Here is a 57671-nt window from a genome sequence, read left to right as displayed (position 1 = left end):
CATCCAACATTTAGACAAACACCACCTAAACCTGGTTCTCCCTTATCAATTAAAGTAACCTTTTGACCTAATTCTGAAGCTCGAATAGCAGCTACGTAACCACCAGGACCTCCACCAACAATTACTGTATCCTTTTGTTCAACATCAGCCATTATCTAGCCCTCCATCATCAATAATTCCGGATCATGTAATAACTTGTTCATGTAATTCAATGCATGTTGTGCAAGCCCACCATCAATTAAACGGTGATCGTAAGTCAATGATAACTTCATCATTCGACCAACAACAATCTCACCATCTTCGTTAACGTATGGTTCCTTGTCAATTCGACCAACACCAAGAATGGCAACATCTGGTTGGTTGATAACAGGAGTGAACCAGCCACCACCAATTGAACCAATGTTACTGATACTGATAGTCCGACCAGCCATTGATTCTGGACTTAGCTTGTTGTCAAAGGCAGCCTGAGTATTTTCAGTAATTTCTTTTGCAATCTCAAACATACTCTTAGAATCTGCATTCTTAATATTTGGATTATAGAGACCGTGGTCAGTGTTAGTAAGGATTCCAACATTATAGTAGTGCTTGTAGACAATTTCTTGAGTAGAATCATCAATTGAAGCATTTAATTCTGGGAACTTCTTACATGTGGCAACCAAGGCCTTAATAATGTATGGCAAGAAAGTCAAGTGAATATCTTGTTCTGCAGCAACTGCCTTGTACTTCTTGCGACTAGCCATTAGAGCAGATACTTCAACTTCATCAAATGATGTAACATGTGGTGAGATATCCTTTGACTCACGAGTAGTCTTAGCGATAATCTTCCGCATATTAGACATTGGTTCACGTTCTTCAAGGTCGGCATTCCATGGCTTGATTGTATTACCAACGGTCTTAGCTGCAACTGGAGCAGTCTTAGCTGACGTAGTCGTACTCTTTTCTTCTTTAGCTGGAGCAACTGACCCATTAAAGTTATCAATATCTTCTTTAAGAACTTGACCGTGGTTACCACTTGGTTGAACAAGTGAGATGTCAACACCCTTATCACGGGCATATTGACGAACAGAAGGCATTGCCATTACAAGCTTATTTGGTTCTGCAAGTGGGGCTACTCCACCCTTTGAAGAATTATCTTCTGAAGGGGAATCTGCAGCTGGAGCCGTGGATTCTTCACTTTCAGTAGCTTCTTCACTGCCTGTATCAGTTTCATCATCATCGTCTTCACTTTCGACGTTTGTACTAATACCAGGCTTACCATCATCAATTTCAGCGAGCTTGTCGCCTTTTTCAACATGGTCGTCTTCTTTTACAAATAATTTTTTGACAGTTCCATCAACTGGAGATACCAATTGAGTAGTTGATTTATCAGTTTGAATTTCAATTAAAGGATCATCAGCTTTAATTGCTTCTCCTTCTTTAACGAGCCAAGAAGCAACATCACCTTCAGTTAATCCTTCTCCCATTTCTGGTAGTCTAAAAATGTATGCCATATCGTATTAACACCCTTTCTATTCCGTACTTTTAGTAATTAATTACTTCCCGTACGGCATCCTCAATATCACGTGCACCTGGAAGCCAAACATTTTCAGCTTGCGGGAATGGATATACTGAGTTAGGAGCAGCAACCCGGGTAACAGGAGCATCAAGGTACATAATTGCACCTTCTGAAATAGCTGATGCAACTTGGGCACCAACACCAGCCATCTTTTGCGCTTCTTGAACAATAACTACTCGGTGCGTCTTCTTAATTGATTCAAAGATCGTGTCAGTATCAAGTGGGTAAAGAGAACGCAAGTCGATAATCTCAGCAGAAATATTGTTCTTAGCTAATTTCTTAGCAGCTTTTTGTGCTTCTGATACTTCACCACCATAAGCGATAATCGTAACATCAGTACCTTCTTGAACAACATTTGCTTTATCCAATGGAACAGTATACTTGTCATCAGGAACTTCACCTTTGACTGAACGATAGAGACGAAGGTTTTCAAGGAAAAGAACTGGATCGTTATTTTCAATTGCAGAAATAATTAATCCCTTAGCATCGTAGGCAGAACTTGGTGCAACAACTCGTAATCCTGGAATACCAACGAAGAAGTTTTCAAGATCATCCCCGTGCAATTCAGCAGTATGAGTACCACCACCATAAGGAGTCCGAATAGTAATTGGTGCATGCTTAGTTCCATTGTATTGGAAACGGATCCGTGACATTTGAGCAGCGATAGAATCCATTGCTTCAAAAGTAAAGCCCATGAATTGAATTTCTGGTACTGGACGCCAGCCAGTTGCTGCTAAACCAATTGACATTCCTAAAATACCTGATTCGGCAAGAGGGGTACTAAATACTCGATCAACACCGTATTTTTCTTGAAGACCATTAGTAGCACGGAAAACACCACCATTTTTACCAACATCTTCACCGAATACTAAAGTCTTAGGATCTTCGGCTAAAGCGATGTCAATACCTTCAGTAATAGCTTTGATATAAGTCTTTTTAGCCATGATTACTTCGACTCCTTTTCTTCGTACTTCTTAATTTGTTCTTTAATGTCTGGAGTTGGTACTTCAAACGTCCGCTTCAACATATCGCTAACTTTTTCAGGTTCTACTGAGTCAGCTTCTTTCATTGCTTCTTTAAAGCTTTGTTTGCATTCATCAGCATATTTTTGTTCTTCTTCTTCAGACCAAAGTCCCTTTTTCGTTAGGTACTTGCGGAGACGAATCAATGGATCTTTATCAAACCATGGCTTTGTTTCATCCTCAGTCCGGTAACGAGTAGGATCGTCACCTGCTGAACTGTGAGCACCGAATCGGTATGTTAATGTTTCAATTAGCACTGGTCCATTACCAGCAGCAGCAAATTCACGAGCTTCCTTTGCAACTTCATAACATGCAAGGACGTCCATTCCATCAACTTGAACACCTGGAATTCCAGCAGCAACAGCCTTTTGGGCAATTGTTTGTGCTTCAGTTTGTAGCTTTCGTGGGAACGAAATAGCCCACCCATTATTTTGGATAATAAATACGCCAGGAACTTGGAATGCACCGGCAAAGTTCATTCCTTCATAAGTATCCCCTTGTGAGCTTCCACCTTCACCAGTGTAAGCATAGGCAACAGTGTCCTTTTCACCATTCTTCTTAATTCCAAGAGCACCACCAGCCATTTCGACCATCTGTGCTCCGATAATGATTTGTGGCCGGAGAGCACGTGCATCAAAAAGGTTACCTTTGATGTGCCCCTTTGACCATAAGTACATTTGAGCAACTGTTGCTCCATGTTGAATTAATTGTGGCAAATCTCGATAAGCAGGAAAAAGGAAGTCTTGCTTCTTAAATGCAGCAGCTGTTCCCATTTCAGAAGCTTCTTCACCCCAAGTTGGCGCATAGAAACCTAATCGACCTTGCTTTGAAAAACTCATTGTTTGTTCATGCAAGGCACGTTCCCAAACCATTTTTTTCATTAAGTCAACTAATAATTCATCACTGAAATTAGCCATTAATTCTTCGTTAACAACATTTCCGTCGTTATCTAGAATTTGTACGGGTTTTGCGTAAGGTACCCCTTCATTGGCTTTAATCTCAGCAAAATTGACAGCTTTGGTATTGGCCATATTCAACATTCCTTTCCAAATCCAATTAACATCATGTAAGCGATTGCTTACCTACATTTATAGTATAACCGATTGCTCAAATAATACAAGCGCTTTCATAAACTTAATGGACAGAATTATTAAAATGGTGCAAGTGAAGTATACGGTTTTTAAATTTATAGTTAACTATTGTTACCTCATATTCATTAGCAATTTTAAATAGTTATGATAGACTATAATATGACTGAATTTTTATATGGAGGCATAGTGAGTAATGTATTTAATGAAAGATATTACCCGTGATGGCAATCCCGTTTTACGTAAACGAGCTGCTAAGGTCTCATTTCCCCTATCTGATGAAGACCAAAAATTAGCAAAGGATATGATGAAATATTTAGAAGTAAGTCAAGATCCTGAATTATGTGAAAAATACAAGTTACGAGCTGGAGTTGGCCTTGCTGCTCCTCAAGTTGGTGTTTCAAAGCAAATGGCTGCTGTCCTTGTTCCTGCACCTGCTGAAGATGAAAAGCCCTTATTTAAGGACGTCATTATTAATCCAGTAATCGTTAGTGAATCGGTTCAATATGGTGCTCTTACTGAAGGTGAAGGTTGTCTTTCAGTTGATAAAGATGTACCTGGTTACGTACCACGACATGACCGCATCACATTACGTTATCAAGACGTTAATGGTGAAACGCATAAGGTACGATTAAAGCATTATCCAGCAATTGTTTGTCAGCATGAAATTGACCATTTGCATGGAGTGCTATTTTACGATCATATTAATAAAAATCAACCATTTGAGGCACCCGCAGACACAGTGATGATTAGTTAATTTTTACAAAAAATGGTCGAGAGAAAACCACTCTTTCTCCCGGCCATTTTAACTAATTACTATTTTGATTTAATTTTTTTAAATCTTCAATGTACTCAACAGTTGCTTCATTTATCAAATAGGCAATATCGATATGCAAAATTCCTTCATATTTCCACCAATCGGTTATAATAAATGGTTGAGAGGCATTAGGAGCCATCTTTAAATGATGTTGTTTTGCATATTCATCAAGTTTTGCTGCTAGTTTTTGACGTGTGAAATCATCAAGATTAATATATTCTTTTTTATAATCAAAATGGTATTCAAAAGCAAGTACACCTTTTCCCCAAACATCGGCAACAATTTGAGAATTCAGATTTTTATTCCAATGTAACATTTCTTTCAAACTAGTATTTAACGCTGCATCAGTAACGTCTTGAGCATTTTTCTGTACCATTATCGTTGCTCGCTTAAGAAATACGCGATGGATCGTTAAATAAAGAGCAATAACAATTATTGCTGCTAAAATACAGATTAAGAATATAACCATGGCTATCACCTCTTTGGCCTTTACCTTTATTTAATAATACCATGTTAGGAAAATTTAAGACACTTTTGGTCATCTGTGATAGAATAATAAAGTAATTACTGCATAATATCTTTAATTAAGGAGTTTTTAACAGTATGACTTTTAAAGTATACTACCAAGCTGATAAAACAAAACGCCCAGTCCGTGAAAATACTCAATCATTGTATCTTGAAGCTGATTCAGAAGCTGAAGCACTTTTAATGGTTGAACACAACACTGACTACAATATTGAATTTGTAGAACAACTTGATGAAAAGGCCCTTGCTTACGAAAAGCAAAATCCTAACTTTAAGTTGACGACGTTCTAAGCTTTTAATCATTAACAGAGGCTGAGAAAAACGCTTGTTTTTCTCAGCCTCCAACTTTCTTATGAACATTAGAAAAAATAGTGAATTAATTATTTAAATATTATTTTGCTTTTTGGCACCATTCAAAGGAGGAATATTGATGAATTATTCAATCATCCTCAACCGTCATGCTGGTAATGGCAATGCAGAAAAGGCATGGTCGTCAATCAAACCGGTTTTAGATCAACAACAAATTGATTATCACATGGAAACAACTAAGTATCCTAATCATGGAGAATACCTTGCCAGTCAAATCGCCCAATCGCATAATGCAGGATCAACAATTGTCATTGCGATTGGTGGTGATGGTACGCTGCATCAAGTTGTTAACGGACTTATGAAGACGGCCAAGCGATTGAATAAAGAACCACTTGCGGTTGGATATATTCCTGCTGGGACAGGAAATGATTTTGCCCGCGGTTACGGGATTTCTATGCATCCACAAAGGGCATTAAATCAAATTTTAACTGCAGACGCACCACAAAAAATTAACATTGGTCATTATCATGAGGCGATTCGGGGTGAAGAAGGCTATTTTCTTAATAATTTAGGAATTGGTTTTGACGCAGCAATTGTTAGTCGTGCTAATACATTTAAGGCTCATCACAAGAAAAATCATATTGGACGTTTCACCTATCTCCAAAAGGCAATTGGAGTAATCTATGATCAGGAACCCTTTACCTTGATGATTCAATCTGGGCGTGAACACTTTATTTTTCCGAAAGCTTACATCGCAATTACTAGCAACCACCCATTTATCGGTGGCGGATTTAAGGTCGCACCAAATGCTTCATTAAAGAAACCATCATTGGAATTAGTCGTTGCTGAACGAAAAGGTTGGCCTATGACAATTTGGCAATTACTGCAGTTAGCTCGGGGCAAGCTAGACCAATCAAAATTTGCCCACCACTTCCAAAGCGATAATCTCCACATCACAACTACTTCACTAGAATTTAGTCAAACTGATGGAGAAGAGATCGGTAATCGTTTTATCGACCTCACCTTAGACATTAGTCAATATCCAATTTGGCAAACAATAGAAAAATAAGTTAAAAGCAGTAAGCACAGAAGAGAATTTTTCTTCTAGCGCTTACTGCTTTTTGTTAATCTTTTATTTTATTAATCTTCAGAAGCTTCCATTGCTTCTAAAATAATCCGTAACTGACTGCATTCTTCTCGTAAAGATTGCATCTCTTCACCGTACTTTGGTTGAATAGTAACAGTCTGCGTACCCGTATTTTCCTGTCCCTCTTGTTTACATAAATCATCCAAACGGGACTGTGCACGGTATAAATCTTCTTCAATTTCATGTTTGTTACTCATATTTAACACTCCCCAATAAATGTGAAATATTTTTAGAGCAATACTGGAATTGCAATATAAGTAAGATAACACGAGCTTAGAAGAATGTTAACCCTTTTTAGGTTACATCTTTGTTACTATCTAATGAAAAAGCTCTAATAATCTATCAGAACTATTTAACTGTTCCGGCAAAACTTGGATTAAAGTATGGACTAATCGTGTAAGTCGATACATTAGTTCCAGGGCGAGCAGCTGCTACATATTGATTATTTCCTGTATAAATAGCAGTATGGTAAGTTGAACCATGGTTACCCCAGAACAAAAGATCACCTGGCTTAGCTTCACTAACTGGATGTTGGTCCACACAGTTTTCAAGGGCTCCCGTATAGTGTGGTAATTGCTTACCTTCCGCATTCGCATAAACATACTTAACTAATCCAGAACAATCCATTCCACTAAGGCTTTCACCACCCCATACGTATGGAACACTATTAGAGTTAGCAATCTTAGTGGCAAGGCTAACTACAGAACCATGTTGTAAATCTTGATTAGTAGTTGCTACTTGCTGTGCAGGTTGACTAGCAGCCGCTTGTGATTGTTGCGGTTGAGTTTGTGATGTTACAGCAGTTGTTTGTTGTGAAGCAGCAGCATTACTATTCTGAACATTAACCGTTGCTTGTGATGCTGGGGCAGTCTGTGATTGTGGTGCTTGACTTGCTACTGGTGCTGCTTGAACAAATGATTGTCCTAAAGCAGTCGTATTTACAGCTGTTGAAGCAGCCTGACTAACAGCAACGTTTTGCGTTTGTGGTGCAACACTATTTTCAGCTGAGGCAGAAGCAGTATTAGCTGTAGTAGGTTGAGCAGCATTTGTTGCAGTTGCTACGCTATTAGCAGCTGAAGAGCCAGTCGCAACCGTAGCTGTGTTATTTGCAAGAGCTGCGGTACTATTGGCAGCACTTTGACTAGGAACAGTTCCTGCTGGTTGGCTACTAGCCACATCTTGTTGAGGCACAGAAGCAGAGGCAACTGCTGAAGTTTGAACCTGAACTGATGAAGTTGCATCTGTCGATTGAGCAACTGGTTGCTGAGTTGATACACTCGCATCAGAAACAGGAGCACTTACAACAGGTGTGTTTACAGCAGTTGAGATCGCAGGACCCGTTACACTGAGTTGTTGTCCAATGTATAATGAGTCATTAGTGCTTAGGTTATTCCATGCCATTAATTGACTAACCGTTACATTATAACGATCAGCAATAGAGCTAAGCGTGTCGCCAGGCTTAACAGTATAACTACCATCAGCATTCAAATCAGCGCTAGCATCATGTTGAGCAGTAGGCAACGTTAATTGTTGACCAACCGTAATTAAGTCGATACTATCGTTTATCTTCTTAACTGAAGGATTTGCTTGTTCTAATGCACTAACAGAAAGTCCATGTTGTTTTGCAAGCCCCCAAATAGTGTCACCAGACTTAACAGTAAGCTGTTCAGCATTAACTGCTTGTGTTGTTACTGCTAATAAACTTAAGGCACTAACTGCTCCTGCAAAAACGCCACGAGATCGATGGTTATTTGAATGATGTGTTCTTTTTTTACTCATATAAATAAAACACCCTCCCAATAAGTTCCTAAAAACTAAACAAATAATAATAAATTAGTGAAATACACAATTCTAACTTTACCATTAATTTTTAAATGCGTATAGCAATTATTAGATAGTTCTTAAAAAACGTTACTCTTTCTTAAAACATTAACTATTATAATAATATTTAATCTATCATTTCGTTTTTCACACGATCCATGCGAGTTACTAATAACAATTCAATAATTGTAATAATACTCATTAATAGAACTGAGTAACGACTAGTCGTCATGAAAACAATAATTGCTAAGATACACAAGATCCAATTCAACCGTTTCTCTTGACGAATTACTCGGATAAAATCCTTCGTAACTTTATCTGGTCGTTGACTTGCCAAAAATCCAAGTTGACTATGCAAACGATTTTCCCAAATCACTAATCCTAAAAAGGCAATTGAAATAATAAACGTTATTAGGCTATTCATCATTATCCTCGCTATCATCGGCATGCACCGTCTTATTATTCGCTTGTGATTCATTGTATCGAGCGGATAAAATCTGCTGATACTTTTCCATGATTACTTTATTGATCGGTGTATCATTTAGGGTTGGATATTTTTCTTTTATTTTTTCTAAAACATCATCTGAAAAGTCATAAACGGTCTTAACTTCCTTTTCACCATTAAGAAATGCCAACGTCTCATCATAGTCCAGAGTTATTAAATCGCGCTGTGTACGGTCAGCATCTGGCTGGTGAAGAACATCCGGATCATCTTTTAGATCTTCCCGAAAGCCGTTTTCATCATATTGATATTTATTATCTTCCATTTTTAAATTCTCCTTGATTATCTTCCAATTCATTATACGGTCTTTATAAGACTAAGCCAAGCCAGTAATTTGCTGTAAAATGTGCGCAGAAAACAGTCTTCTCGACAAGGCGGTTGGCTAAGCTAAGGCGGGGGCATGGGCTGATTGTCGTTCGGCTGCGAACCTTGTGACGACGCGAAGCAGTTCCACATTATCTTACAATTGTCCATGAAATTAAAAGAGGGTGAGAAAAAAGGCAAAGTTTTTCCACCCTCTTTTAATTTCTAATTATTAACATGACTCACTTTAATTAAACGCGCAACGTTTTCTGCTGTTTGAGCAATATCAATAGGTGCATCTGCTAATGCTGTTTTTAATGGTTTAGCCCCTTCAGGAGTTGCAAAAATTGCATCAATGGCCGTGGATGAATATAGATCATTTACACCTTTACCAATATTTCCAGCCAACACAATTACTGGAGCATTAGGAGCCACCTCTTTAGTTGCCTTAGCGACTCCATATGGCGTTTTACCAAGTTTAGTCTGGAAATCAATTCCTCCTTCACCAGTAAAAACATAATCCGCACCAACTGCCTTTTTTTGTAGTTGAGTTGCTTCAATCACTAATTCTACTCCTCGCTTCATTGTCGCACCGGTAAACGCTATTAATCCGGCTCCTAAACCACCAGCTGCCCCTGCACCTGCTGTTTGTTCAACGTCTGGCCCACCAGCTGCAACTATTTTTCGTGCATAATGATGAAGATTTTTATCCAAGATATTCACCATTTCTCGGTCTGCTCCCTTTTGAGGACCAAATACTGGGGCTGCCCCATTTTTACCTGTTAAGGGGTTGGTAACGTCTGATGCAATTTGAATATCTACATTTTTTAAACGGGAATCTAAATCTCTAAAATCGATTTGATTCAAATTTGCTAACGCACCACCGCCTAAACCAATTTCATGATTATCAGCATCCAGTAAACGTGCTCCAAGCGCTTGGGCCATCCCCGCTCCCCCATCAACGGTTGCACTTCCACCAATTCCAATAATTATTTTTTTAATGTTATGGTCAAGAGCATCCTTAATTAACTCGCCGGTACCATATGTAGTTGTAATCAGCGGATTCGCAGTCTCCTTATTAACAAATTGAAGGCCACTTGCCGCCGCCATTTCAATCACTGCTGTTTCCCCATCACCTAATATTCCGTACTCAGCATTAACTAATTCATTTAATGGGTTATGAACTTTAGCAATCATTTTTTGACCGTTAATCGCATCAACTAAGGATTGAACAGTCCCTTCTCCTCCATCAGCCATTGGAACTAAAGCATACTCGGCATTCGGAAACACTCTTTTGATTCCTTCTGCCATCACATTTGCTGCTTCTTTTGCTGTTAATCCGCCTTTAAATGAATCTGGAGCAATTACAAATTTCATCACTGATCATCCTTTCATTATATATAATACAAAAAATACTCCCTATATTCAGAGAGTATTTTTTGTATGATTATAAAATTTTAAACTAACCCATTTGCAACTAAACGTTCTGCATTTTCAACGGTATTCCAGGCAGCCCCTTTAAGGAGATTATCAGCAACAACCCACATATTAAAGGAACCAGGATTTTCTTCATCTGCACGGAGCCGACCAACAAAAGTGTCACGCTTACCAACAGCATTAATTGGTTGAGGATAAACCTGGTGCGCAGGATCATCCTGCAGAACTACCCCGGGAGCATCCTTTAATACTGCCCGCAATTGGTCAACAGTTACCGTTGGATCGTCAACAGTAAAGTAAATGGATTCTCCATGAGCAATTGGGACAGGTACCCGAACACAAGTGGCAGTAACCTTAATATCCTTAGCGTCCATATTGTTTAACATGATCTTCTTTGTTTCATGGATCATCTTCCATTCTTCATGGGAGTAACCATCATCTTCAAAGACATCGATCTGGGGCAATAAATTAAAAGCTAATGGATAATGCTTCTTGTCACCCTTTGCTGGTAAAATCTTGGCGTCTGCTTGCATGTCTTTCCCATCGAGGTAGTCTTGGGTTTCTTGTCGCAGTTCATTTAAAGCTGATTGACCTGCTCCAGAAGCCGCCTGGTAAGTTGAAACAATAATTTGGTTCAACCCAAATGCTTGGCGGATTGGTTCCAATGCTACCACCATTTGAATTGTCGAACAGTTAGGATTAGCAATAATTCCATGATGATTTTCTAATGCCTCTTCATTTACTTCTGGAACTACTAGCGGTACATCAGGTTCCATTCGAAAAGCACTCGTATTATCAACGCAAACTGCTCCCCGCTTTACTGCTTCTGGAAGGAACTTTTTTGATACTGATCCACCAGCAGATGAAAGCACGATATCAACTCCATCAAAAGAATCAGGTGTCGTTTCTTCAACAGTGATCGGTTGGCCCTTAAATGATAATTGCTTACCAGCTGACTTAGCAGATGCCAGTAATTTCACACTCTTTACTGGAATTGTTGATTGTTCCAATTGCTGAATCATCCGTGTACCAACTGCACCAGTAGCACCCAAAATTGCGACATTATATTCTTTACTCATCTTAGTTCCTTCTTTCAACCTATCCTAAATTTTTCATAAAATTTTGTAACCGTTCAATCGCCGCATCAATAACAGAATCTGCCGCTGCATATGATAAGCGAATATATCCTTCTCCACCAGGACCAAATGCATTCCCGGGAATTACGCCAACTTTAGCTTCGTGAGCTAATTTACGTGCAAAGGCAAGGTCATCCTTTCCAAATTGAGCAGGGATTTTAGCAAAAATATAAAATGCTCCATCTGGCAACGCAATTTCAAAGCCCATCTTTCGCATTGCACTCGCAAGTTTATCTCTCCGTTGACGATAGGCCTGCTTAAATTTTTGCGGATCATCATCCCCGTTTTCTAACGCTTCAATCGCAGCCGCTTGAGCAGTATCATTTGGGCACGTTACCATAAATGAATGCATCTTTGACATCGTTGAAATGAATTCTCCCGGGCCAGCCACATATCCTAAACGATAACCCGTCATTGCATGTGATTTTGACAAACCACTAATCAGAATTGTCTGCTCAGGCAAAAGCGTCGCAAGTGAATGAAACGGTTGATCGTACATCAATGAACTATAAATCTCATCAACAATCGCATAAATGTGATGGTCTTTAATTACTTTAGCCAATCCTTTTAGTTCTTCTTCAGTGTATGAACGGCCAGTTGGATTATTAGGATAATTTAAGAGAACGGCCTTTACTGTAGGACCCTCTTTGGCTAATACCTCTTCTAGCCCTTCAGCAGATAGCAAAAAGCCATCATCAGCAGTATTAACTTTGATCGGTTCAGCACCAGTTAGGGAAATGCTCGGGAAATATAGCGAAAATGCTGGAGTGGGAATAATTACTTTATCTCCCGGATTTAACATCGCAAATGTTGTCGCCGTTACCGCTTCTGTTGCCCCAATCGTGACTACAACTTCGGTTTCAGGGTCATAGTAAACATGACGACTTTGCTCAAGATATTTACTAATCGCTTTGCGTAATTCGATTTTACCCTTACTCGGTGAATAGTGAGAATCATCATTTTGAATACTTTCAATTGCCGCCTTTTTAACGTGATCTGGGACAGCAAAGTCAGGTTCACCAAGTGTTAATTTTACTAGTCCAGGAACGGCAGAAATTTCTTCATCAAATGCACGAATCTGTGCTGGCGGAACAGCTGCCAAATAACTATTTACGGTGGTTGCTAATTCAACATGAAGTCTTGGCATTTTTTCACCTTCTTATAAAATATTTTCTAAGCCAATTACCAATTTTGATAATCCATCAACTTTCTCCAGAGCAACTTTAACCCCATTCATGAAGGATTGACGGTCAAATGAGTCTTGGCGGATAGTTAGGGCCTCACCATCCCCACCAAAGAGAACTTGTTCGTGAGCAATGTACCCCGGAAGCCGAACGGCATGAATCTTAATTCCATGGTAATCACCACCCCGAGCACCGGTTAAACTCTCTGTTTCATCAGGATTTGTCTCATGTGCAGGACGGACTTGATCGATCAACTTTGCGGTACTCAAGGCCGTTCCCGATGGGGCATCTTTTTTATCACCATGATGCATTTCAATAATTTCAACGTCAGGGAAGTATTTAGCCGCTTCCTGAGCAAATTTCATAAGAAGAACTGCCGACATCCCAAAATTAGCAGCGATCAATCCACCCACTTGTTTTTCTTCACTGAGACGCACTAGGTCTGCTTGTTGTTCATCGGTTAAGCCAGTCGTGCCAACAATCGGCCTCATTCCGTGTTCAAGTGCAAACTTAACATCCTGATAAACGGCACTTGGCAAGGTAAAATCAATCCAAATATCAGCAACCCCATCTTCAATTTCATCCAAAGTTTGATAAGGATGAACAGATGATGCAAGGTGAAAATCAGCCATATTCTCTTTTGTTAAGGTTGGTGCAAGCGCAGCGGTAATTTCAAATCCAGCGAGTGAGTTCACTAGGTCAACTGCCTTTTGTCCCATTGCTCCAGTCGCACCAGCAATTAAAACTTTTTTCATGCTTTATTCCCCCAAATTTAAAGGTAAGTTCTTAGTAGTCAGCGAATTAGTAGGTAAGGATAAGGCAGCCTCTAATTCGCGTTTCTCTTCTTCATTTAATGGAAGAATTGGTAAGCGACAACTACCAACGTTAAAACCTTGCGCATTCAAAACCGCTTTAACTGGTGATGGTGATGGGAACATAAACAAAGCAGCCATCCGGGGAGTTAACCACCGTTGCAACTTACCAGCAGTTTGATAATCGCCTCGGTATAGCGAGTCATACATTTGGCGCATTTGATCGACATAGGTATGGGAAGCAACCGAGATAACCCCATTTGCTCCTAAAACCCGGGCAGTTAGCGCCTGTGCATCTTCACCCGTGAAAACTGCAAAATCAGGGTCGCGGTGTTCAACAATGTATTCAAGTTCTTCCAAAGATGTACATTGTTTTACAGCGGCGATATTTTGATGGTGAGACAATTCTACTACGGTTTCCTGAGCCATCTTTACCCCTGTACGACCAGGAATGTTGTAAATGATGATTGGGAGGTCAACATTATCCGCAACTGCTGTGAAATGAGCCACCATTCCCCGTTGGTTAGGTTTGTTATAAGGAGGAACAACAACAAGGGCATAGTCGATACCGTTAATTTGCGCAACTTCATTAGTAAAGGCAATCGTTTCTTTAGTATTATTACTTCCAGTTCCAGCAATAACCGGAACCCGTCCGTTTACAATTTCACCGAAATGTTGGTATAGCTCAATTTTTTCATCATGAGTGAGTTCTGGAGTTTCTCCAGTAGTTCCCCCGATAACAAAACCGTTGCTCCCGTGTTCAATTAAGTAATTTGTTAAATCCTCTAAACGACCATAATCAATATTTCCCTCATCATCAAAAGGGGTTACAATTGCCGTCATTAAGTCTGCATTTTGTAATAATGTCATATTCATTCCTCCATTATTTATTCCGTACTAATTTTGCATTCGATATTCAAGAAAACCAGTAATCGCATCTACTCCACGTTTAATTGCTTTTTCATTGGGAGTAAGGGTGGCCGAATGTAATTGTGAATTATCTTCAACCCCAAGCCAAAACATGGTCCCTGGAAATTTAGCCAATAAGTAGCCAAAGTCTTCCCCAGTCATTGCTGGTTCTGTCTCTATAAAGTTTACAGTTGGTGTTTCTTCCATATAACGAATAAACCGTTTTGTTAATTCTGGATTGTTCTCTACTGGCCAATAGCCACCCTGATTTAATTCAAGGGAAACCTCCATGTTAAAACTGCGTCTGATTCCTTCACATACGTCCCGCAAGCGGTCATCAATAGTTTCAATCATCGTCTGCGTTAGTCCCCGAATCGTTCCTTCAATCCGCGTATGGCCAGCAATAACATTTCGAATCGTCCCGCCGGCAATCTTTCCTAAGGTAATTACACCACTTTGAATAGGATCGATACTCCGCGAAATCACAGTCTGCACTTGAAGAATCAATGATGCGGCCGCAACAACTGTATCATTAGCATTTTGAGGATACGCCGCGTGACCTCCCTTACCATTGAGGTCAATATTAACTTCTGTGGTTCCCGCAAACAAGGTCCCCATCCGACAGCCAATTGCTCCTGCTGGCAAATCAGGATTATCATGCAAACCGTAAAACTCATCTGGTTTCCACTTTCCACTAAACAAGCCCAGTTCATATGCCCGCTTTCCACCATTTTCGCTTTCTTCGGCCGGTTGGAAGAAAAACAGTAGATTATCTTGCGGCTGGTGTTCACTAAAATAATTCAATACGCCTAATGCAACCGTCATATGAATATCATGACCACAGGCGTGCATTACTCCCGGATGGGTTGATGAGTATGGCAAGCCTGTTTGTTCCTCAACTGGTAAAGCATCGATGTCTGTTCGGTAGCCAATTGTTCGTTGTGGATTCTGACCATGCACCACCACCATAAGAGCAGTTGGCAATTCCTTAAAGGTACGAACTTCTAAAAAGGCTTGGTTAAAACCAGCAATCGTCTCCACTAAGTATTGGTGAGTATCAAATTCCTGAAGAGCCAGTTCCGGAATCTGGTGGAGATGACGACGAATTTGAATTAATTCTTCTTCTGTTAGCATCTTGACCTCCTCCTAGAGCTTCCGTAAATCGTCCTCTAGTTCAGTCTTACCAGCGGTTTGGTCATCGACATTCTTAATAAACTTAGCAGGAACTCCCGCAACCATTGTGCGAGGGGCTACATCATGGGTAACCACGGCGCCAGCAGCAATGACGGCCCCTTCTCCTACATGAACCCCTTCAATTACCACCGCATTGGCGCCAATCATTACATTGTCATCAATGCGGACTGGTTCAGCTGAAGCCGGTTCAACAACCCCAGCTAATACAGTACCAGCACCAATATGACAGTGACGACCAACAATTGCACGGCCACCAAGAACTGCCCCCATATCAATCATCGAATCAGCACCAATTTCAGCACCAATATTAATTGTTGCTCCCATCATAATGACAGCATTGTCACCAATAAGCACTTTATCGCGAATAATTACTCCTGGCTCAATGCGGGCATTAATATTCTTCAAATCAAGCAAAGGAACTGCTGAATTACGCGCGTCGTTTTCCACGTGGTAAGATTCAATCGCTGAACTGTATTCCTTTAATAACGGTTCAATAACTGTCCAATCACCGAAAATAACCCCCGTATGCTGTTCAAGAAATGTTTCTACTTCTGTGGGAAATTCTAAATCACCCAAATTTCCTTTAAGGTAGACCTTTACCGGTGTCTTCTTTGGTGCGTTACTAATGTAGTTAATGATTGTTTGTGCATCTAATTCAGCCATAATTATTTACCTCTTTCTTCCTTTATATATATGTCTATATATGTCAAATTATTGTTGGTATGGTTCATCCAAATGAATTAAATCATCATAGGTTTCTCGTTTAATTACAACCTGGGCTGTGCCTTTTTCCGCAAAGACAACTGCTGGACGAGGATTCCGATTATAATTTGAAGCCATGGAGTAGCCATAAGCACCAGTATCAAGCATTGCTAAGACATCCCCTGGTTTTGTAGCAGGTAATGCCTGATTCTGACTGAGAATATCACCAGACTCGCAATACTTTCCCGCTACCCGAACATGTTCAATCAACTCTGCACGAGGATTATTTGCTAAGACCGTTTCATATTGTGCTTCATAAAGTGTTGGACGAATGTTATCGCCCATTCCTCCATCAACTGTTACATATGGCTTCAATCCTGGTACATCTTTACGTGATCCAACAGTATAAAGATTATAGCCAGCAGGCCCCGCGATTGAACGTCCTGGTTCTATCCAGATTGCCGGCATGGCAAGGTTTGTTTCTTTAATTTCAGTTTTGATAGCCTTAATAATTGCTGCCACAAATTCTTCTGGAGCAAGTGGTGTATCATCTTTTACATAACGAATTCCAAAGCCACCTCCAACGTTGATCACAGCAGCTTGGTAGTTGAATTTTTCTTGCCAGTGGGCGGCAACTTCAACTAACTTCTTAGCTACTCCTTCAAATCCCGCAAGTTCAAAAATCTGTGAGCCAATATGGGCATGCAATCCTTTTACTTGCATCCGGGGATTCTCGAGGACTTTTGCTAACGCCTCATCTGCCTGTCCTGATTGAAGGTCAAACCCAAATTTACTATCAACTTGACCAGTTTGAATGTATTTATTTGTATGAGCAGAAATTCCAGGAGTAATTCGCAACATCACATCAATATGCGCATCATGCTCTTCCAAAACATCTGCTAATAATTCAATCTCATGGAAGTTATCAATCATGATTGTTCCCACGTGATGATCAATTGCCATTTCTAATTCTTCCCGTGATTTATTGTTTCCGTGAAAACTAACATTAGCCATTGGAAAGTCAGCTTTGATTGCAGTATACAATTCACCACCCGAAACAACATCAACATGCGCACCTTCTGCAGCAACTACTTGATACATTGCGATTGCTGAAAAAGCTTTACTAGCATAGCTAACTGCATAATCAACACTGTTTTCTTCAAAAACTTGCTTAAATGCTCGGATCTGGTTACGAATCTGTTGAACATCATAAACAACTAATGGGGTACCAAACCGGTGAGCTAATTCAACTGCATCACATCCCCCAATCGTTAGGTGACCAGCAGCGTTTATTTGTTGATCAGAAATTTGTTCGTTCATTTGTAATTCCTCCATGAAGTTTGTAGTAAAGAGGCTGTATAAAAAAATCCACTGTCTGCGCAAACAAACAGTGGAATTCACTTATCCATTCTGATTTGTCGATAGCGCAACGCAGGCTCTTATTGTCCTACGACAGTCCGTAGCTTATTCAACTACGACCCAGCTACTTAATATGCCAAACTAAGCGCTTCGGCAACTTCCCTGTTCAACTAACCTCAATGTCTTGGCGAACTAAATTAGTTTACTAGTGTCGGTTGCGCCTCTTCGATTTATACATAGCTTATAAGTCTTTTATGAGAATGTCAATATAAATAATTAAATTTAAAAAAGTTTTTTTAATCTATTAGATGTAAGAAAGTTAATTGCACTAAACTTTCGTAACTTAAAAGCTTGCATGTCACCTCCAATGTGTTAGAATTCGATTAAATTATTTTCGAGATAAATTAGCAGTCCTAATTATCTCAAAGGAGTATTTTAAGTATGAAAGTCGTAAAATTTGGTGGAAGCTCTCTGGCTAATGGAGAAGCCTTTCAAAATGCAATTAATATTATTACCTCGGACCTACAACGACGGGTAATTGTCACTTCTGCGCCGGGCAAACGCTTTGCCGATGATATTAAGGTCACTGACTTGCTGATTAAATATGCCCAAACAGTAATCGCAGGCCAAAATCCCCAAGACATCGTTGAACAAATTTTAAATCGATATCAAGAGATTGCTGCTTATTTTAGCTTACCAGCAGATAAATTAATTCCGCTAGCCGAACAACTGGAAGGTCTTTCGAACCATACTTACCCAAATGATAACTATCTCTTGGCCGCTTTCAAAGCTCATGGTGAACGTTTAAATGCCCAACTAATGGCAATTCTTTTGCAACATTTAGGTTACGAAGCACGTTTTGTGACACCAAGTGAAGCTGGTATTATCGTTACTGGAACTCCCAATAATGCTAACGTTATCCCAGAAACATATGCAAACTTGAGTCATTTTACGTTTAATGAGAACGAATTCTTAGTATTCCCCGGTTTCTATGGTCTCACTCTTGCTGGCCACATCGCTACTTTTTCTCGTGGTGGTTCTGATATCACCGGTGCAATTCTTGCGCGCGGTCTTCATGCCTCCACTTATGAAAATTTCACCGATGTTGATGCTATTTACTCAGCCAATCCACAAATTGTCGATCATCCGCAACCAATCACTACCATGACTTACCGGGAAATGCGGGAACTATCTTATGCTGGTTTTTCTGTCTTTCACGATGAAGCATTGATTCCTGCCATTCAAGGAAATATTCCAATCAATGTTCGTAATACTAATGATCCTGAAAAGCCGGGAACAATGATTGTCCCTGATAAAGATTTTCAACCAAGTGACATTGTAACGGGAGTCGTGAGCGGAAAACACTTTGCAGCCCTTTACCTTCACAAATATCTTCTTAACAAGCAAGCAGGTTTTACTCTTCGTATTCTTGAAATTCTCGCAAAGCACAACGTCTCATACGAACATATGCCTTCAGGAATCGATGATATAACAATTATCCTTGATCGAAATGCAATTAATGACCAATTAATCGATACCATCTGCAATGAAATTCAAGAAGAGATTAATCCTGACCGTTTAGAATGGATTGACAATTATGCAATTACCATGGTTGTTGGTGAAGGTATGCGTAATCGCACGGGGGTAATTGATGATATTTTAGTGCCCCTAGCTGAAAAACACATTGCGGTTCCCATGATTAATCAAGGAGCTTCACGAATTGCAATTATGATTGGGACATACAACGAAGATGCAGATGAAGCTGTTCGAGCTATTTACCATCGCTTTTTTGTAAATTAGGAGGAACTATTTATGGTGCAGTTATTAAAAGTACACGGATCACAAAATGCCTTTTTTATTCTTGACCAAACACAACTGACCAATCCCCTTACCGATGAAGAATTAGTTTCATTTACCCAGCAAATAACTGATGCACAAAATGGCGTTCTCGGTGGTGCTGATGGCGTTTTAGTTGTTAACCATCCAACTAGACCAGGATCAGCAGCACAAATGCGGGTAATTAACGCAGACGGTAGTGAAGCTTCAATGTGCGGTAATGGTTTAAGAACAGTTGCCCGGTATGTAGCAGAACGTGATAATTTAACCGATTTTAAAGTCGATACAATGAATGCTAGCCTTCGTGTTCGTCAGCATGAAGACCTTGCACCCAGAGTACCTGCTTTTGCCGTTGAAATTTCACCAGTAAAGTTTGACAGGACTGCTTTGCCATTTGATAATCTTGGCCATGAGCGCCTGTTAGACACCCTTGTCCCTGAATTATATCCCAGTCTCCGTTTTTCAGCCCTTGCTGTTCCTAACCCCCACTTAATTAGTTTTGTTAGTATGGAAGAGCTTAATGGTCCAGCACTTAAACAATTAGGTACACGGTTAAATAGTGATAATCCTTACTTCAGTGATGGGGTAAATGTTAACTTTGGTCATATTCTCGGTCATAACAAACTCTTTGTAAAAACGTTTGAACGAGGAGTCGGCTTTACAAATGCTTGTGGGACAGGTATGTCTGCCACTAGTCTCGCTTTAGCCCTCACTCATCCAGACGCAGCATCATTTAATGAACCAATTAGTGTTTATAATCCTGGTGGCATGGTCAAGACAATTCTTCACCGTGATGACTACAACTACTGGATCGAATTAATCGGTAATGCTACGTTTACTCATACTCTTACCGTAGATGAATCATCTTTACACGCAGTTGATCTAGCTGACCTTCGTAAAAACGTTGTCGAAAGCAATGAAAATCAAGCTTACCAGACATTCGTTGACTCATTATCATTTTAATTTAATCATTTAATCGAAAAAACCGAGGTTAAGAAATTTCTTAGCCTCGGCTTTTTATAATTATTCGATGTGACAAACAATAAGTTAACTATTCTTTACGACGCTTTTTACCAAATGCCAATAAGCCTGCAATTCCTAAAGCAAGTAAACCTAAGATTCCTTCGTGCTTTAATTGTTCATTGCCAGTTTGCGGTAATTGAGCAGCTTGTTTTTGTGCTACTGGTGTGGTGGCATTAGCGTTGTTTACATTGCTTGTAGTAACTGAACTGCCTGCTGTTTGTCCATTAGTAGGAACATTACCATTTCCAGCTGGTGTTGTAGTTGGCGTCGTTGGTTTTGCTGATGTCTCTGGCTGTGGTGTAGTTGGATTGCCAGTATTACCATTTGAAGTGCCATTTTCACTAGGGGTGGTTGGTCCAACTGGTTTTTCGTTTGGCGTGTAAACTACTGGAGTATTTTCACCCGGATTCTCAGGAGTTACCGTTGAAACATTTGGTGTATATCCTGGAATTTCCGGTACTGGTTCATTCGGCGTCACTTCAGTTGGATTATTCGGGTTCGTTGGGTATTGCGGTTGTGGAACATTTGGCAATGGCTTCCCATCCGGACCGACTGGAATAATATGACCATTTGGCGTGTACGTTACCGTAACCGTTTTATTTAAGTCATCAGGGGTAATGGTAGTTCCACCGGCAACTGCCTTATCTGCGTGATAGCCAGGAACAACTGGCGTATCGATATTGCCAAAGGTATGACTAGCGACGTTCCAGCCAGTTTCACTAACAATCTTTCCGGTTACCTTATCAACCACGGCACTCTTAGTAAAGGTAAAGTGCTGAACATTGTTAGCTGGCGTCTGGTCACCAGCCCCAACGTAGCGAATGGTCTGGGTTCCAGTTGCCTCCAAATTATCCTTAGCGGTCCCATCTGGCCACTTTGGACCGTTTGGATCGTTCGGATTGATTGGCTGACCTGGTTGTCCTGGATTTTCTGGCGTTACAGGCACAAGCTGGTGTTCAACATTAATCACAATGTTTTGCGCACCCTTACTGATCGTTGTTGGGATGACAACATCAGGATTAAGGACCTTGTAACCCTTATTTTCTAGTTCTTGGATTACCGTGTTCTTATCGTAAGTAAAGGTCGTCCCAACATTTTCTTCACCACTGCTCTTACCGTATTGCGGCAAGTCAACATTATCGGTAGTATCACGCACGGTAACAGTGATTGATCCTTGTTCAACTGGCGTATCTGGGACGTACTTCACTGGTACATCCTCACCTGGTTTGCCTGGCACTGGATTGACCGGTTCACCTGGCTTACCAGTTTCTGGGTGATAACCTGGTACATCTGGAACTTGACCCGGTGTCGTTTCACTTGGGTTGTCTGGGTTAGTTGGGAATTGCGGTTGGTCGGCGCCTGGAATTGGATTGCCATCTGGACCGACTGGGATAATATGACCGTTTGGTGTATAGGTCACCGTAATCGTGGCATTCGGGTTGTTCTTAGTTACCGTTGCACCACCAGCAGTAGTTTGAGTAGTAGTGTAACCCTTGATCACTGGCGTGTTGATCTTGCCAAAGGTATGGTCACCAGTTAGATCTGGGGCCGTTTGTATGTTTGGCGTTTCAATCTCCTTGCCCGTAGTTCCATCAACGAACTTGATCGTTTGCGAACCAGTGTAAGTTTCTGGTGTTGGAGTGTCAGGAACGTATTTAACTGGTACGTTCTCACCTGGTTGGCCTGGTACTGGATCGACTGGGTCACCTGGCTTACCAGTTTCTGGGTGATAACCTGGTACATCTGGTACTTGACCTGGTGTCGTTTCACTTGGGTTGTCTGGGTTAGTTGGGAATTGCGGTTGGTCGGCACCTGGAATTGGCGTACCATCTGGGCCGACTGGGATAATATGACCGTTTGGTGCATAGGTTACCACAATCGTCTTATTCAAGTCATTAGGAGTGATCGTTGCACCACCAGCAACGGCCTTGTCTGCGTGATAACCCGCTACTACTGGTGTATCAACATTGCCAAAGGTATGACTAGCAACATTCCAGCCAGTTTCACTGACAATCTTACCAGTTACTTTATCAACAGTAGCACTTTTCGTGAAGGTAAAGTGTTGAGTGTTATCAGCTGGCGTCTTATCGCCAGCACCTTCATAATGAATAGTCTGGGTACCAGTTACTTCCAAATCATTCTTAGCAGTCCCGTCTGGCCACTTTGGACCGTCTGGATCGTTAGGATTAATAGGTTGGCCAGGAATTCCTGGATTCTCTGGTGTTACAGGAACAAGCTGGTGTTCAACATTAATCACAATGTTTTGCGCACCTTTACTAATGGTAGTTGGAATTACTACATCTGGATTAAGAACTTTATAACCCTTGTTTTCAAGGTCTGCAATTACAGTATTCTTATCATAGGTAAATCCAGTCCCCACATCTTGTTCACCACTGCTCTTACCGTATTGTGGCAAGTTAACATTATCTGTTACATCATGAACGGTCACAGTGATTGAACCTTGCTGAATTGGTGTATAAATAACCCGTGTATCTTTTCCAGGATCTTCTGGCGTAACCGTTTGTTCTTGCGGCGTATAACCAGGAATAACAGGAACTGGCTCATCCGGTTTAACTCCGGTTGGATCATTAGGATTGTTCTGATATTGCGGTTGCGGTGCGTTTGGTATTACTTCTCCATTCGGTAACACTGGAATAATTTTTCCTAATGGCAAATATTTTAATTCAATGTTTTGCGTTTGCTCTACATAAGGATTTGGAAAGACATAATTACCATTTTGAATACTCAAAGCTGTTGGGCCAAGTGAGCTTTGACTTGAAGGATAAACAATTCCTTTTAAATTGTTAGGATCATATTGCTGCTGACCATTAATATAAATGTCACATTGCATCAACCCATTTTGTGAAATTTGGTGCCATACCTCTTTTATTAATTGTCCGCTTGCACTTACCCATTCATTTGTGTAGGTTCCTCCATTATGAAATTGTGAAATAATTCCATTAGCACGACTACTATTAATCAAATAATAACCCTTAATAACTATTTGATCGTTTTTTCCAGCCGAATATACCTGTCCTGTGAGTCCCGTTTGTGTGTAAGGTTGTATTCCCGGTATCTCTTCTCCTGTTTTCTCATTTACATATTTAATAGTCTGAGTTACTTTTGCTGGCATTGTATCTCCCCACGCATTAGATACATTATCTGCTGCATAAGGATTAGGGTTCTCTTTAATAAGAGCTTGATACTTTCCATAACCAAATGTAAAAGCTAAGCCATAATTATTATTAAGTTCATTAACACTTATTCCATTTTCCCCAAAATTATAAATATTAATTTTAGAACCCTGATATGGTCCCTCATAGCTTTGCATTTCCCCAACATTTATTGTCCCATTACTATACTGTTGTGTGTATTGGTCGTTCGTAATATAGTAATTTAAGATTCCACCTGGTTCATTACGATTAGTAGCTAAAGTAATTACCATATTTAAGGGCGTATACGCATTATCAGTCAATTGACCATTAGTTAAATGGAATTGATCAAAAATATATTGATTTTGAGGTATTATTCCATTGGTATTAGGATAATCTGGCGCATCTGTAATACTTGCTTGTTGAGTATTTAATGACGCTTGGGAGTTATTGGTTAAATTTTGAATAGAGTCACTAGATCCCCTTGTAGTCATCACGGGCGTTGAACTTGGGTTATTACTAGTTAACGCAGCACTTGTTTGAGATGATTGACTGCTAGCAGTTGCTGTTTTAGCTGATGAGGAATTTATTGAGCTAGAATTATTAGAGGTAGCTGTAACTTCCTCACTTACTGTACGCGTCTGATTATTTTGATTAGAACTTGCGCTTACTGGAGTACTAGCACTTTCAACCACGCTAGATTGATTTGACGCATCATTGCTCCCTGGTAAACTTGCCAGATTCGTTGTTTCAGTAACTGCTATACCATTGTTATTAGAAGCATAAGCCGTTTGCGACAACTGAATTCCCATAATAAAAGAACCAAGTAAGACAGAGGCAACCCCGATTGAAAGTTTACGCAACGTAAAACAATCTTGCCTATCATCTATCTTTCGTTGAAGCTCACGATTATTATTTTTCGATAACATCAAAATCCTCCTTTTGACTACTAAACTAACTTTTTATTGTCAGTAATCATTAACTGTTCCTATAAATAGGACTTGTCTATCAATCAAACTTATCCATCGCCCATTATAAATAAAATTATATTTATCATCAATTAAAAAGATTATAAAATTTTCTTGATAAAAATGTATTAAAAAAAGGCCCCATTAGACGAGAACCTTTTAAAATAAAATTATTTACGATTAAACAATGTATCAATTGATTGGTTATTGTGGATACGAACAATTGCTTCTTTTAATAGATCATCCACTGATAATTGAACCAGCTTAGGGAATTCCTTCTCTTTTGGCAATTGAATTGTATCTGTCACAATCATCTTTTCAAGCGGTGAATTTTGTAACGTATTTACCGCATCAGCTGAAAGTACTGCATGCGTAGCAATTCCGTAAACTTTAGCGGCACCAAAGTTCTTTAATGCTTGTGCAGATAAGTTCATTCGTACTCCTGTATCTACAATATCATCAACAATAATCGCTGTTTTTCCCTTTACATCCCCGATTACATATTCAGGTACTTCTTGCTCAGTCCGTTCCCGAACTTCATCATTACGGTTATCAATAATCGCAATGGAAGCTTTAATTCGTTCAGCATATTTCCGCGCTAAATTAACGCCAGCATGATCAGGGGCAACTACTACAATATCATCACCCAAGTTTTGTTCCTCAATATACTTAGTAAAAAGACTGGTTGCTTGAAGATGATCAACAGGAATATCAAAGAAACCTTGAACTTGAGGAGCATGAAGGTCAATCGTTACTAATCGACTAATTTGATCCATTTCAAGAAGGTTAGCGATCAATTTAGCTGTAATTGGTTCACGGCTTCGTGCTTTTCGATCTTGACGTGCATAACCATAGTATGGCATTACTACGTTAATCTTGGCCGCACTTGCCCGCCGTAGAGCATCAACCATAATTAATAGTTCCATCAAGTTAGTGTTAACTGGATCAGAAACGGACTGAATGACATAAACCTCACAGCCACGAATACTTTCGTCAATTGTAATTTTAATTTCCCCATCAGCAAAATGACTAATGGAAGCTTTACTCAACGGAATCCCCACGCGTTGAGCAATTTGTTCAGCTAGTTTTGGATTTGAATTTAGTGAAAATAAACGCACATTATCGGCATTTTTTATCTGGGTCATTTTTATACTCCTTTAAAGTTCGACAATAATCATAACTATTATGACAACAAATTACTGTTCAAGCAAGTATTATTTGGCTTGATGCAAACTTTGTAAGCTAATATTTTCCATTCCGATTAATGGATCAATTGCCTCTGAATTAATGAGGGCAGCTGTTAGGATATATTGTTGAGCATCATTATTTATCAATTGTTCCGGTTGTCTTTGAGCTGTTTGAGGACTAGAAAGTTCTTTTGTTAATGAATCTGTTTGATGATCCAATTTTGATTTTAGTTCACCATGCCTACTCCAAACCTTGTCAAGGCGATCGACTAAAGAAGTTTTCCGGTTAACTGCTTCATTTTTTACACTAGTCACAACCGCATACGGCTCACCGATCAAGACTAACTTTTCTGCGGCACGGGTAATCGCTGTATATAAAAGATTTCGTTGAAGCATTCGGCTAAACTGCTGAACAATCGGTAAAAGAACCATCTTAAACTGGCTTCCCTGTGCTTTATGGATCGAAATACAATAAGCTAACCGTAATTGATTCCATTCCATTCGGCTATAACTCACTTCATTACCATCAAAATCGACAGTAATTGATTCATTTTTCTTGCCGACTGTCTTACCGCTTTCAATTGCTGTAATTTTTCCAATATCACCGTTAAAAATATTTTTTTCTGGAACATTAACGAGTTGCAGGACCTTATCTCCAACGCGAAAAGTTAGTCCCCTAAAATCGACTTCTTGTTTTCCATTAGCTGGGGGATTATATGCCTGTTGCGCAAGTTCATTCAACCGGTCGATCCCTGCTTGTCCCCGGTACATTGGTGCCAAGATTTGAATATCATTTGCGGAATAAGCTCGTTTTTTAGAAAGGTCAATAATTTGTTGAACCACACTTGGCACTTGATTAGCATGACATGAGATAAATGATCGATCTGGCATTTTATTTGTTAGATCTGATGGTAGCTTACCCTCTTTGATAGCATGAGCTAACGGGATAATTGTTGAATCAGCAGCCTGGCGGTGAATATTGGTTAGTTCAACTTTGGGCAGGTCTGCAAAATCAAGAAGATCATGAAAAACTTGTCCAGGACCAACAGATGGTAATTGGTCCTTATCACCTACTAAAACTACATGCATAGAAGTAGGAACGGCTTGAATAAGAGTCTTAAACAAAAGCGTATCAACCATCGACATTTCATCAATAATCAATAACGAGCCTTCTAAATCGCGGGCATTCATATCAGTTGGCATTTCCCGGCCATTAAGCCCTAGCAAGCGGTGAATTGTACTTGCTGGTAAATCAGTAGCTTCACTCATTCGTTTAGCAGCACGGCCTGTAGGAGCAGCTAGTAAAACAGGAAAAGACTTTTCTTTATATTCATTTACGTCTAATGAGAGATCATGAATTTTCGCATAACTTGCTACAATTCCCTTAATAATTGTTGTTTTTCCCGTTCCCGGGCCTCCCGTAAGAAGCATGACTTTACTATTTAAGGCTGTTTTGATAGCCTCTTTTTGAACTTGATCATAGGTTATTCCCGATTGCTCGGCAACCTTCACAACTGTTTTTTCAATAGTCGTTGCTGGTAATTTTTTCTGGTCAACGGTAAGAAGACGATGCAAGTGATCAGCAATTTGCCATTCCGCGTTATAAAGGGCACTTGGATAAATTTTTTCGTCCGCGTAACTAATTCCTTGATTTTTCTCTAATTCAACAATTTGGTTGGCAATTAAATCTGTAGAAACGCGGCCACCACTCCCTTGAGCAAGCAACTGGATAGTTTGCTGCAGGAGAGGTTTTGTTGTAGTAAATGTATCACCAGTTTCCATTGTTAAGTCATCAAGTGTCTGGATAATTGCGGCCTCAATTCGGCGTGAATCATCCGTGGCGATTCCTAATTTCTGTGCCACCTGATCAGCACGATTAAAGCTAATTCCATCTATCTCAGCAGCAAGTTGGTAGGGATTTTCATTAATAATATGTAGAGTTTCTTCTCCGTACTTGTCAAAAATTGCACTACTAAGGTTAGCACCAAAGCCGAGATCATTTAGGCCAATGATAATCTGGTCCATCCCCTGGTTTGCTCGTAAATTATTAACTAATGAATCCTTAACTGCTTTGCGAAGTTTTAATTCATCTAAAACATGAGGATCAGCAATAATTTTATTAATTGCATCCGTTCCTAACTTGTCGACAATTTTTTCGGCCGTCTTTTTTCCAATTCCGGTAAATTGTTTTCCAGACAAGAAATCAATTAACCCATCTTTGCTTGTCGGACGGTTGGCATGGTAAGAAGTCGCTTGAAACTGTTGTCCATATCGTGGATGTTCAACAATTTTTCCTTCGAAACGGTAAGTTTGATCATCGCTAAGATCACCAAAACTTCCAGTTACAGTAATTTCCGGCTCGTGCCAATCAAAGTTTGCTTCCTCAACCGAGACAATTAAAACCTTAAAAAACGAATCTGGACTAGTAAAAATCTCAGATTGTACTTGACCAATAAAAAAAGACGGCTCCGTTGGCGTCTTAAATAGGTCGATTTCTTCAGCCATAGAAGTCATCCTTTCATGTTGCTACTCTTTCTTTTGCGTTGCCTGAAGCGTTTTTTCAATATCATTAAGTCGTTGTTCACTCTTATGGTAGTAATTAGGATCTAACTGCTTAGCTTGCGTAAGGTAGTCTTTGTAAGGCTCACCAAGAACCATCGCCACAATTCCACGATTAAATTGCGTATCAGCACGTCCTGGATGATACTTTAGAATTGCATCATAATAAGCTTTAGCCTGTTTAAATTCACCTAATGCTAATAATGAATCGCCGATTACCTGGTTAATTTCAGGATCGTCTGGACGTAATTCAAGAGCAGTTAATCCATAAGCAACTGCTTGCTTGTATTGTCCCTTTTTCATATAGCTTTGCGCTAACATAAGATAAGAATCAGCTTTGAGCTTTGGATCATCAATCTTATTGTAAAGCTTAATTGCTTCATTAACTTTGCCAATCTCATAGTAAAGGTTACCAAGGCCATAGTTTAAAAGATTCATAGCATTCTTGTCGCCCTTTGCCTCAAAAATACCTAAAGCCTTCATAAAGAGTTCTTCTGCTTGTTGATAATCATTTAACCGAGTTAGTAAAGAACCTAAATCATAATAATTATTTACTTTATCTGGGTGTTCATCAATTGCTTCAACTAGTTTATGAACTAATTTTTCGGTTTCCTTTTTCTTAGGATCACGAAAATCTTTTTTCTCTGTCATTAATATCACCTCTTAAATCGTATCGGTCGGATCAACCTTGCTCTTGTGAAGATAAGATGTGTCATTCCACTTCTCAAGTTCAAAATGACGACCATCATTAGTAGTAAGAACCGTCGTTGATGTATTGCTTAGTCCACCACGATCTTTCAAGTGAGCAAGGGGCGTTCCAATCAATGCATTAATAGCAGCATTTAAGGCAGCTCCGTGTGAAACCACGAGAATATTACCATTAGGATATTGGCGACAATACTCTTCAATTGCTGCACGGAAACGAGCTATTACTTCCAGAAAACTTTCCCCTTCTACTAATGATTCATCATATTTATCAGGATGATGACGAAAGTTTTTTAAAACCTCAGGCCATTTTGCCGCAACATCTTCAAAATACATTCCTTCCATTTTACCTAAATTAAATTCTTTTAACCGGCTATCAATTGTTAATGGAATTTCTGGATTTAAATGATTCAATAATGCCTGAGCTGTTATTCGCGCACGCTTTAAGGGACTGGTATAAGCATGCTCAAACGGGATCCTTTGTAATGAGCTTGCTAATAATTCAATTTCTCGATAGCTATCCTTTAATAATGGTGAATCGCCATTGGCACCTTGATAACGAGATTCTAAATTCCACTGCGTTTTGCCGTGTCGGATTAAATAAACTTTTGTCATCTCTGTCGTTACCCCTTTTATTTACTATCTTACCAGAGTTTGCGGCAATTGTTTATCACAGAGTTATTACTTTATGTATATTTAAGAAGGCAAAAGTGAAATTACTTCTGCCTTCTTTAAGGTCTAAAAATATGAATTAAACGTATTGAAGTTGCCGGTCATGACTGTAAGCACGATCAATAATCGCACTCCCAAGACATTCCTCGCCATCGTAAAAAACAACTGCTTGCCCTGGAGTGATGGCCCGTGCAGGATCATCAAATTCAACTGTTACCATTTGATCATTATCTGACAAATGAACAGTAACGCCAACATCTGTCTGACGGTAGCGGAACTTGGCTGTACAATGAAAATCACGCCCATAACGGCTTACGACATCATCAACCCAGTGAATATCACTCGCTTCAAGATGAGTAGCATAAAGATGGCTATTTTCGTATCCTTGACCAACATAAAGAACGTTCTTTTTCATATCCTTACCGATCACAAACCATGGCTCATTACTTTCCTTGTTACCACCTAGGCCAAGCCCACGCCGCTGACCGATGGTGTAATACATTAAGCCCATATGCTGCCCAACAACCTTGCCATCAAGGGTCTCCATATTTCCTGGTTGTGCTGGAATATATTGGCTCAAGAATTCACGGAAATGACCATCCTCACCAATAAAGCAAATCCCAACTGAATCCTTCTTCTTAGCAGTGGCAAGCCCCGCTTCTTCAGCAATCTTTCTGATTTCTGGTTTAGTGTAGCCAGCTAATGGGAACATTACCTTGTCCAACTGCTTATAATCAAGTTGACTTAAGAAGTAAGTTTGATCCTTGTGTTGGTCTTTAGCGCGCATCAAATGCATCCGGCCGTTCTCATCACGCTTTACATTAGCATAGTGTCCAGTAGCAACGTAATCAGCACCTAATTGGTTAGCATACTCAATAAAAGCTTTAAACTTGATCTCTTTATTACAAATAACATCAGGATTTGGTGTACGACCCTTCTTGTACTCAGCAATAAAATACTTGAAAACCCGATCCCAGTATTCCTTCTCAAAGTTAACAGAATAGTATGGAATTCCAATCTTAGAAGCAACTTTTGCTACATCTTTGTAATCTTCAGTGGCAGTACAAACACCATTTTCATCAGTGTCATCCCAGTTTTTCATGAAGACACCAACAACATCGTATCCTTGGCGCTTTAAAAGAAGAGCCGTCACTGATGAGTCGACTCCTCCACTCATTCCTACCACCACACGTGTATGACTATTATCAGCCATTAATTATCACCATCATTTCGTATAGATTCTGGAATAATCTACGATTGAAGGTCGCATGCATCCAGTGATAACCATTGTACCAAAGTATTTCAATCCCTGCACAGTTTTTATTTAGTGAATATTTGCCGGGCAACCATTTCATCTAAAATGTAGTGATATTGTTGCACAAATTCAGTTGCTCGTTGGTGATTAAAAATATTAATTTTTCTTAAACCATTCCCGGAAAGAGTCTCCATTTTAAAACCATCTAAATCACTGTTAATTAAGATCCGAAGGCGAGCAACTGGTTTAAATGGATTATCAGTATCGAGACTTCCTAAATATTCAAAGTTTCCCCGGTTAGTCTGTTCAAATCCTAAATCAAGCAAAGCATATTTTTTTATCTCTGGGCTAATTGTGTATTTATCCTTATCACCAGAAATTTGTACTGTTTTTGTAAATTCCATTTTAATTGTCCCCATTAATTTTCTTTAGGTTTTCAACGGTTTTAACAATCGTAGCAATTAACTGATCAATATCTTCTTCAGTGTTCACTCCGCCAAAACTAATTCGAATTGATTCACTAATTCGGGGGCTATCAGCGCCAAACATCGCTGTTAAAACGTGAGAAGGCTCAATACTACCCGCTGTACATGCAGAACCACCAGAGACTGCGATGCCAGCAAGGTCTAAATCTGTCTGGATAACATAAGTTGAAATTCCTTTAAACCATAAGTTAAGCACGTGGGTTTTGTTGATTTGTCCATTAATTTCAAAATCAACATTATTTTCCTTAAGTGCGTTAACGATTTTTTGCTTAAAGGCATAATAACGCTCACGTCGTTCTTCTTTTACTTCCGGCGTGTTTAATTCTACCGCTTTAGCAAAACCAGCAATTCCAGGTACATTTTCAGTTCCGGCACGCCGTTTAGTTTCTTGATCCCCGCCCTTAATAAAGCTTGGAAAACTAATGCCATCACGACGGTATAAAAATCCCATCATCTTGGGACCATTAATCTTATGGGCCGATGTTGAAAGCATATCAATGTGGTCAGCTTTAACATCAATTGGCAACAGACCATATGCTTGAACTGCATCCGTATGGAACCATGCTTGATGGTCTTTCAAAATTTCCCCAATCTCATGGATAGGCATTTGACTACCCACTTCATTGTTTTCCATCATAATGGTTACTAAAATCGTATCATCACGAAGAGCGGCCTTAAAATCATCAATTGAGATATTACCATTTTCATCAACTGGTAAATAGGTTACCTCAAAGCCATGTTCTTCTAAAAAATGGAGAGGTTTTAAGACTGCCTCATGCTCAATGGCAGTTGTAATAATATGCTTACCAAGATTCTGCCGTTTAAAAGCAGTTTGGATAATAACAGTATTATCACTTTCAGTTCCCCCACTGGTAAAGATAATCTCATTATCATCAGCATTAATGCTTTGGGCAAGAACGTGACGACTATCTTCCATCACAAGTTTGGCATGACGCCCATAAGAATAACCAGTTGAGGCATTTCCCCATGATTCTTGCATTTGTTTAGTCATTTCCGCAATCACTGCTGGGGTCATTGGGGTTGTTGCTGCATTATCCAAATAAATCTCACTCACGAGTTTTTCATCCTTCCATTTACTTATCTAAATCCGCAAAGAGCTGAAGAAGCATGTTTGCAGAGCGTTTTCCGGCATCAATAATAAAGTCGTCAAAACTAACGCCGGCATCTTCATCACCTGTATCAGACATTGCCCGAACTACCACATACGGAATTTGGTGGTCAGTGGCAACTTGTCCAACCGCTGCCCCTTCCATTTCACTAGAAAGTGCATCAGGGAAATTATTCAAAATCTCTTTAATTGCTTCTGAACTTGCAATAAATTGATCACCAGAAACAATCAATCCTCGTTTTACATTTAAGCCAGTCTTTTCGCCAGCTTTTTCTAAGGCTTGTCCCCATTGTTCAGAAGCCTTAAAGCGTGGCTCTTTTCCTGGGAGTTGACCATAACGGTAATTAAATGCAGTTGCATCAACATCATGGTAGGCCGTTTCAGTTGAAATTACAATGTCCCCAACATGTAACCCTTCACCAATTCCACCAGCTGATCCAGAATTAATCACAACATCTGTCCCACAATCGGTAATTAAATGTTCAGTAGTAATCCCAGCTTCCACTTTACCAATTCCAGATTCTACTAACACAACATCTTGATTATTGATCTTACCGAAAAGGTAGGATTTACCCCCGATTTTCTTTTCTTGTTTATCGGATAACTTTGCAGTTAATTCTTTAATTTCTTCAGGCATTGCACAAATAATTCCAAATCGCATATTTTTCTCCTTTTTCTATCCAACATAAAATAGTATTAAGTAAACAATAATAATTGCCACAATCAAAGCAATGATTGCAATATTTAAGCGACGTTTCAAGCGCGCTGTTTTTTCTGCCACTGTTTCGTCATGACGCTGACTGGCAACTGCTTCGCGACTATAAAGTTGATCAGTTGTATTTTCTGTTGCTTCATTAGATTGTTCAGTTTGATGTTGCTGTTGACGATATTGACTACGTGACATCCGTGATTGTTGCTCATCTTGTTGTTTATTATCCACGGTTGTTCATTCCTTGCCAGTAATAGATTGCCATGATTGTCTTAGCGTCTTCAATTTCGCCTTGATCAATCATTTCAAGTGCTTGTGGTAAAGTTACTTCTTTTAACATCAACTGTTCATCTTGATCTTGTGGCAGCTCATTACTAACCCGTTTTAATCCCGTAGCCAAATAAAGAGTCATGTATTCATCCATACAACCAACAGAAGTATAAAATGAAGAAATCTTTTTTAAACTTGTTGCTTCATACCTTGTTTCTTCATTTAATTCACGTTTAGCCGCATGAAGAGCATTATCAGCATCCCGTTGGTCGAGCTTCCCCGCAGGAATTTCAAGGGTTGTTTTCGCAATTGGTGCGCGCCACTGTTTTTCAAGAATCATTTTATTATCAGCCGTCAAAGCCAAAATCGCAATTGCTGGTGCGTGGTGGACGATTTCCCGTTGTGTTTTATTACCATGCGGGGTGATAACTTGTTGTACCTCAACATCAATTAAATGACCATGGAAAACTGTTTTACTACTTACTGGTCGCTCTTCAAATTCCATTAGAACTCATCCTTATCTTAAAACACGAACATGTGCAGCTTGCGGTCCCTTTTGTCCTTGAACAATTACTAATGAGACCTCTTCATCAGGGTGAAGGATGCGACGACGCGTTCCTTCAATTCCACTATAGTGAACAAAAATTTCTCCTTCGTGAGGAACTGTAATAAAGCCCCACCCTTTTTGTTCGTCAAAACTTTTTACTTTTCCTTTGAGCATTTTTTACCAACTCCATAATAAAATACCAAGCAACAAGTGTCACTTGGTATTTTACACCGCTTAAAAATAATTGTCATTTACTGGATAACGAAAACCAGTTTTTTTAGAGATTATTATTCTTCTAAACCATCTTCTGCTGTTTCAGGGAAGTTTTCCCGAACAATAGCAGCACAGCGAGCACATAATTCAGGATATGCTGGATCACTGCCAACGTCTTCCTTAACCATGCGACAACGAGCACAAGTTTCACCATTAGCGGTTGTAACCTTAACTGCCACCCCATCGTTGTATTGGTCAGCATCAGTAGGCGCTTCATCAGCTGGATGGACATGGAGAGCAGAAACCCCTAACAATAATTGAATGTTTTCATTAAGACTATCAAGTAATTGCTTTTGGTCATCAGTTAAGTAAAGATCAACTTGAGCTTCAAGAGATTTACCGATTAGCTTAGCATTCCGTGCTTCTTCAAGACTCTTCAGAACATGTGAACGTACTTCCATAAAGTCATCCCACTTGCTCAATAGCTCTTCTTCACCAGCAAATGTCCGTGGATCTGGAATTTCAGTTAATTGAACAAAATCTTCCGGTTCATTCATGTAGCTCCATACTTCTTCTGTAGTGTGAGGAAGGATTGGTGTAAGAAGCTTAACAAGTGTCAAAAGGATATCATAGAAGACAGTTTGCATTGACCGCCGAACTTCTGAATTTTCAGCCTCAATATAGAGTACATCTTTAGCAATGTTCATGTAGAAAGCTGAAAGATCATTGTTTACAAAGTTGATCAATACTTTATAAGCATCAAGGAAATCATAGTTATCAAAATCTTCCCGCATTGTCTTTAAGAAGTGGTTAAGTTTAACCAACATATACTTGTCGACAGATTGTAACTTCTCATAAGAAACGGTATTTTCTTCAGGATTGAAGTCACTAGTATTAGCGAGTAAGAAACGGAACGTATTTCTCAACTTACGATATGCTTCGGAAATTTGTTGGAATGTTCCCATCGATACACGAACATCGGCCGAAGTATCAGCACTCATTACCCATAACCGGATAATTTCCGCACCCATTTGTTGAACAACCTTATTTGGATCGATAACGTTACCTTGAGATTTACTCATCTTGTTACCGCGCTTATCAAGTGTAAATCCTTGAGAAACAATTTCCTTATATGGTGCATGTCCTGAACATACAACACTGGTAATCAAACTCGAGTTAAACCAACCACGGTATTGGTCAGATCCTTCGAGGTAGAGGTCAGCTGGGTAAGTTAAGTAATCACGTTCAGCTAATACTCCTTGGTGTGATGATCCTGAATCAAACCATACGTCCATAATGTCGGTTTCCTTAGTGAACTTACCATTAGGAGAATGTTCATTAGTGTATCCTTCTGGCAAAAGATCTTTTGCTTCACGTTCAAACCAAACATTAGAACCATACTTAGCAAATAATTCTGCTACATGGTTGATTGTTTCTTCTTCCATGATTGGTGTGCCATCTTCAGCATAGAAGATTGGTAGAGGTACACCCCAAACACGTTGACGAGAAATTACCCAATCACCACGGTCTTTGATCATATTGCGAAGACGAACCTTTCCCCATTCTGGGTGGTACTTAACGTCTTCTAAGGCATCTAAAATATTTTGGCGCATCTTTTCAATTGATACAAACCATTGATCAGTTGCCCGGAAGATAATTGGTTGCTTTGTTCGCCAATCGAATGGGTAACTGTGTTGTAATGGCTCTTGAAGAAGTAAAGCATTGTTTTCTTCTAACTTTTGAAGGGATACATCATCAGCATCTTGGTAGAATACCCCTTCAAAGCCTTCACCGTTTTCCTTGGTTAAAACACCTTGATCATTGATTGGGGCAAAAATTGGCAAGTCATACTTTTTACCAAAGTTGTAATCATCATCCCCATATCCAGGAGCAGTGTGAACAAGGCCAGTACCAGCATCAGCAGTAACATAATCTGCTAAACCAACGAGAAGATCACGATCAAGGTATGGGTGTTGAGTAGTCATCCCTTCAAGTTCTTGACCCATTAAATGATCAACAACTTCATAATCTTCCCAACCAAGTTTTTCTGCTAATTTCTCAAGCAGATCTGTTGCAACAACAAATTTCCGGTCATCATTTGCTGGCTTTACAACAGAGTAATCAAACTTTGGATTAACTGCAACTGCCTCAGAAGCAGGAACAGTCCATGGTGTTGTCGTCCATACAACTAAATATGTATCATTATCTAAACGGCCTTTGCCATCTTTAATTTGTTCTACAAAGAAGGCTGTTTTAGCAACAACATCATGATATTCAACTTCGGCTTCTGCTAAGGCTGATTCTGAAGACCATGACCAGTAAACTGGCTTCTTAGCTTGGTATAATAGGCCTTTCTTAGCAAATTCACCGAATACCCGAATTTGAGCAGCTTCAAATTCTTTATCAAGGGTAAGGTATGGATGATCCCATTCACCACTTACACCTAACCGCTTAAAGTCAGTCCGTTGCTTATCAACTTGCTTAAGGGCATATTCCCGACAAAGATCACGGAATTCAGTTAAGCTCATCTTCTTACGGTCGTAACCGGACTTAGTCAATTGGTGTTCAATTGGCAATCCGTGAGTATCCCAACCAGGAACATAAGGTGCCCGGTAGCCAGACATTGACTTATAGCGCACAATAAAATCTTTAGAAATCTTGTTCATAGCGTGGCCAATGTGAATATTACCGTTAGCATATGGAGGCCCATCATGTAAAACAAAAGTAGGCTTTCCTTCATTTAATTTTTGTCGTAGTTCATAAACTTTATTTTCTTCCCATAGCTGTTCCCGTTGTGCCTCAGTTACAGGTAACTTTCCGCGCATTGGAAATTTAGTACGGCCAAGGTTTAACGTATCTTTAACACGCATTGTAACTACCCCTTTCATTAATTCTTGTATTTTAATAATAAAAAAGCTTCCTCCCATTACTGGGACGAAGCTTCTTCGCGGTACCACCCGGATTTAAAACTTTAAGATTAAAGTTTCCTCATGTCATTAGATAACGATAATGAACCGCCTCATCCTAACTAACTCAAATGAGGTACTCCGAGATGATCAGGAATAGTTAAACATTATCAACCTCTCACCAATTGTTGACTCGCTTTAATGTTATGGTAATTATTCCAATTCTCTTCAACGATTTTATTAAAATACGATCCTAGTGATTTACTTGTTATTATCAGGGAAGACGACAACAGTTTCAGGTGCATCTGACCCTTTGTCATCGTTAACAGCTGTTGGTTGTGCAGGTGCACTCTCTTCTGGTTGTTCAGCAGAAGCAACTGGCTGTTCTGATTCAACAGGTTGTTCTTCACTAATAGTTGTTGCAGTTGATTCTACACTGGTTGCTGAACTGCTGTCAAGACGACTACCTAAAATTTTTTCAATTTCGTCATATTTACTCAAGTCATCATTTTCTAAAAGCTTGTCCCATTCATTACTCTTAATGACTTCTAATTGAGATTCAAGCATGACTTGAAGCCGTTGACGGAAGATCCGAGTCTGTTTACGAAGATCATTAGTTTCACTTGTTAACTTCTTAGTAGAATTAGCAGCGTCTTCAATTACTTGGTTTGACTTATCATTAGCTTCCGAAACAATATCAGTTGCTTGCTTTTGCGCTTCACGAATCATAATATCTGCTTCACGCTTAGCATTATTTTTAACCTTATCAGCAGCCTCTTGAGCAACTAAAATTGACTTATTTAAAGAGTCTTTCAAGTCAGCAAAGTACTTAATCTTGCTATCGTTAGCCCGTACTTGCTCTTGTAAATTATTATTTTCAGTTATTAATTGTTGGACTGTTTGTGAAACTTCCTGAATAAATTCTTGAACTTCTTCAGGATTATAACCCCGCATCTTAGTATTAAATTGCTTATTGTTAATTTGATCAACCGTCAAACTCATGAGTAAATTCCTCCATTCAAATTACGCATTTACAACTGAAATGGTAATTCTTTCTTTATCTTTTTTTGTTTTCCCATTGGTCATATCGATTCTGAGGCGACCACCATGACGCACAGATATCAAATCATGAACCACAATTTGATAATCTGGACGATCAATCTCTTCCCAGTTTAATCGAACTTGACCATGCTCTATTAATTGCTTTGCTCGGTTTCGTGAATAATTAAAGCCTGTAGCTATCACAACATCTAACCGTAGTGATGAAACTGTTGTAACTATCGGTTCCCATTCCTCTTTAGGTGTTACCACTGCTTCTATTGCGATCGGAATCCATTTAACCTTAATTCGACCAACGTGCTCAACGTTTTTCCGTAAATACTCTACCATTGGTTTCGTTACAATAACTTGCCAATGCGCCCCATCAGTTAAAATATCACCAAATGCATTCCGCTCCATCCCCTCACCGATCAATGTTCCCATAATTTGTCGATGATGAAGTTCTGAAAACTTAACAGGATAGTTTATCTCTAAAGCCTGTAAAGCAAAGTCTTCGATAGAGGGTTCATAATAAGGCGGATAAATTAGAACTCGTTGCATTTCTGCGCCTTGCCAACCACCATACATTGTTATTTTAACATTGTTATTTCGATTAACAATCGTTTGGACAATAAAACGTTCACGCGGATTTAAAAAAGGAGTGAGGACAGGACGATATTGACCTTCTGCAGTGGCTACCCAGTCATTTGCTTGGTCAATAAGGGTGGCTTCATCCGGACGAAAATGTTGTTTAATATTATCTTCGCTCAAATCTACTTCCTCTTAATATTAATTAAATGATTGCTGCTATTTGTACTAATCCTGCTTGAACAAAATATAGTACAAGGATAGCGATCATCGGCGCAAAACTTATCCCCCCAATTGGAGGAATAAAGTCAAACCAATGCATATAAGGTTCTACCAACCGATTGATAATATCACCGAGTCGCGAATTGCGTGCATTAGGAAACCATGACATAATGCACCACACAACTATTACTAAAATATAAGCATCAACTAATTGATTGAGAGCCCATAATAAAAATGCGATCATATTAACTCCTTTTAGTGACTAAAATTTATCACCATCATTTTTTAGATTACTCGTTAAACTACCTGAAATTTCATAGTTTTTAGGAGTACAAAGGAAAATTTCCTTTCCGATCCGTTTCATTTCACCATCAATTGCAAAAACGGTCCCATTTAAAAAATCTACTAACCGCGCTGCAACATTTGAATCCATTTGAGTGAAGTTAACGATCACCGCATGCCCTTCTAACAATTGGGACGCAATCTGCTTTACATCTGCATAAAGACGGGGTTCGTATAAGGAAATCTGACTCATTTGGCTAAGACGCCCGCTATTAATTGAAACTACTTTATTACTTGTATTTGCTGGCGTTGAAACTTGTTCACTTGTTTCATAGAGACTATCTTGTTCCTCAATGTCTTCTTCACCAAACAGGCTTTTTAAGAAATTTGCTGCCATTGCTTTACCCTCCTTAATAGTGCTAAACAGAAAAAGATGGATTAAAAAATCCACCTTTTTGCTAAGTTATTTACTTACGACGATTCTTGAAGAACGGTGGAGTCGATAAGTTAGTATCATCATTGTCATCCGTATTAGCCGCATCATCGTTAAATACGTTAAATTCTGGCTTAGTAACGTGAGAAAATTCGTTATCAGAATTTCTTGATTGGTTACTTGTATCGGCTGTTGGATCATTCCAACCATCAAAAGGATCTCGTTGCTTTGGTTGTTCAACGGGTTGTTCGTCTTGTGGAATAGGCCGTGTTACTCGTGGTGCTTCTTTTTCCGCTGGTTTTTGTTGTTGAATTTTCTTTTTCTTATCAATTCCAGTGGCAATTACAGTAACGCGAACTTCATCGCCCATTGATTCATTTAAGGACATACCAAATGAAATATCAACATTAGTTCCAGCAGCTTGTTTAATCACATCTGATGCTTCTTGAGCTTCAAACATTGATAAGTCTTTGCCACCAGTAATATCCATCAAGACATGTTGAGCCCCATCAATTGACACTTCAAGTAATGGAGAAGAAATAGCCTTCTTAGTTGCTTCAGTAGCACGGTTTTCACCAGTAGAAGCACCAACCCCCATTAAGGCAGAACCTTGGTTAGACATCAATGTCTTAATGTCAGCAAAGTCAAGGTTGATGTAACCTGGGGTAACAATTAAGTCTGAAATACCTTGCACACCTTGACGAAGAACATTATCAGCTTCTTTAAATGCTTCCATCATTGGCGTCTTCTTATCAATCATCTCTAATAAGCGATTATTAGCAACGATAATTAAAGTATCAACATTTGACTTTAACTTTTCAAGTCCTTCTGCAGCATAACGTGCTCGACGAGGTCCTTCAAATGAGAACGGACGAGTCACAACACCAACAGTTAATGCTCCACTATCTTTAGCAAGCTTAGCTACAACTGGAGCTGCTCCGGTACCAGTTCCACCACCCATTCCGGCTGTAATGAAGACCATATCTGCTCCCTCAAGAGCTTTTTTAATTTGTTCTTCACTTTCTTGGGCAGCTTTTTCACCTACTTCTGGATTTGAACCAGCACCTAATCCTTTTGTCAATTTAGGTCCTAAGCGAATTTTGGTTGTTGCTTGAGAATTATTTAATGCTTGTAGATCGGTGTTAGCAACAATAAAGTCAACACCTTGCACCTTTTCAGTGATCATTCGGTTGACGGCATTACCGCCAGCTCCACCAACACCAATTACTTTGATTTGCGCTTCCGCAAATTGGTTGTCGTTAGCGAACGTTTCGTTATCCATAGCAGTATTCCTCCAAATTAGTCAAATAAATTATTAAAAATGTTTTTAAACCGATTACTTAGGCCGTTTTGCTTTTTCTTCTTTGGCGCTGGCTCCTCAGTAACTGGTTGCTGCTGTGCTTCTCGCTGTGAACGTTGTAATTTATCAGATTTTTCAGTCCATTGTTGACGTGGCTGATTAACAGTTTGTCCTTTTTCTTCATGGGGACTCTTAATCGTATCAATTCGTTGAACAGTTTGCTTAATTAATCGATCAATATCTGATAACTGATTTTCATACATCCCCAAAGCTAAACTAACCGCATAGCGAGGGTGACGAATGCCCATTTGTTCTGGAACATTCACTTTAATATTACCAGTAAAGTACTGTTCAGCAAGTTCCTTAACTCCTGGCAGAGCAGCTACTCCACCAATCAAGACTACTCCTCCCGGTAATTCAGGAGCATGAATAGCCTTAAGTTTATCCTGAATACGATCAAAAATTTGCCGTACTCGTGCTTCAATTATTTCTGATAAATACTGCTCTGAATATTGGACAGGATCATTTTGGCCAACAACATCAACGTCAACTTGAACATCTTCATCAGCTAAGGATGCCATAGCATATCCATGGTTTAGCTTAAGTTGTTCAGCATTTTTTAATGATGTATTCATGACTGTAGAAATATCTTTAGTAATATATTTTCCACCTTCCGAATCAACATAAGTATACTTTAATTGATGATCATGAATAATGCTGGTCGTTGTTTGACCGCCACCTAAATCAATAACAACAGTCCCAAAATCTTGTTCCCCATCATTAAGGAGGTTAAAGTCTGTTGCGATCGGCGTAATAACAAAATCTTTAATGTCATATCCTGCCTGTTGAACTGCCTTTTTTGTATTATGAATAATGGTCTTAGGTCCTGTATACAAGGTGGCCTTCATTTCTAAACGGACACCAACCATTCCACGGGGGTCCTTAATACCAGAAAAGCCATCAACAGTAAATTCTGTTGGAATTAAATCAATTATTTCCCGCTCGGGGGGAATACTTTGCGTCAACGCTTCACGAGCAACGTCAATTACGTCTTGATTAACAATCTCTCTTGATTGTCCTCTAGTTGCAATCGTAATCATACCATGCACTCGTTGCATTTGTAAGTAATTTGCCGGTAAGCCAACTACAACACTTTGAATCTCTACGTTGGACTTTTCCTCGGCCTGTGCTACCGCCGCCGAAATTGCCTGGGCGGTTTTATCAATGTCGACAATAACTCCTCGGTTTAATCCTGCCGATCGTTCTACACCAACACCAATAACTTTCAACTGACCCTTAACACTTTCACACACCAGTGCCTTGATCGAGGTGGTTCCAATATCTAATCCAACGTATACTTCTGAATTATTCATTCTAAAAGGAACCCTCCTAAGACTATCATTAATTAAATTAATTGTATTTTTAACCTATATAAGAATTTTACCACAGATAAACAATGACAAAAAAGGGAATTATCAAGGTTTTTCACAAAATCATTTATCCTTAGATCCATAATCATAAGAATAAGCTCCGACTTGAAGATCTATAATTCCCTTATTTTTCATACTTGCTGCAATTGCAGGGTAATATCCCATTTTGTCCCCGATAGTATTTAAGTCGCCATAAACTGTATTACCATCACGCATATAAATAATAACGCGATCTGGATATTCTTTAGTTGGTTGATAACTCACACTTGAAATACCATTTCTTATTGCCGGCTTCAGCTTTCCTAGTTGAGTGGCCGTCGTAGCAAGAGCTTTTTTATGACCATCAAAACGTTTATAAGCAATACCATTATCAGCAGTTTTTATTCGCTGCAATTGACCATCAGCTAAAACAGCGTAGGTATCATTATTCATCACTGCTGTCCCTAAAAGGGCATTTTCTTTTACAGATATTTGCAGAGATTGAGGACCAGTTACCTTGATCCTTAAATCTTTTATCTGAGGATCTTTGCGAATAGCTTGTTTAGTGAGTTGATGACGAGTAAGATAAACGCCCCAAATAAAACGTCCTGGATAAATATTTGCTTTTTTTTCTACTTGCTCTTTTGTTAAGTCATGGTTACCAGTTACATGCAGCGTGGTAATTTTGCTCAAGGGAGAAATAATATAAAGCATAAAGAGGAGAATAGCACTGAATAATACAACTAATTTGAAGACTCGCTCGCCGTTAGACACATAGCGCTTAATCTTAATCCCGCGAATCTTATTACCAACATGCGTTTTCGAAGGCTTCTTTTTCTGTTGTCGCTGTTGGGCAGCAGCACTTCGCCTTTCTAATTCAGTTAGTCGCTGTGAATATTTATGATGCTCAATCGCAGATCTATCATCCAACATCTCTCCTCCTCCTTCCTAATCTATACTTTATTTTTCGTGTTCATCAATTGCCTTATGCAAGATCTTAATTAGTCTGTCAGCAGCATCTGGCCGGCCCATCTTTTCAGCAGCAAGAGCCATCTTTTTACGCACTTCCTTATCTTCCATAATCTTATCTGCTTGGGTCAATAATGCCCGGGCATCTAACTTATCTTCAGTAATCATTAAGCCAGCGTTATTCTTAACTAAAGCTTGAGCATTCTTTACTTGATGGTTAGCGGTAACATACGGACTAGGAATTAGAATTGTAGGAACTCCGAGTGCCGTTACCTCAGCAATGGTGGTTGCTCCTGCTCGCGATACTAAAGCTGCTACCCGAGGCATCTTAGCTGGCATGTCTTTAATGTAAGAAACAACTTTAACATTATCAGCCGGTTTAATATTACTTTCTGCAAGTTGCCTTTTTACATTATCGTATCGTTTTTGACCAGTTGCAAAGATAACCTGATAAGGACGCTTATTGAACTCTGGAATAGCGTCAACAACTGTTTTATTAATTTTTGGTGCTCCTTGACTTCCCCCAAAAATCATTAAGGTTGGAATATCATCTTTCAAGTCATAACTTGTCCATGAAAAGTCACTATCTTTTTTAGCTGCTACCTGTTGAGCACGAGGATTACCTGCCATTATAACTTTATCAGCAGGAAACTGACTGCGTGCAGCTTCAAATGCAATTGCAATTTGATCAACATATCGACTTAAAAACTTATTTGTTACTCCAACAACGCTATTTTGTTCATGAATTACTGTTGGGATATGTTTCTTTGCGGCAGCATATAGGACGGCTCCACTTACATATCCTCCTGTACCTAAAACAACATCAGGTTTAAACTCATTAATAATTTTTTTAGCATGATGAACAGAACTTAAGAAAAGATAGATAGTCTTAAAATTCTCAAGAGAAAGAGAACGCTTAAAGCCCTGCATATGCATTGTTTCAAGCTTAATTCCGGCATCCGGTACTATTTTATTTTCAAGGCCACGGGTTGTTCCAACATATAACACTTCAGTATCTGGCTCAACCTGCTTTAAGCGTTCGATTAATGCTAATGCCGGGTAGATATGACCACCAGTTCCACCACCTGATACCAATAACCGCATCTTATTGTTCCTTCTTTCCTGTTAATTCTTCAACTGCTTCAATAAATTTATCACCACGAACTTCAAAGCTCGGGAACTGGTCCCAACTAGCATTAGCAGGAGAGAGGAGAATGACATCTCCTGGTTCACTCAACTTCCATGCTTCTGGTACTGCAGTAATTGCATTTTCACTTTCAATTACTGGAACCCCCGCTTGATTTCCCGCATCCTTCATTTTATCTTTACATTCACCAAAAACAATCATTGCCTTGACGTGCTTCTTAAAGTACGGAACCAACCGTTCAAAGGTATAACCACGATCAAGACCACCCGCCAAAAGAATTACTGGACGATCAAAGCCTTGCAAGGCAACTTCAGTAGCTTCAATATCAGTTGATTTTGAATCATTGTAGAAAAGTCGTTCTTGGTATTCCATCACATATTGTAAACGGTGACGGACTCCACTAAATGTTGTTAAAACTTTCTTTATTGCATCATTTGTAACACCGCTTAATTTTGCCGCTGCAATTGCTGCCAACGCATTTTCTACATTTTGGGGACCGATCAATCGAATATCCTTGGTTGGCATAACTTCTTGCCCACGCCAGTAAATCATTCCATCTTCTACATAAGATCCTTCATGACTCTTATTGAGACGAGAAAATGGGACAATAGTAGCTTGACTACGCCGAGCAATCTTTTGCCATTCCTCCCGATCCCAGTTAATAACTAAGAAATCATTCTTGGTTTGATTCCGAGTAATATTAAGTTTTGCATTAATATAGTTTTCTCGTGTCTTGTGATAATCCAAATGGTTAGAAAAAATGTTAGTAATAATTGCAATATGCGGGTGAATTGTTGGTGCTCCTAATAATTGGAAACTAGATAATTCCGTGACCAATGTATCGTCTGGTCCTAAATTCTCAGCAATTTTACTAAAGGAAATTCCAATATTACCTGCATATTTCACTTGATGTTTTGCATTTTCAGCAATCATTAGTTGAGTTAAAGTCGTTGTGGTAGTCTTCCCATTACTTCCGGTTACACTTACAAGGTGACCATCAAAAATTTGCCATCCTAGTTCCGCCTCCGTAATAATGGGTGTCCCCTGCTTAACAAATGCAGCCACTAATGGATTATCATAAGGAATTCCAGGATTTTTTACTACAACATCGAAACCTTTATTAGCTAATGAAATTGGATTATCACCAGTAATTACCTTGATTCCATCAGCTTCCAAATCATCAACAATATCATTATTTTTAGGAGTTGCTTTATCATTAGCGGTAACATTTGCACCAAGTTTTACCAATAAGTGGGCCGCATTAATGCCGCTAATTCCGAAACCCATTACAAGAACTTTTTTACCTTGGTATTCATCAATTTTTTTCATTTCTCTTTACTCCTAACCAACTAATAAGATTGTTGTAACGGCAATAATTGCAGCCACTAACCCTACAAGCCAAAATACAATATCAATTTTCCATTCACTCCACCCGCTCATTTCAAAATGGTGGTGAATGGGAGTCATCTTAAAAATTCGTTTACCAGTCGTTTTAAATGAAGCCACTTGAAGAATGACACTAGCAGTTTCACAAACATAAACGATTCCAATTACTAATAAGGACCATTCATGATGTAATAACAATGAAACAGCGGCTAAGGATGCCCCAATTGCTAAAGATCCCATATCGCCCATAAAAATCTTAGCAGGCTTATGATTATAAGGGAAGAAACCTAGTAAAGTTCCGATCATTGCTAAACAGAAAAGAGCAATTTCAGGATAACCTGGTTGATTGAGATTTACTAAGACAATGATTAGATAAGCCGCAAAAGAAATAATGGAAAGGCCACTTACCAAGCCATCAAGTCCATCGGTTAAGTTAACAGCATTTGAAAAGCCGACGATCCAGAAAATAATAAACAGACCGTAAAGCCAACCAATTTGCGTTGTTCCAAAGCCCATTTGAAAACCTTCATGTTGGTAAATAACAGTAAAGACCATTGCTGCTAATACCTGACATAGCGCCTTTTGCCATGGCTTAAAACCTTCATTTTGATGGTGGAAGATTTTAATACTATCATCCCACATCCCAATTAGGCCATAAACAACCAGGACAAAGAGGAGTGCCCACAGCGTATTCGTAATTAACCCTTGCCAAGCAGCAACCCATAAAATTGTTACTACTGCCGAAAAGATGAACAATAATCCCCCCATTGTTGGTGTCCCAGCCTTGTTAGCATGCCAGGTAGGGCCTTCCTTACGAATTTGCTGACCTTCTTTTTTTGCCCGGAAATATTTAATTAATGAGGGCATCAATAAAAACGTAATTAAGAATGAACTAAGAATAGTCAAAACTGCACTTAAGAAATTCATATTTACCTCCAATTAGTTTCTTTGCTAGTTTTTAGCTTCATATTGAACGGTTAAAGTTGTTCCACGTTTAATAGTTGTATCAGGTGAAATACTTTGCTGAGTAACATACCCGTTTCCATTTTCTTTTACTTTTAGTTTAAGAACCTTGGCTAATTGTTGAACATCAGCAGAGCTCCATCCAGAAATATCTGGCATTTTATACTCGCCACCAGTATCAAGAATAACATGTTGATCTGTTAACACTTGTTCGTTCGCAACCGCTGATTGTTGTTTCACTTTCTTACCAGAACCAACAACAATCACCTGCATTCCTTTACTTGATAATTCTTTATTAGCGTCATCGCTTGCTTGACCAACAACATTAGGCATTGTAATAACCTTTTTTTTGGCCTTTTCCGCAACTTTTTGTTGGCTCAATAACATTTTCATTGTCGGATTAAAAACGCTGGCAATTTGTTTGGTTGCTGGTTTTTTTAGGTTTTGCGGTTGGCGAAGGGTAACATACATAATATACTTTGGATCTTTAGCTGGTGCCATCCCTGCAAAGGAGTAAAGGTAGTTAGTATCACCAGTTGAATAACCATGCGCACCACCAATTTGTGCAGTAGCTGTTTTTCCAGCAATTCGGTAACCCTTAATCTGGTAATCATGGCCAAGTCCCTTTTGATCATAAACAACGCCTTGCATGTAACCAAGAACTTTCTTAGCTGTCGATGCTTTTATTGGGTGTCCAACAACTTTAGGTTTGACCTTTTGGATTGTCTTTCCGCTATTACCATCTACAACTTTGCTAACAATGTATGGTTTCATCATTTTACCATTATTGCCAATAGCACTGAACGCTTGCATCATCTGCATGACATTTACAGTAATTCCCTGGCCAAAAGCGGTATTGGCCTGAGCAAGAATCCCTTTAAATGAAGTGTAACCATTAACCTCGTTATTCATTCCAATAACATTAACTTTCTTTAACAAGCCAAATCGTTTAATGTACTTCATCCATGTCTCTGCTCCCATGTCCTGTTCTACATGAGCAAACCCAACATTACTAGACATATCAAAAGCATCTTTATAGGAAATTGTTCCCCAACCAGAACTTGACCAATCAGTGATTTTTCCGCCACCCATGGCCCATGTTCCAGAATTAAAGGTCGCATTAGGGTTAAAATGCCCGGTATCGATAGCAGCAGCTAATGACAAAATTTTCATTACCGATCCTGGCTCATAAGCATCTTGAACTAGCATATTTCGCCAAACCGGATTATTTTCTGCATGAAGAGTTGGCCGTTGAGTAGCGGCAATAATTCTACCTGTTTTGGCTTCCATTACAACTGCAGTCATTGCATTGGCGTTAGAACTTTTATAAACTTTATTAACTTTGTTTTCGAGGAAATGTTGGGTTTGTGAATCAAGCGTAGTGTAAATATTATCACCGTTGACGGCTTTTTTAGTTACCTGCTTCGAATTAGCAATCTGGTATCCATAGACGTCCTGTTTATCTTTTCTCAACCCATTTATTCCCGTCAATTGTTTATTAAAGTAGCCTTCTAAGCCCAATTGTCCCACCAAATTGGTCTCTTCAGTTCCATTATCATTTTTAACTTTAGGAGTTGCCATCCCGATGATTTGAGAAGCAAATTCACCTTCTGGATATTGACGTGCTGGGGTCGCAATAAAATTAATTCCTGGCAAATGTCGATTCTTGATCTTCTGCATTGTTGAAACAGAAAGGTTGCTCCCAGCATTTCCAAATTCAACTTGGTAGGCTTGTCCCTTTGGTTTAAGGATCTTTTCAATTTGCTTTGGGGTCAGGTCAATATACTGTGATAATACCTTGGCAGTTTTTTCTCGATCTTTTACATATAATGGTTTACCATCAGAAGACTTTTGGGTTCGATCTAAAACAGCATAGAGGGTATATTTACTTGTATCAGTTGCCAAGGGGGTTCCTTCCGAATCATAAATATCTCCTCGTCGCGCTTGAATAATTCGCTGCTGGGTATAAATTTGCTCCGCTTGTGACCGTAAGTTAACATGTTGAACATCTTTATTTATTGCGATATACGCAAAACGAACGATAAATAAGGTAAACAATCCAACCGTGATTAGAAAGAGCCATTTGCCAAAGGTCCCTCGGTTTTCTCTATGTCCCCTATTTTTCGTTCGTTGTGGCTTCTTATTCATTATTTATTAACGTTCCTTACATTTGAATTTTTATCTGATAATCCATATTTATGTGCTGCTGATTTCAAATGCGATTGAGTCGTCAATTCAGCGATTTCTTGCTGCAAACTTGTATTACTACTTTTTGCCTTAGTAATTTGAGTTTGGGTATCCTGTAAGCGCCGTTGCTGATTATTAATACTAATTTTTGTAGAAAGTAAGCTAATCATTAAGCATAGCGTAATTAAGCTACCTACTGCTACTAAAGATCTTTCAAATTTTGACCATCTAACCGGACTTGGAGAAATTTTTGGTTGTTGATAAGTCTTTTTTCTTGGCGCTTGCTGCGGTTGTTGCTCTCCCGCCAGTTGCCTTGCCGCATTTGAAACCATAATTCTGTCACTTTCCTTCTCTAATTTTCTCGATTATCCTCAACTTGGCACTATGCGCACGATGATTTGCCGCTAATTCTTCATCACTAGCTACAATCGGCTTTTTATTAATTAATTTGAAGTTTGGTTCCATTCCCGCTGGTATTACTGGTAATCCCTGCGGTACATCCCCACTTAATGAAGTCTTTTCACGAAACATTGTCTTTACCAACCGATCTTCTAGGGATTGGAAAGTAATGACACTTATTCGTCCCCCAACATCCAACAAGTCTAATGCTTGTTCTAACGATTCCTCTAAAGCACCTAATTCGTCGTTAACTGCTATCCGAATAGCTTGAAAACTCTTTTTCGCTGGATGACCACCATGACGGCGAGCGGCAGCTGGAATCCCCTCTTTAATCACATCAACTAATTCAAATGTCGTCTTTATTGGTGCTATCTTTCGGCGTTGTTCAATCTTTCTAGCAATTGACTTGGCAAACTTTTCTTCTCCATATCGGTAAAGAATCTTAACGAGACGTTCATATGACCATTCGTTAACAACTTCCATTGCCGACAATTTTTGTTCCTGATTCATCCGCATGTCTAAGGGTGCGTCATGCTGATAGCTAAAACCTCTTTTAGCATCATCGAACTGTGGAGATGAAACACCTAAATCATATAAAATTCCATTAACATGTTTTACATTATAGCTATCCAATTCCGCTTTTAAGTTGCGGAAATTATCTTCAATTAATGTTAATTTTTGTTGCTCTATTGCTGTTTTTAAGTGTTCTTTATTGTAATCAATTGCCGTCTGATCTTGATCAAATGAATATAGGTGGCCATCGACGAGCTGTTGTAAAATAGCTTGCGTATGACCACCACCACCTAATGTTGCATCAACGTAGGTACCTGTTGGTTGCACATTTAATCCTGCTACGGCCTCCTTTAAAAGTACCGTTACATGTTTAAATTCTGCCATCAACTAAACCCTCCATTAAAAATCAATATTAAGATCTTCAGCAATCTCATCAAAATTATCAGCTGTTTCGCTTGTAAATTTATTCCACCGTTCAGCGCTCCAGATTTCTAAACGATTAGACACACCAACGATTACACACTTCTTTTCAAGTGAAGCATGAGTTCGTAAGGTTATCGGAATATTAATCCGTCCTTGTCTATCAATTTCGCAATCTGTCGCAGCGGAATATAAAAAGCGTACAAATGCACGTGCATCACGCTTTGTTAATGGGAGCGCCTTTAGCTTTTGTTCTAAAATCGCCCATTCATTTAATGGATATCCAAACAAACATCCATCTAACCCCCGAGTAACAATGAAGTGTGCCCCCAATTGTTCTCGAAATTTGGCAGGAATAATTAGTCGGCCTTTGGAATCAATAGTGTGTGTAAACTCTCCCATTAACACGACTAATGTCCTCCTTTACCATGTTATAGGTCAAGTCTACCACAATCCCCCACTTCTCACCACGTAATTTTGTGAATTTTACCAAAAAGTAATAGACACAAAAAAAGTGAGCGGAAATTGAATTCTCCAACTCACTTCATATCTTTATGTCAACGGTAACCATGGTGAAATAATTAAGCTACCAATATATATAATTAAAGCATAATATGCCGAATAGCGCCAAAATACTGGCCAGTAACGGCGATAAATGAATTCATGATTGTGAATAATTTGTAAAGCAATTAATAAAAGAGCTAGAACCATCCATAAAGCAATGGGATAAGCTGGCCAATAAAATCCAATATTAAAGATTATCAAAATCCATAAAATAATTGTCCATCCCCCCCATAAATGCTTTGCTTTTTTAGAATGGTGAAATATTCGTACTAATAATCGTTCTACTACCCCAATCACTAATAATAAAATAATCTCTAAAATTATAACCTTAATACTAACCGTCAACCTTTTCAGTCCCTTTCTCTTCAAATAAGTAATTTAAGTTTAACATAATCTAAAACTAGATTTGAAAAAGACATTGAAGATGCGTTACACTACTATTACTGATAAAAATGGAAGGATGGTTAATAATGCAGCGAAAAAAGAAAACGCGTTTCCAAAAAATTACCATGGTTGCTATTTGGTTGATGCTAATTGCAATGCTCGGTTCTTTAATTTTTGGAGCAGTTGCATCCTTGAACTTAATTTAGCCTATTAAACATCCATGTAGTCGGAATAAAAAAGATCGGAGAAAAATCTCTCCGGTCTTTTTTATTCCTCACTTTTTTGCTTATAAACCTCTCGTGGTTTTGAGCCATTAGCTGGGCCGATAAAACCACGCTGTTCCATATCATCAATAATTCTTGCGGCACGATTATAGCCAATTCTAAAGCGCCGTTGAATTAGTGAAGTTGATGCTTTTTGTTGATCAACCACAAAATCTAATGCCTCGGGGAATAATTCATCTTCCTCTTCAGCTTGCTCTTCTTGCTCAATTTCATTGTCAGTTACAACCATATTATCGTCATACTCAGCCGCTCGCTCGTTTTTTATAAAGTCTACCACTGATTCAACATCATGATCAGAAATAAATGCACCTTGAATCCGAACTGGTTTATTTTGATCGATTGGTTCAAATAACATATCACCTCGACCAAGGAGCTTTTCTGCCCCATTAGTATCGATAATAGTTCGCGAATCAACTCCACTAGAAACCGCAAAGGCAATTCGGGAAGGAACGTTAGCCTTAATAAGCCCTGTAATAACATCGACTGAAGGACGTTGAGTTGCTAAAATCATATGAATACCAGCAGCCCGCCCCATTTGTGCAATCCGAACAATTGCATCTTCAACATCATGGGAAACCGTCATCATCAAGTCCGCTAATTCATCAACAATAACTAAAATTAATGGTAAGTTAGCTTGAACTTCATCAGGATGGGCATCATTTTGTTGTTTAACCAATTTATTGTACCCATCTAGGTTACGAACACCGAATTTTGCAAACAATTCGTAACGACGCTCCATTTCTGCAACAACTTTTCCTAATGCCCGAGCCGCCTTTTTGGGTTCAGAAACTACTGGACTGAGCAGATGGGGAATACCATTATAAACACTTAATTCGACTTTTTTAGGATCAATCATTAACATCTTTACTTGATGCGGTTTAGCCTTTAATAAAATGCTTGTAATGATAACGTTGATTGCAACAGACTTACCACTACCCGTTGCTCCAGCAATAAGAAGGTGTGGCATTTTGGTTAGATCGGCCATTTTAATATCCCCAGTTACACTGCGGCCAAGCGGAACTTCCATTGGATTATCATTACTAGGAGCATTTTCGACCATATCACGAAAACCAACTGTTGCAATTTGTTGGTTTGGAACTTCGATCCCAATTAATGATTTTCCTGGAATTGGTGCTTCAATCCGAATATCTTTAGCCGCAAGTGCAAGTGCTAAATCATCAGCCAAATGGGTTATTCGACTAACCTTTACCCCTACTGCTGGACGTAACTCATATTTGGTAACAGAAGGACCTAAATTAACATTTTCAACTGTTGCATCCACACCAAAAGATTTTAGGGTTTGCTGAAGTGTTTTGGTGTTCTTTTTGATATTATTCAAATCTTCCTGCTGATCTGTTGCTTTTACTTGACTTAGCAGACTGACTGGCGGCAATTGATAATCATTGTCTTCTTTAGCGTCAATTCCTGCAAGTTTAATTTCCGCATCATCATGTTGATTCGAATCCTGATCATCCTTGCGCCCACTCTGAGTTTCTTCCACCTGACTTTCACTTGCGACCCTAATAGTTGGTTCAACAGGATCTTGAACAGGCATCGCTGAAGAAACTGGCGGCGTTGGAGTTGGCTCAGCTGATTCTTGGTCAGCAAAAAAATCTTTAACCTGCCTTGATGCTTTAGCAAGGGGCACGCTAATTGATGGTACCGTAGTTGTCTTGGTTGCTCTCTCCGTTCTCTTTTTCATTAATTGATCGTGAGCATTAGCCATTGCTGCTCCAGATTTTTTAATACTAATCCCACATTTTACTAGAAATTCGCGCCACGGTAATGCAAAAAAGACAATAATTCCGATAATCATTAACAACCATGACAATACCGCTGTTCCAACTTCTGAAATTAAAATATTACTTCCATTATATAGGTAAGCACCAATCATCCCTCCGCCAACCGGAACAGTTGAATCACCGTTAAAAATAACCTTACTAAGACTATTCCAAGTAGTTTCGATTACCTTTGCATGAAGATTCAGACGCTGAAACATGACTGTCTGAAGCCACATTAATAAACCAATATAGGCAATAATAGTTCCTGCAATCCAACGTTTTTTGAAATGCGGACGATGCCCATACAATGCAAAACATAATCCATAAAGAAAAACAATAATCATCGCAATCGGAAAGGATGATCCTACAAAAATCTTAAAACAGTTATCGAGAAAAGTTCCTAATACTCCTAAATTAAATAAGCCAACTAACATTAAGAGGCAAACAATTATTCCTAATAGATTATCCATTAATCGATACTGTTGTTTTTTCCCTCTTGTCCGGCGGGATGATGCCTTTTTTCTTCTCGCCATCGCATTATTGCCTCCTTAAGGTTACTTTAATTTATCGAATTCATATTTATGAACTCGTGCTAAATTAGGAAAACTCTGTTGCCGTAATGCCTCATAAATAACAATCGCTGCACTATTTGATAAATTCAGGGCCCGAATATTATTATCATTTTGTGGAATTCGGATAGCATTTTCTGGATATTTTTGCATAAAACGTTCGGGCAAGCCAGTTGTTTCTTTTCCAAATAGGAAATAATGATCTCCTTCACCCGTATAGTCAACATCACTATAATCATGGGTAGCAAACTTAGAAACAATATATAAACGGTTAATATCAGGAATAGTCTTCATAAATGAGGGTAAATCCTCATGATACGTGATCTTTACTTTATCCCAGTAGTCTAATCCAGCCCGTTTCATATGCTTATCATCAGTTGAAAATCCTAATGGCTTGATTAAATGTAATTCAGTATTTGTCCCCGCACAAGTTCGTGCAATATTTCCCGTATTCGCTGGAAATAATGGTTCAAACAAGACAATATGGTTTGTCATAATAAAATCTCCTTAATAAAATAAAAAAGCAGGGTCTCGGTGTGGGCACGGCGAAACGCTGCTTTAATGAAGTACTCCTTGATAATTACCAACGAAACACTTATATTCGATGTCAATTATCAAACGATTTCTTATAATAATTTAGCACTAATTTAGTAATGTTGCAATAATTAATTAGCTTTTTTCGCAATTAATAAGCTGACATCCACCGTAATTGTTTTTAATTGGGTTAATTCTTCTTTAGATAATCTTTTAGCATTTGCTCCCCAGTGTAAAGGCGTCATTTCCAGCATTGCCTGTTGTAAGCCGTCTGGAATTCTAAATTGGTAGGTTACCGTTTCAACTTTACTATGAGGATAATGTTGTTTAAATAACTCGATTACTCGTGAATTATCATAGTGGTAATTACGTTCTCCTGTTTCATATAAGAGATGCCGTAATTCGACTAAATAGTTAGCGTTAGGAATTACCTTAATAAGGGTCCCATCTTTCTTTAAAACCCGTTTAAATTCTTGATAATCAGATGGAGAGAATAATTCTAATACGCAATCAAAACTCTCATCAGTAAAAGGTAATTTACGTAAATCAGCTACACAAAAAAATGCCTTTAACGGTAACTGAGTGGCAAGTGTTATCCCTGGTTTCGAAATATCAAAGCCAATCATCGTATCATTATAATTAGCACGGATTGTTTCTAATTGTAATAATGGAGTGCCTTCTCCAGTTCCTACATCTAAGATCTTTAAGGGTTTTGAAGGTAAGAATTTACTGACATTTTCAATAATTGGCTTAAAGAGTCCTGCATTTAATAACTGGCGACGAGATTCAAACATTGATCGATCATATTCAGTATTAGCAGCCCCATTGAGAAAGTGAAGATAACCATGCCGATTAAAGTCAAATCGGTGATTGTTTCCGCAAATAATGCTGTTTCCTTCAACTCTCTCCATTGGCTGTTCACAAACAGGGCATTGAAAAAGGGCAAGATTATTTTTTACCATTTCTCGTTGACGTTCAACTTTTTTCAACTTTTCTCCTCCATTAAGAACTAAAAATTACTAATAACAGTGTATCACAGCTAGAATTACGATGGGCAAATTGCTATTATATAGGTAAGCATTTTCAAAAAGGAGGAAATTGCCTTGATTGAACAATTTCTAATTGGAACATATACCAAAAAAACAAGTAAAGGGATCTACAAAGTTACCCTTGATACTGACCAAGAAAAAATAACGAATGTTGAATTAGCAATTCCATCTCAAAAGCCAGCTTACTTACAAGTTGGTCAGGATGGTCGTATTTACGCAATTAAACAAGTAGATGATAAGGGAGGAGTTGCTTCTTACTCATTAAGTGACGATAACGCTAAGATGCTAAGCGATGTCTTAGCTGCTGGTGCTCCTCCTGCATATGTAGGCGTTGATAACAAACGGCATTTATTATTCAGTGCTAATTATCATACAGCAAAAATAGATGTTTTTAAGATCAACGAAGATAGAACGTTGACACAAACTGATTCAGTCCTTCATGAAGGAGTAACTGGTCCTGAGCCTGAACAAGAGGCTCCACATGTCCATTATGCCGACCTAACTCCCGATAATCGTCTAGTTGTATGTGACTTAGGAATGGACCTTGTTGTGGTTTACGATGTCTCTGATGATGGTAAATTAACTGCTGTCTCTCGCTATAAGTGTGAAGATGGCTTTGGTACCCGTCATATAGCTTTCCATCCAAATGGCAATTATGCTTATCTTTTAGGTGAACTAAGCAGTAAACTAGAAGTACTAAAATATAATAGTAAGGATGCATCATTTAAGCACCTTCAAACGATCAAAACAATTCCTGCAGACTGGACAGCTCACAATGGAGCAGCTGCTATCCGGATCTCAAATGATGGTAAATTTGTCTATACTTCAAATCGTGGTGAAAATACTATTGCCGTCTTTGAAGTCCAACCAGATTTTACCGTTAAACATATTCAATCAATTTCGACTGAAGGAGATTTTCCACGCGATTTCAATCTAAATCAAGATGAAAATTATCTTTTAGCTTCAAATCAGAACTCTGATAACCTTACGCTTTATAAACGAAATCCATCAACTGGTAAGTTAACCCTTCTTCAAAAAGATGTTAGTTGTCCAGAACCAGTGTGTGTAATGAAGTGGAAATAAATTAATATCAACAGCGAGAGCAAGATCGAAGTTACTTATAATTTCGTTTTTCGCCGCGAAGTTAGCCTCTGGGAGCCTTCGCAAACAACAATGACCTTCAACGTTTGGTAAAATGAACTGGGCAGACAATAAATTATACAAAGCTTCTTAGGCAGCTTGATGCCGGTATTGTACCGGTGTTAAGCTGTCTAATTTTTCTTGATAACGTTTGTGGTTATAGAAATAGATATATTGATCGATTGAGGCCTTCAATGTTTCATCTTTATAATATTCCCAAAAGCTTTCTGTCGAGGCATTATCGAGGCAGCGACAAACTCTAGACATACTCCGAGTAAGCCCATGTTTAGCCATAAAGTAGGCAAACTCCTTAGAGTTGTCATTACATCGGCTAACGATATAAACAATAGTTGAAGAATACTTATTCAAATCACTTAGTTTATTTTTGAAAACAATAGTGATAATTTCATTTTATTCATTGCAGAACAAAATGAATAAAAAATCTCCTTACCGATGATAATCTCAGTATAAGAGATTTTGAGTGGCCACCAGTTACTGCCTAACTAAAATTCATACCTGAGCGTATAAAAAAGGACATGCATTGTTGAGTACAGTGCATGTCCTTTTTACTATTGCGTGGCAACGTCCTATCCTCGCAGGGAGCGATCCCCCAACTACTTTCGGCGTGTTGAAGCTTAACTTCTGTGTTCGGCATGGGTACAGGTGTATCCT

56 protein-coding genes, 1 rRNA gene, 1 riboswitch and 1 other annotated feature (1 of these 59 running past the window's edge) are annotated in these 57671 nt (G+C 39.0%); of the genes, 7 read left to right on the top strand and 50 right to left on the bottom strand.

The genetic code is table 11. From position 1 onward, the window contains the following. The 4 genes in view from lpdA to pdhA are tightly spaced (at most 31 nt apart) and all read right to left on the bottom strand, a layout consistent with a single transcriptional unit that may run on beyond the window. On the bottom strand, nt 1-152 hold the 5' portion of the coding sequence (gene lpdA, locus LMB57_RS04665) for a dihydrolipoyl dehydrogenase (RefSeq protein ID WP_229271963.1). The gene continues 1276 nt to the left of window position 1, outside the view; 152 of the gene's 1428 nt are visible here — the first part of the coding sequence; its start codon is at nt 150-152; its stop codon lies beyond the left edge, outside the window. Between the two features lie 3 nt (nt 153-155). Next, the gene (locus LMB57_RS04660; RefSeq protein ID WP_229271962.1) at nt 156-1490 is read right to left on the bottom strand and encodes a 2-oxo acid dehydrogenase subunit E2; all 1335 of its coding nucleotides are present in this window, start codon (nt 1488-1490) and stop codon (nt 156-158) included. A 31-nt stretch (nt 1491-1521) separates the two neighbouring features. Next, nucleotides 1522-2499, bottom strand: a complete 978-nt coding sequence (locus tag LMB57_RS04655; protein WP_229271961.1) for an alpha-ketoacid dehydrogenase subunit beta — start codon at nt 2497-2499, stop codon at nt 1522-1524. 2 nt (nt 2500-2501) lie between these two features. Then, complete coding sequence (pdhA, locus tag LMB57_RS04650; protein ID WP_019254060.1) at nt 2502-3608, bottom strand: pyruvate dehydrogenase (acetyl-transferring) E1 component subunit alpha; 1107 nt, start codon at nt 3606-3608, stop codon at nt 2502-2504. A 253-nt stretch (nt 3609-3861) separates the two neighbouring features. On the opposite strand from pdhA, the gene def reads away from it, so the two are divergent. Next, nucleotides 3862-4422 carry a peptide deformylase gene (gene def / locus LMB57_RS04645; protein WP_229271960.1) on the top strand — a complete coding sequence of 187 codons (561 nt, stop codon included), beginning with the start codon at nt 3862-3864 and terminating at the stop codon, nt 4420-4422. A gap of 52 nt (nt 4423-4474) precedes the next feature. Here the strand turns inward: def and LMB57_RS04640 are convergent, their stop codons facing one another. After that, entirely contained in the window at nt 4475-4951 is a 477-nt protein-coding gene (locus LMB57_RS04640; protein ID WP_229271959.1) for a hypothetical protein, read from the bottom strand. A 134-nt stretch (nt 4952-5085) separates the two neighbouring features. Between LMB57_RS04640 and LMB57_RS04635 the strand changes: the two genes are divergently transcribed. Next, a complete protein-coding gene (locus tag LMB57_RS04635) occupies nt 5086-5298 on the top strand; it encodes a DNA-directed RNA polymerase subunit epsilon (RefSeq protein WP_153710599.1) in 213 nt (70 codons plus the stop codon). A gap of 139 nt (nt 5299-5437) precedes the next feature. Next, a complete protein-coding gene (locus LMB57_RS04630; protein ID WP_229271958.1) occupies nt 5438-6385 on the top strand; it encodes a diacylglycerol/lipid kinase family protein in 948 nt (315 codons plus the stop codon). Between the two features lie 71 nt (nt 6386-6456). Here the strand turns inward: LMB57_RS04630 and LMB57_RS04625 are convergent, their stop codons facing one another. The 12 genes from LMB57_RS04625 to lysA all read right to left on the bottom strand — a co-directional run bounded on the left by LMB57_RS04625 (nt 6457) and on the right by lysA (nt 17783). Continuing rightward, on the bottom strand, nt 6457-6660 hold the full coding sequence (locus LMB57_RS04625; RefSeq protein ID WP_003668273.1) for a hypothetical protein: 204 nt from the start codon (nt 6658-6660) through the stop codon (nt 6457-6459). Between the two features lie 151 nt (nt 6661-6811). Beyond that, on the bottom strand, nt 6812-8242 hold the full coding sequence (locus tag LMB57_RS04620) for a C40 family peptidase (RefSeq protein ID WP_229271957.1): 1431 nt from the start codon (nt 8240-8242) through the stop codon (nt 6812-6814). Between the two features lie 169 nt (nt 8243-8411). Beyond that, entirely contained in the window at nt 8412-8708 is a 297-nt protein-coding gene (locus LMB57_RS04615; protein ID WP_003674385.1) for a hypothetical protein, read from the bottom strand. Next, a complete protein-coding gene (locus LMB57_RS04610) occupies nt 8701-9084 on the bottom strand; it encodes a hypothetical protein (RefSeq protein ID WP_019254055.1) in 384 nt (127 codons plus the stop codon). Before LMB57_RS04610 ends, LMB57_RS04615 begins: the two co-directional genes overlap by 8 nt. A 230-nt stretch (nt 9085-9314) precedes the next feature. Further along, the gene (locus LMB57_RS04605; protein ID WP_229278069.1) at nt 9315-10466 is read right to left on the bottom strand and encodes a glycerate kinase family protein; all 1152 of its coding nucleotides are present in this window, start codon (nt 10464-10466) and stop codon (nt 9315-9317) included. Nucleotides 10467-10546: 80 nt separating this feature from the next. Continuing rightward, entirely contained in the window at nt 10547-11605 is a 1059-nt protein-coding gene (locus LMB57_RS04600; RefSeq protein WP_229278068.1) for an aspartate-semialdehyde dehydrogenase, read from the bottom strand. A 19-nt stretch (nt 11606-11624) separates the two neighbouring features. Further along, nucleotides 11625-12809, bottom strand: coding sequence for an aminotransferase class I/II-fold pyridoxal phosphate-dependent enzyme (locus tag LMB57_RS04595; RefSeq protein WP_229278067.1), 1185 nt, complete (start codon nt 12807-12809; stop codon nt 11625-11627). A gap of 12 nt (nt 12810-12821) precedes the next feature. Continuing rightward, nucleotides 12822-13601 (bottom strand): 4-hydroxy-tetrahydrodipicolinate reductase, encoded by a 780-nt coding sequence (gene dapB / locus LMB57_RS04590; protein WP_229278066.1) that lies wholly within the window; start codon nt 13599-13601, stop codon nt 12822-12824. Nucleotides 13602-13604: 3 nt separating this feature from the next. Continuing rightward, nucleotides 13605-14528 (bottom strand): 4-hydroxy-tetrahydrodipicolinate synthase, encoded by a 924-nt coding sequence (dapA, locus tag LMB57_RS04585; RefSeq protein ID WP_229278065.1) that lies wholly within the window; start codon nt 14526-14528, stop codon nt 13605-13607. A gap of 27 nt (nt 14529-14555) precedes the next feature. Continuing rightward, nucleotides 14556-15701 (bottom strand): N-acetyldiaminopimelate deacetylase, encoded by a 1146-nt coding sequence (locus tag LMB57_RS04580; protein ID WP_229278064.1) that lies wholly within the window; start codon nt 15699-15701, stop codon nt 14556-14558. 12 nt (nt 15702-15713) lie between these two features. Then, nucleotides 15714-16424 carry a 2,3,4,5-tetrahydropyridine-2,6-dicarboxylate N-acetyltransferase gene (gene dapD, locus LMB57_RS04575; protein WP_229278063.1) on the bottom strand — a complete coding sequence of 237 codons (711 nt, stop codon included), beginning with the start codon at nt 16422-16424 and terminating at the stop codon, nt 15714-15716. 48 nt (nt 16425-16472) lie between these two features. After that, on the bottom strand, nt 16473-17783 hold the full coding sequence (lysA, locus tag LMB57_RS04570; protein WP_229278062.1) for a diaminopimelate decarboxylase: 1311 nt from the start codon (nt 17781-17783) through the stop codon (nt 16473-16475). Nucleotides 17784-17876: 93 nt separating this feature from the next. Next, a riboswitch (Lysine riboswitch) is annotated at nt 17877-18056 on the bottom strand. Between the two features lie 207 nt (nt 18057-18263). On the opposite strand from lysA, the gene LMB57_RS04565 reads away from it, so the two are divergent. Together LMB57_RS04565 and dapF are read left to right on the top strand one after the other, a co-directional pair. After that, nucleotides 18264-19622, top strand: coding sequence for an aspartate kinase (locus tag LMB57_RS04565; RefSeq protein WP_229278061.1), 1359 nt, complete (start codon nt 18264-18266; stop codon nt 19620-19622). A gap of 12 nt (nt 19623-19634) precedes the next feature. Then, nucleotides 19635-20621: a diaminopimelate epimerase gene (dapF, locus tag LMB57_RS04560; RefSeq protein ID WP_229271948.1), complete on the top strand. Its 987-nt coding sequence runs from the start codon at nt 19635-19637 to the stop codon at nt 20619-20621. Nucleotides 20622-20709: 88 nt separating this feature from the next. Here dapF and LMB57_RS04555 read toward each other — a convergent pair whose 3' ends face one another. The 28 genes from LMB57_RS04555 to LMB57_RS04420 all read right to left on the bottom strand — a co-directional run bounded on the left by LMB57_RS04555 (nt 20710) and on the right by LMB57_RS04420 (nt 51603). Then, complete coding sequence (locus LMB57_RS04555) at nt 20710-24762, bottom strand: mucin-binding protein (protein ID WP_229271947.1); 4053 nt, start codon at nt 24760-24762, stop codon at nt 20710-20712. Between the two features lie 209 nt (nt 24763-24971). After that, nucleotides 24972-25946 (bottom strand): ribose-phosphate diphosphokinase, encoded by a 975-nt coding sequence (locus LMB57_RS04550; protein ID WP_019254307.1) that lies wholly within the window; start codon nt 25944-25946, stop codon nt 24972-24974. 69 nt (nt 25947-26015) lie between these two features. Then, nucleotides 26016-28493: an SF1B family DNA helicase RecD2 gene (gene recD2 / locus LMB57_RS04545; RefSeq protein ID WP_229271946.1), complete on the bottom strand. Its 2478-nt coding sequence runs from the start codon at nt 28491-28493 to the stop codon at nt 26016-26018. 21 nt (nt 28494-28514) lie between these two features. Then, complete coding sequence (locus tag LMB57_RS04540) at nt 28515-29198, bottom strand: tetratricopeptide repeat protein (protein WP_229271945.1); 684 nt, start codon at nt 29196-29198, stop codon at nt 28515-28517. Between the two features lie 12 nt (nt 29199-29210). Next, nucleotides 29211-29867 carry a histidine phosphatase family protein gene (locus LMB57_RS04535; protein ID WP_229271944.1) on the bottom strand — a complete coding sequence of 219 codons (657 nt, stop codon included), beginning with the start codon at nt 29865-29867 and terminating at the stop codon, nt 29211-29213. A 136-nt stretch (nt 29868-30003) separates the two neighbouring features. Then, nucleotides 30004-31137 carry a tRNA 2-thiouridine(34) synthase MnmA gene (mnmA, locus tag LMB57_RS04530; RefSeq protein WP_229271943.1) on the bottom strand — a complete coding sequence of 378 codons (1134 nt, stop codon included), beginning with the start codon at nt 31135-31137 and terminating at the stop codon, nt 30004-30006. 107 nt (nt 31138-31244) lie between these two features. Then, nucleotides 31245-31583: a DUF1831 domain-containing protein gene (locus LMB57_RS04525; RefSeq protein WP_003666780.1), complete on the bottom strand. Its 339-nt coding sequence runs from the start codon at nt 31581-31583 to the stop codon at nt 31245-31247. A 1-nt stretch (nt 31584) separates the two neighbouring features. Beyond that, nucleotides 31585-32739, bottom strand: coding sequence for a cysteine desulfurase family protein (locus LMB57_RS04520; RefSeq protein ID WP_229271942.1), 1155 nt, complete (start codon nt 32737-32739; stop codon nt 31585-31587). 19 nt (nt 32740-32758) lie between these two features. Next, the gene (locus LMB57_RS04515) at nt 32759-33454 is read right to left on the bottom strand and encodes a 5'-methylthioadenosine/adenosylhomocysteine nucleosidase (protein ID WP_229278060.1); all 696 of its coding nucleotides are present in this window, start codon (nt 33452-33454) and stop codon (nt 32759-32761) included. Between the two features lie 15 nt (nt 33455-33469). After that, nucleotides 33470-33733, bottom strand: coding sequence for a hypothetical protein (locus LMB57_RS04510; RefSeq protein ID WP_229278059.1), 264 nt, complete (start codon nt 33731-33733; stop codon nt 33470-33472). After that, complete coding sequence (locus LMB57_RS04505) at nt 33726-34277, bottom strand: NUDIX hydrolase (RefSeq protein WP_229278058.1); 552 nt, start codon at nt 34275-34277, stop codon at nt 33726-33728. Before LMB57_RS04505 ends, LMB57_RS04510 begins: the two co-directional genes overlap by 8 nt. A 12-nt stretch (nt 34278-34289) precedes the next feature. Next, a complete protein-coding gene (locus tag LMB57_RS04500) occupies nt 34290-34493 on the bottom strand; it encodes a cold-shock protein (RefSeq protein WP_003666775.1) in 204 nt (67 codons plus the stop codon). Between the two features lie 113 nt (nt 34494-34606). Continuing rightward, nucleotides 34607-37402, bottom strand: a complete 2796-nt coding sequence (gene ileS / locus LMB57_RS04495) for an isoleucine--tRNA ligase (protein ID WP_229278057.1) — start codon at nt 37400-37402, stop codon at nt 34607-34609. 57 nt (nt 37403-37459) lie between these two features. Then, nucleotides 37460-37679, bottom strand: a binding site (T-box leader). A 20-nt stretch (nt 37680-37699) separates the two neighbouring features. Beyond that, nucleotides 37700-38440 carry a DivIVA domain-containing protein gene (locus LMB57_RS04490; RefSeq protein WP_003666773.1) on the bottom strand — a complete coding sequence of 247 codons (741 nt, stop codon included), beginning with the start codon at nt 38438-38440 and terminating at the stop codon, nt 37700-37702. A 21-nt stretch (nt 38441-38461) separates the two neighbouring features. Beyond that, nucleotides 38462-39247: a YlmH family RNA-binding protein gene (locus LMB57_RS04485; protein WP_229278056.1), complete on the bottom strand. Its 786-nt coding sequence runs from the start codon at nt 39245-39247 to the stop codon at nt 38462-38464. A 22-nt stretch (nt 39248-39269) separates the two neighbouring features. After that, entirely contained in the window at nt 39270-39530 is a 261-nt protein-coding gene (locus tag LMB57_RS04480; RefSeq protein ID WP_229278055.1) for a YggT family protein, read from the bottom strand. Nucleotides 39531-39548: 18 nt separating this feature from the next. Continuing rightward, nucleotides 39549-39965, bottom strand: a complete 417-nt coding sequence (locus tag LMB57_RS04475; protein WP_229278054.1) for a cell division protein SepF — start codon at nt 39963-39965, stop codon at nt 39549-39551. Between the two features lie 70 nt (nt 39966-40035). Further along, on the bottom strand, nt 40036-41283 hold the full coding sequence (gene ftsZ / locus LMB57_RS04470; protein ID WP_229278053.1) for a cell division protein FtsZ: 1248 nt from the start codon (nt 41281-41283) through the stop codon (nt 40036-40038). A 17-nt stretch (nt 41284-41300) separates the two neighbouring features. Then, the gene (ftsA, locus tag LMB57_RS04465; RefSeq protein ID WP_065867733.1) at nt 41301-42674 is read right to left on the bottom strand and encodes a cell division protein FtsA; all 1374 of its coding nucleotides are present in this window, start codon (nt 42672-42674) and stop codon (nt 41301-41303) included. Between the two features lie 120 nt (nt 42675-42794). After that, nucleotides 42795-43643: a cell division protein FtsQ/DivIB gene (locus tag LMB57_RS04460; RefSeq protein ID WP_229271936.1), complete on the bottom strand. Its 849-nt coding sequence runs from the start codon at nt 43641-43643 to the stop codon at nt 42795-42797. Between the two features lie 27 nt (nt 43644-43670). Then, nucleotides 43671-44783, bottom strand: a complete 1113-nt coding sequence (gene murG / locus LMB57_RS04455; protein ID WP_229271935.1) for an undecaprenyldiphospho-muramoylpentapeptide beta-N-acetylglucosaminyltransferase — start codon at nt 44781-44783, stop codon at nt 43671-43673. A 1-nt stretch (nt 44784) separates the two neighbouring features. Continuing rightward, complete coding sequence (gene murD / locus LMB57_RS04450) at nt 44785-46155, bottom strand: UDP-N-acetylmuramoyl-L-alanine--D-glutamate ligase (protein ID WP_229271934.1); 1371 nt, start codon at nt 46153-46155, stop codon at nt 44785-44787. Nucleotides 46156-46167: 12 nt separating this feature from the next. Beyond that, entirely contained in the window at nt 46168-47139 is a 972-nt protein-coding gene (mraY, locus tag LMB57_RS04445; protein WP_229271933.1) for a phospho-N-acetylmuramoyl-pentapeptide-transferase, read from the bottom strand. A 24-nt stretch (nt 47140-47163) separates the two neighbouring features. Continuing rightward, nucleotides 47164-49323, bottom strand: coding sequence for a penicillin-binding protein (locus LMB57_RS04440; RefSeq protein WP_229271932.1), 2160 nt, complete (start codon nt 49321-49323; stop codon nt 47164-47166). Beyond that, nucleotides 49323-49694 carry a cell division protein FtsL gene (gene ftsL, locus LMB57_RS04435; RefSeq protein WP_003666755.1) on the bottom strand — a complete coding sequence of 124 codons (372 nt, stop codon included), beginning with the start codon at nt 49692-49694 and terminating at the stop codon, nt 49323-49325. The genes LMB57_RS04440 and ftsL overlap by 1 nt, the downstream gene beginning before the upstream one ends. Nucleotides 49695-49701: 7 nt before the next feature. Continuing rightward, entirely contained in the window at nt 49702-50658 is a 957-nt protein-coding gene (gene rsmH, locus LMB57_RS04430; protein WP_229271931.1) for a 16S rRNA (cytosine(1402)-N(4))-methyltransferase RsmH, read from the bottom strand. A 15-nt stretch (nt 50659-50673) separates the two neighbouring features. Next, nucleotides 50674-51102, bottom strand: coding sequence for a division/cell wall cluster transcriptional repressor MraZ (gene mraZ / locus LMB57_RS04425; protein WP_229271930.1), 429 nt, complete (start codon nt 51100-51102; stop codon nt 50674-50676). A gap of 144 nt (nt 51103-51246) precedes the next feature. Then, a complete protein-coding gene (locus tag LMB57_RS04420; protein WP_229271929.1) occupies nt 51247-51603 on the bottom strand; it encodes a hypothetical protein in 357 nt (118 codons plus the stop codon). Between the two features lie 125 nt (nt 51604-51728). On the opposite strand from LMB57_RS04420, the gene LMB57_RS04415 reads away from it, so the two are divergent. Next, nucleotides 51729-51848 (top strand): DUF4044 domain-containing protein, encoded by a 120-nt coding sequence (locus tag LMB57_RS04415; protein WP_003666746.1) that lies wholly within the window; start codon nt 51729-51731, stop codon nt 51846-51848. Between the two features lie 61 nt (nt 51849-51909). Here the strand turns inward: LMB57_RS04415 and LMB57_RS04410 are convergent, their stop codons facing one another. The 3 genes from LMB57_RS04410 to LMB57_RS04400 form a co-directional block, all read right to left on the bottom strand. Beyond that, complete coding sequence (locus LMB57_RS04410; RefSeq protein WP_229271928.1) at nt 51910-54240, bottom strand: DNA translocase FtsK; 2331 nt, start codon at nt 54238-54240, stop codon at nt 51910-51912. Between the two features lie 21 nt (nt 54241-54261). After that, nucleotides 54262-54771, bottom strand: a complete 510-nt coding sequence (trmL, locus tag LMB57_RS04405; RefSeq protein ID WP_003666742.1) for a tRNA (uridine(34)/cytosine(34)/5-carboxymethylaminomethyluridine(34)-2'-O)-methyltransferase TrmL — start codon at nt 54769-54771, stop codon at nt 54262-54264. 170 nt (nt 54772-54941) lie between these two features. Next, nucleotides 54942-55799 carry a methyltransferase domain-containing protein gene (locus LMB57_RS04400; protein WP_229271927.1) on the bottom strand — a complete coding sequence of 286 codons (858 nt, stop codon included), beginning with the start codon at nt 55797-55799 and terminating at the stop codon, nt 54942-54944. A gap of 114 nt (nt 55800-55913) precedes the next feature. Here LMB57_RS04400 and LMB57_RS04395 point away from each other — a divergent pair, with 114 nt between their 5' ends. Then, nucleotides 55914-56942 carry a lactonase family protein gene (locus LMB57_RS04395; RefSeq protein ID WP_229271926.1) on the top strand — a complete coding sequence of 343 codons (1029 nt, stop codon included), beginning with the start codon at nt 55914-55916 and terminating at the stop codon, nt 56940-56942. Between the two features lie 147 nt (nt 56943-57089). On the opposite strand, the gene LMB57_RS04390 is transcribed toward LMB57_RS04395, so the two are convergent. Further along, nucleotides 57090-57293, bottom strand: a complete 204-nt coding sequence (locus LMB57_RS04390; RefSeq protein WP_418887472.1) for an IS3 family transposase — start codon at nt 57291-57293, stop codon at nt 57090-57092. 280 nt (nt 57294-57573) lie between these two features. Next, a 5S ribosomal RNA gene (rrf, locus tag LMB57_RS04385) occupies nt 57574-57671 on the bottom strand; the annotation flags it as partial.

Source organism: Limosilactobacillus secundus (assembly GCF_020784695.1).
In the GTDB taxonomy this organism is placed as follows: Bacteria; Bacillota; Bacilli; order Lactobacillales; family Lactobacillaceae; genus Limosilactobacillus; species Limosilactobacillus reuteri_F.
The sequence above is the reverse complement of the archived record's forward strand: the minus strand, read 5'-3'. Positions and strand labels throughout refer to the sequence as shown.

Coding starts and splice junctions, on each gene's coding strand:
- LMB57_RS04660 (WP_229271962.1), bottom strand. CDS start 1,490: ATGGCATACATTTTTAGACTACCAGAAATGGGAGAAGGATTAACTGAA.
- LMB57_RS04655 (WP_229271961.1), bottom strand. CDS start 2,499: ATGGCTAAAAAGACTTATATCAAAGCTATTACTGAAGGTATTGACATC.
- pdhA (WP_019254060.1), bottom strand. CDS start 3,608: ATGGCCAATACCAAAGCTGTCAATTTTGCTGAGATTAAAGCCAATGAA.
- def (WP_229271960.1), top strand. CDS start 3,862: ATGTATTTAATGAAAGATATTACCCGTGATGGCAATCCCGTTTTACGT.
- LMB57_RS04640 (WP_229271959.1), bottom strand. CDS start 4,951: ATGGTTATATTCTTAATCTGTATTTTAGCAGCAATAATTGTTATTGCT.
- LMB57_RS04635 (WP_153710599.1), top strand. CDS start 5,086: ATGACTTTTAAAGTATACTACCAAGCTGATAAAACAAAACGCCCAGTC.
- LMB57_RS04630 (WP_229271958.1), top strand. CDS start 5,438: ATGAATTATTCAATCATCCTCAACCGTCATGCTGGTAATGGCAATGCA.
- LMB57_RS04625 (WP_003668273.1), bottom strand. CDS start 6,660: ATGAGTAACAAACATGAAATTGAAGAAGATTTATACCGTGCACAGTCC.
- LMB57_RS04620 (WP_229271957.1), bottom strand. CDS start 8,242: ATGAGTAAAAAAAGAACACATCATTCAAATAACCATCGATCTCGTGGC.
- LMB57_RS04615 (WP_003674385.1), bottom strand. CDS start 8,708: ATGAATAGCCTAATAACGTTTATTATTTCAATTGCCTTTTTAGGATTA.
- LMB57_RS04610 (WP_019254055.1), bottom strand. CDS start 9,084: ATGAATTGGAAGATAATCAAGGAGAATTTAAAAATGGAAGATAATAAA.
- LMB57_RS04605 (WP_229278069.1), bottom strand. CDS start 10,466: ATGAAATTTGTAATTGCTCCAGATTCATTTAAAGGCGGATTAACAGCA.
- LMB57_RS04600 (WP_229278068.1), bottom strand. CDS start 11,605: ATGAGTAAAGAATATAATGTCGCAATTTTGGGTGCTACTGGTGCAGTT.
- LMB57_RS04595 (WP_229278067.1), bottom strand. CDS start 12,809: ATGCCAAGACTTCATGTTGAATTAGCAACCACCGTAAATAGTTATTTG.
- dapB (WP_229278066.1), bottom strand. CDS start 13,601: ATGAAAAAAGTTTTAATTGCTGGTGCGACTGGAGCAATGGGACAAAAG.
- dapA (WP_229278065.1), bottom strand. CDS start 14,528: ATGACATTATTACAAAATGCAGACTTAATGACGGCAATTGTAACCCCT.
- LMB57_RS04580 (WP_229278064.1), bottom strand. CDS start 15,701: ATGCTAACAGAAGAAGAATTAATTCAAATTCGTCGTCATCTCCACCAG.
- dapD (WP_229278063.1), bottom strand. CDS start 16,424: ATGGCTGAATTAGATGCACAAACAATCATTAACTACATTAGTAACGCA.
- lysA (WP_229278062.1), bottom strand. CDS start 17,783: ATGAACGAACAAATTTCTGATCAACAAATAAACGCTGCTGGTCACCTA.
- LMB57_RS04565 (WP_229278061.1), top strand. CDS start 18,264: ATGAAAGTCGTAAAATTTGGTGGAAGCTCTCTGGCTAATGGAGAAGCC.
- dapF (WP_229271948.1), top strand. CDS start 19,635: ATGGTGCAGTTATTAAAAGTACACGGATCACAAAATGCCTTTTTTATT.
- LMB57_RS04555 (WP_229271947.1), bottom strand. CDS start 24,762: ATGTTATCGAAAAATAATAATCGTGAGCTTCAACGAAAGATAGATGAT.
- LMB57_RS04550 (WP_019254307.1), bottom strand. CDS start 25,946: ATGACCCAGATAAAAAATGCCGATAATGTGCGTTTATTTTCACTAAAT.
- recD2 (WP_229271946.1), bottom strand. CDS start 28,493: ATGGCTGAAGAAATCGACCTATTTAAGACGCCAACGGAGCCGTCTTTT.
- LMB57_RS04540 (WP_229271945.1), bottom strand. CDS start 29,198: ATGACAGAGAAAAAAGATTTTCGTGATCCTAAGAAAAAGGAAACCGAA.
- LMB57_RS04535 (WP_229271944.1), bottom strand. CDS start 29,867: ATGACAAAAGTTTATTTAATCCGACACGGCAAAACGCAGTGGAATTTA.
- mnmA (WP_229271943.1), bottom strand. CDS start 31,137: ATGGCTGATAATAGTCATACACGTGTGGTGGTAGGAATGAGTGGAGGA.
- LMB57_RS04525 (WP_003666780.1), bottom strand. CDS start 31,583: ATGGAATTTACAAAAACAGTACAAATTTCTGGTGATAAGGATAAATAC.
- LMB57_RS04515 (WP_229278060.1), bottom strand. CDS start 33,454: ATGCGATTTGGAATTATTTGTGCAATGCCTGAAGAAATTAAAGAATTA.
- LMB57_RS04505 (WP_229278058.1), bottom strand. CDS start 34,277: ATGGAATTTGAAGAGCGACCAGTAAGTAGTAAAACAGTTTTCCATGGT.
- LMB57_RS04500 (WP_003666775.1), bottom strand. CDS start 34,493: ATGCTCAAAGGAAAAGTAAAAAGTTTTGACGAACAAAAAGGGTGGGGC.
- ileS (WP_229278057.1), bottom strand. CDS start 37,402: ATGCGTGTTAAAGATACGTTAAACCTTGGCCGTACTAAATTTCCAATG.
- LMB57_RS04490 (WP_003666773.1), bottom strand. CDS start 38,440: ATGAGTTTGACGGTTGATCAAATTAACAATAAGCAATTTAATACTAAG.
- LMB57_RS04480 (WP_229278055.1), bottom strand. CDS start 39,530: ATGATCGCATTTTTATTATGGGCTCTCAATCAATTAGTTGATGCTTAT.
- LMB57_RS04475 (WP_229278054.1), bottom strand. CDS start 39,965: ATGGCAGCAAATTTCTTAAAAAGCCTGTTTGGTGAAGAAGACATTGAG.
- ftsZ (WP_229278053.1), bottom strand. CDS start 41,283: ATGGATAACGAAACGTTCGCTAACGACAACCAATTTGCGGAAGCGCAA.
- ftsA (WP_065867733.1), bottom strand. CDS start 42,674: ATGAATAATTCAGAAGTATACGTTGGATTAGATATTGGAACCACCTCG.
- LMB57_RS04460 (WP_229271936.1), bottom strand. CDS start 43,643: ATGTTGGATGATAGATCTGCGATTGAGCATCATAAATATTCACAGCGA.
- murG (WP_229271935.1), bottom strand. CDS start 44,783: ATGCGGTTATTGGTATCAGGTGGTGGAACTGGTGGTCATATCTACCCG.
- murD (WP_229271934.1), bottom strand. CDS start 46,155: ATGAAAAAAATTGATGAATACCAAGGTAAAAAAGTTCTTGTAATGGGT.
- mraY (WP_229271933.1), bottom strand. CDS start 47,139: ATGAATTTCTTAAGTGCAGTTTTGACTATTCTTAGTTCATTCTTAATT.
- LMB57_RS04440 (WP_229271932.1), bottom strand. CDS start 49,323: ATGAATAAGAAGCCACAACGAACGAAAAATAGGGGACATAGAGAAAAC.
- ftsL (WP_003666755.1), bottom strand. CDS start 49,694: ATGGTTTCAAATGCGGCAAGGCAACTGGCGGGAGAGCAACAACCGCAG.
- rsmH (WP_229271931.1), bottom strand. CDS start 50,658: ATGGCAGAATTTAAACATGTAACGGTACTTTTAAAGGAGGCCGTAGCA.
- LMB57_RS04415 (WP_003666746.1), top strand. CDS start 51,729: ATGCAGCGAAAAAAGAAAACGCGTTTCCAAAAAATTACCATGGTTGCT.
- LMB57_RS04410 (WP_229271928.1), bottom strand. CDS start 54,240: ATGGCGAGAAGAAAAAAGGCATCATCCCGCCGGACAAGAGGGAAAAAA.
- trmL (WP_003666742.1), bottom strand. CDS start 54,771: ATGACAAACCATATTGTCTTGTTTGAACCATTATTTCCAGCGAATACG.
- LMB57_RS04390 (WP_418887472.1), bottom strand. CDS start 57,293: ATGGCTAAACATGGGCTTACTCGGAGTATGTCTAGAGTTTGTCGCTGC.